Below are 57,671 nucleotides of genomic sequence, written 5' to 3' on the forward strand. Positions count from 1 at the left end.
ATCGGGCCTGCGAATACGCAGCGAATTAACCGGCAGGCGGACGAGAAGGTTGTGGAATACAGCGGCAAGATGGCGAGCCAGGAGGCCCAGCTGAACCAGCTCCAGAGCCAGGTGGATTCTCTGAACGAAACGACGGCTTCTGCGCAGCAGCAGATCCAGACGGCACAGGATACGGCGGCTTCCTATGAGAACCTTTTAAAGGCTGTGGAAGCGCAGCAGCAGGGCAACACGAGCAACGCAACAAACGCACTGACCGAGGTCAACCCGGAGGTGCTTTCTGTGGACGCAAAGGCTGTGTATGACACTATTTACAAGAGCATGCAGTCGTCTATGTTCCAGGAGCTTTCGCAGTCGGGTGTGAATGCATTTGACGATGCGAATTACACTGAGGCGATTGATAAGCTTTCGAAGGCTAAGAATATCAACGACAGTGACTATACGGTGCTTAACTATCTGGCGCATGCGTATCGGCTGAGTGGGGATACCGATAATGCGATTTCGGTGTTCCAGGAGATCATCGATAAGTTCCCGGGAACCCAGAAGGCTACTAAGGCCGAGCAGCAGATTGAGGCGCTGGGGGGGACTGTGAAGACGGAGGAATAGTGAGGACGGACGCCCACGGGTCAGAATGCCGCAGGAGATGCGGCGCTGTTTCGTCGGGCTGATACCACTGACTACGCGGAGGGTGCGTGGGACGAAGGGCAAAAAAGTATAAAAGTGAGAAGATAAAACACAAAAGATGAAATTCGCTTTACGGCGAAAAATCTTTTGTGTTTTTTATTTTATGACAGGAAAGAGGGAGGATGGGAAATGGATAATCGTGTTTGGGTGAAGGATGCGGTGATGACGATTCGGCTTCCGGAAGAGGTGGATCATTTTGTGGCTGACCGGCTTCGGGAGGAGGCGGGGGAGATTTTGGTGGAGAGGAATGTGAGGGAGGTGGTGTTTGATTTTCGGAAGACGGTGTTTATGGACAGTTCGGGGATTGGACTGGTGATGGGAAGGTTTCGGGAGATGGAGCTGATTGGCGGGAAGGTGAGAGCGGTGCATGTGGGAGAGCGGATGCGGAGGATTCTGGTGATGTCGGGGGTGACGCGGGTGATTGAGGTGGAAGAGGAGAAGACGTGGAAGTAGGTTTTGGACGGGGAGTGGGCAGAAAGGGGAATGGGATGATGCGAGAAAGGATGAAAACAGAAGAGAAGATGCGGTGGAATACGATGACGCTGGAATTTGAGAGCCGTCCCTGCAATGAGAGTTTTGCGCGGGTGTCTGCGGCGGCGTTTCTGGCGCAGCTGAATCCGACGGTGGAGGAAGTGGCGGATGTCAAGACGGCGATTTCGGAGGCGGTTACGAATGCGATGATTCACGGATATCGGCAGGAAAAAGGTAAAATTCAGATGAAGTGTGTGCTGGATCTGGAGGAGAAGGTGTTTCAGGTGACGGTAAAAGATACCGGCGTCGGGATTGAAAATGTGGAGAAGGCGATGGAGCCGATGTTTACGACCTGCCCGGAGCTGGAGCGGTCGGGGATGGGGTTTTCGTTTATGGAGGCGTTTATGGATGAGCTGGAAGTAAGGTCGCATCCGGGATGGGGGACGGAAGTGGTGATGAAACGGAAAATCGGTGTGCATCCGGAAATGTAAGGGCCGGATCGGAAGTCATAGGAGTCAGAATGCATGGAACATACGCTTGCCCTGATCGAAAAGGCACACGAAGGGGATAAAGCGGCAAGGGATACACTGGCAGAGGAAAATATGGGACTGGTCTGGAGCATGGTGAGGCGGTTTGCAAACCGCGGGGTGGAGATGGAGGATCTGTGCCAGATCGGGAGCATTGGGCTGTTGAAGGCGATTGATAAATTTGATCCTTCGTTTGAAGTCTGTTTTTCGACGTATGCGGTTCCGATGATTGCGGGGGAGATCCGGCGGTTTCTGCGGTCGGAGGGGATGGTGAAGGTGAGCCGCCCGATCCGGGAACTGGCGTGGAAAGCGTATGCGGTGCGGGAGCGGCTGGAGCGGGAGAACGGGCGCGATCCGACGCTGGCGGAGATAGCGGGGGAGCTTGATGTTACCGTGGAGGAAATCGTGGAGGCGATGGAGTCCGGCGCGGAGGTGGAATCGCTGCAGAAGACCATCTATCAGGGGGAAAACCACGATATTTCTCTGATGGACCGCATTCCGGAAAAAGAGAACGGGCAGGAAAAGCTGCTGAACCGGATTTTCTTGGAAGAGCTGTTGGGACGACTGCCCGCGAAGGAGCGGCAGCTCATCTACATGCGCTATTTTCAGGACATGACGCAGGCGCAGATCGCCGGAAAACTGGGGATTTCGCAGGTGCAGGTGTCGCGGATGGAAAAGAAGATTCTGCGGCAGATGCGGATGGAAAACAGCTGAGAAGCTGTCTTTTGTGTAAAAGAAAAAAACGCAGCAAGGCTTCCTGGTTGCCACCTGTAGTAAGACAAGAAAAGAGCCGGAACGAAAAGGAAAAGAACGATGGTGAAAAGGATCCCCCAAAAAAGGAGACACAGCATCGTTCTTTTTTCTTGTGTTCTGAATTTATGTGCTGTAAAATATTTTTATCGTGTTCTTTTTGACCGAGTCAGGCAAGTAGCGAAGCGGATTGCGAATATCCGCGTTGACAAACAGAGCATCGAGGGGAGCTGTTTTCCGCTATTTGTAACGATTCAGAGCCATGAGAAAGAAACGAGGAGAATCGCAGCACGCAAATTTACATCGGGAGGAAGCAAAAACATGGAAAACAATGGATTACAGCAATTAAAAGAAAATATCGCAAAGGTCATGATCGGAAACGAGCGCACGATCGAGCTTGTCCTGACCTGCCTTGTTGCCAAAGGTCATATCCTGCTCGAGGATGTCCCGGGAACCGGAAAAACGGTCATGGCGAAATCCCTTGCGAAATCCGTCGAGGCAGAGTTCGGCCGCATCCAGTTCACACCGGACTTACTGCCGTCCGATGTCACCGGTCTCAATTATTTTGATGCCAAAAGCGGAGAGTTTGTCTTCTCGAAAGGCCCTGCCTTCTGCAACATTCTGCTTGCCGATGAGATCAACCGTGCAACGCCGAAGACGCAGAGCAGCCTTCTCGAGTGCATGGCTGAGCGCCAGATCACCGTGGACGGTGTGACACGGCCGCTCGAGGAGCCGTTCCTCGTCATCGCCACGCAGAACCCGCTCGAGACGCTCGGAACCTTCCCGCTGCCGGAGGCGCAGATGGACCGTTTTTTAATGAAACTTTCGATGGAAGCATTAAGCCCGGCGGAAGAGACGCAGATGATCGCCCGTTTCCTGACCGAGGAGCCGCTCGCCGAGCTGTCGTCTGTCTGCCCAAAAGAAGAAATCCGTACCCTGCAGGAGGCGTGTAAAGAAGTCTACCTGCATCCGGAACTGGTACAGTATCTCGTCCGCATCGTACAGGAGACGAGAGTCAACAGCAAGATTGCAAGCGGTGTGAGCCCGCGTGGAACACTCGCATTTTTACGTGCCGTACAGGGCCACGCGCTGGTGCAGGGACGAAACTACGTTGTGCCGGAGGACTTCAAGACCGTGGCTGTTCCGGTACTCGCACACCGTCTCACCATGCAGATCGGCGCAGACGACGGAAGAGCCGCAGAATCGGTGATCGAGGAAATTTTAAACCGCATCGATCTGCCGACCGAAAACTGGTCAGGAAGGTAACGGACTATGCTTCTTTTATTACTATTTGGAATGGCGCTCGCCTGGTTTCTGCAGAAAAAGCTGTACCAGAAAAACTGGCAGAAAAATCTGAAAATCCAGGTCAGCTTCCAGGATTCCGCGATCTATGAGGGCGAGGAGAGTACGTTAAAAGAGGTCATCGTAAACGACAAACTGCTGCCGATTCCGGCACTCGAGCTTGGCATTTCGATGAGCCGCAATCTGGAATTCGACCGCGAGGCAAAAGCAAACGCGAGCATCACCGACCAGAGCTACAAACGCGATGTCTTTTCGTTCCTGTTTCATCAGCAGGTCACGAGAACACTGCCGTTTCAGGCGAAAAAACGAGGATTCTACGAGATCACCGGTGCGCATGCCGTAGCGTACGATCTTTTTTTCCGGGAGGGTCTTTACAGCGATTACCCGCAGCAGACACAGATGTACGTTTACCCGCGCCAGGTCGATACTGCACGGATTCAGATGATCTGCCGTGCCGTGTCGGGCATGGTTCTGTCACGGAATCGCCTGTACGAGGACCCATTTGAATTTTCCGGTATCCGCGATTACCGGAAAGAAGACCCGATGAACCGCATCAACTGGAAATCGTCGGCACGGATGGGAGATCTGATGGTCAATCAGTTTGACGCGACGACGAGCGTGGAAGTTACGGTGCTTCTCGATATCGAGGACGCCAACATTCTGCGCGAGGAAGCGCAGGTCGAGGAGAGCATCCGCATCACGTCTTCGCTTGCGGCGCGGATGGTGAAAAACAAGATGAATCTGTGGGTGAAGAGCAATGCGAAAGATGAGGAGACCGGCGAGGAGCTGCGTGTCCATCTGGCAGCGGGCGCCGGAAAAACAGCGGAGCTGAACCGGAAACTGGCGTGCGTGCAGCTTGGGGGCAATCTCACAGGCAGCGCGGAGTTTCTGCACAAAGAGGCGGAAAAAGAGCTCACCGGCCACACCTACGTTGTCGTATCCAAAAACAGAACCGATGAGGTCCGTGAGGCGCTTCATCTGCTCTCCGGTGCGCAGAACCAGGTTCTGTGGGTGATTCCGTATCTGCCGGGCGAAGAAGTTCCGTCGGAGCAGAACCGTGCGTACACCGCAATCGGCTGGGAGGTGAAACCATGGAAATAAAAAAGACACTGGTACAGATCCCGCTGACCTGGCTTCATGTCTGGCTTTTATTCGCCGGCATCTATGGCTTTGCCGCCGGTTTTCTGGAGCTGACGGGAAGGGAGGCGATGTATTTCTGCGCCATATCCTTATTGATGCTGATTCCGGCCGCCGCAAGCTGGATTCTGATCCGGAAAACGAAAGCACTCTGGCAGTTTCTGCTTGGCGGAATTGCGGTCTGCGCGGTGACGTATCTGGCAGCGAAATTTTTCTGTTCCCTGTTCAGTGTGCAGGCGGCAGCGGTAATTGAAGCGGCTGCGGCGGCAAACGATGGAAAAAACAAGTTTGAGAACGGTATTTCTCCTGCATTTCTGGAGAGCCTTTCCGGCGTGATGACGGGTCTTATGGCCGCTGTGATTTTCCTGATCCGCGGCTATGTCAGAATCCGCAAAGGCCAGTTAAAGAAAGCAGCGCAGGAACTGCCGGCCGGCTCAATGCCGCTGGCAGATATGGAAGCGTGGGAGATCCCGACGCTCCTCGATGAGCCAAAGCCCCTTCATTTTCTCTGGTTTATGATACAGTATGTGATCGGTGTGCTGATGAAAATGCCGTTCTACTGGCATCTGATCTACTGGTTTTTCTTTGCAGATGTATTCCTGTGCTTCTTCTGCCAGTACCTCGACGGCATGCACGGGTTCATCCGTGACCATCAGAAAATCGCCAATCTCCCGGTGGAGACGATGCAGCGGACGGGAAAACTGATCCTGAAAATTGCAGTACTCCTTCTGGTACTGTTCGTGCTCCCATCGGCGCTCTACGGAAAGGATCCGATTGCGGAGGCGATCGCAGGATATGAGCCGAAAGAGCTGGAAAGCGATCTTACGATCGAAACACCGGAGGCCGAGGCGCCGCAGGGCATGGAGCAGGCCGATCTGTCCGATATGCTGGGGGACAAAGAGTACAAACCGATGCCGCAGTGGATCCAGAATCTTTTTACGGCGGTCATGTATCTTGTGATGGTTGCCGTCGGAACCGCGGTTCTGCGGGCGATTTACCAGAGCGTAAAAAATGCGGGAAAAGCCTTCTCAGAGGATGAGGAGGACGAAGTTCTCTTCCTGCATCAGGGAAACGACGAACGGGAAAATCTGCCGTGGCGGCGGGAAAAGAAAGAGGGCTATCTCTCCCCGAATATGCGTATCCGCCGGAAGTATAAAAAAACGATCAAAAAAGCCGGAAAATACCAGCCGACCGGAGCCGAAACCCCGGCGGAGCTGGAAGAGAGAAACGAGCTTTCCGGCGACGGCATGAGACGGCTGCACGACGGCTATGAAAAAGCCCGTTACAGCCGCGAGGGCTGCACAAAAGAAGAGGCGGAAGCGCTGCGGAACTGATTTAAAACCAGTTCCCGGCAGCGGTCCACAGCCAATAGAGAAAGCCGAGCAGCCAGCTTGCAAAGACACCGTACAGAATGACAGGTCCGGCGATGGTGAAAATTTTCGCACCGATGCCGAAGACCTGTCCTTCTTTTTTATATTCAATCGCAGGAGCTGCAACCGAGTTGGCAAAGCCGGTGATCGGGACGAGCGCACCGCAGCCGGCAAAGGTGACGATTTTCTGATAGATGTTGAGGCCGGTTAAAATCACACTGCTAAGGATCAGAATCAGCGAGCACCAGGAGCCGGCGTCATCTTTGCTGAGCGAGAACTGCGTTTTGCCGATATGGAGCAGAATCTGCCCCACGACACAGATCAGACCGCCGACGATAAAGGCTTTTGCCATATTGCAGAAGAGATTCTGCTTTGGCGTCACCTCTTTGACAAACTGTTCGTATTCTTTTTTTGCCCGTTCACTTTTTAAACTCTGCATCACATCTTACCTCCAGTTCTTATTGAAATCCATTTGCAAAATAATAGAGAGAGCCCGCGATTTTCCCTGCCGCCATGCAGAGAATTACAAACGGCAGTCCGCGCGTCAGTCCGATCCGGCGGCAGAGGATCGAAAACAGGTTGACGACTTCGCCGAGCGCGATGATCCAGCTTCCCAGATAAATGCCTGCAAAAAGCCAGAACACACCGGCCGTCCAGGAGGGCAGGGAAAACGAGAAGGTGCCAAGCGAGAAAAGATCGCCGAACAGCGCCCCGGCCATACAGCAGCATTCGTAAAAACGCAGGCTCCCTGCTGTCTTTGTGATGCCGGCGTACCGTGTCACGATGCCAAGGCCGATCACAAGCGCGACAAGGCCGCTCGCGATGAAAAAGCCAAGGCTAAGACCGGCTGTGATCAGCAGGATCTCTGGCAGGATTCGCATGAAAAGCCTCCTTTCCTTTACCGGAGCGGTCGTTCTGTTCGATAATGGTCGTATCGATATCATCCTCGTAGACCCGCATTTCCACCTCGAGCGGCGTCGGGTCCTGCGTGAATTTCCGCCGTCCGAAATGGTTGAAATAGAGCACGACGCCAAGGCCGATGCCGATGGAATATGAAATTTCCAGCACCGAAAATCCGGGCGTCATCTGCGGGAGAAAACGGGTGTAAACATCCAAAAACAGCTCGCGGACGCCGATGTCGGTGTGGAAGGTCATAATGGAAAACGCAGTTCCGATAAACGTAAGGATGCCGACCAGAATCGTTTTGCACCAGCTGATCCAGGTGTTTTTCTGACGCGGATCCTCGTACGTTAAAATAAAATTCGGCTCGCCGATGTGGGTGACATCGACGTGCTCCTCGGCCTCCGTGACGAGGCGGACGAGGGTGGAGGCGGAGCAGACGTAGCGCCCGTATCCGTCATCGGGAAGATGCGCCACGCGGCGGACCTGATTGCGGGCAAGGACAGCGCCGTCTGAACAGGAAAGCTGCGCCACATCGCCGAGCGTCACGACGGGACTGGTGATTTTGATATTCCGCTCCGTCTGAAGATACAGCATTTCACTCATGAAAAAGATTCCTCTAAAAGTTTCTGAAACAGGATTTTTGTGCTACAGCGTACAGAGTTCCCTAAAACAGGAAAATCATGCGTAAGAATGGAAAAAACGGAAATACTGAAGGTCAGAAATGGTAAGACGCAAAATAAGAAAACGGAGGAATTTGCCGATGAGACAGATGACAGGAAAGCAGAGCATCTCGTTTGCCAAAGCCGTCTATATCGAGGGCAGCGCGGCGATTGTAGGAGAAAAGGAAAAGGATGGACCGCTGGGCGAATACTTTTCGCACACGCTTTCGGACCCGATGTGCGGGCAGGAGAGCTGGGAGGAGGGCGAGAGTGAACTGCAGCTTGCCACCGCGAAGCTGGCAATGCAGAAAGCCAATGTGAGGCCAGAGCAGATCCGCATGATTTTTGCGGGCGATCTTCTGGCACAGTCAATCGCATCATCGTTCGGCCTGGTGGATCTGAACTGCCCGCTCTACGGCCTGTTCGGTGCCTGCTCGACGATGGGAGAGGCGCTTTCGCTTGGCGCGATGGCAGTCGCAGGAGGATACGGTGACCGGGTGCTGGCGGTGACATCGAGCCATTTTGGAACGGCGGAGAAGGAGTTCCGTTTTCCGCTCGCCTACGGAAACCAGCGCCCGCCGTCCGCGAGCTGGACGGTGACGGGAAGCGGCGCGTGTGTGCTTGGAAAAACGAAGAGCAGAGTGAAAATCACGGGCGCTACGACGGGAAAAATCATTGATTACGGGCTGAAAGACAACCAGAACATGGGCGCCTGCATGGCCCCCGCTGCGTGCGATACGATTGCACAGAACCTCGTCGATTTCAACCGGGAACCGGCCGATTACGACCGCATTGTGACGGGAGATCTCGGCGTTGTGGGGCGGGAAATTCTGCTGGAGCTGCTGAAGAAAAAAGGATACGATATCTCGGAACAGCACAGTGACTGCGGCATGCTGATCTTCGACCCGGCAAAACAGGACACCGGCGCGGGCGGAAGCGGCTGCGGCTGTGCGGCATCGGTGCTGGCGGAGTATCTGCTGCCGAAGCTGGAAAACGGAGAGTGGAAGAGGATTCTGTTTGTACCGACTGGTGCGCTGATGTCGAAGGTCAGCTTTCAGGAGGGCAGCAGCGTGCCTGGTATTGCACAGGCGGTTGTAATCGAGCGGGAGGAGGATGTGTAAAATGGGAACGTTTATGGAATATTTCAATGCCTTCTGGGTCGGCGGCCTCATTTGTGCCCTGTGCCAGATTCTGCTCGACCGCACGAAAATGCTGCCGGGAAGAATTATGGTAACGCTTGTGTGCATGGGCGCGGTGTTGAGCTTTCTGGGACTCTACGATCCATTTGCAGAATACGCCGGGGCAGGCGCGTCGGTGCCGCTGCTCGGATTCGGGCATCTTTTGTTTCAGGGAGTAAAAGATGCCGTAAAAGAAAGCGGATTTTTAGGATTGTTCCAGGGCGGATTAAAGGCGGGGGCTGTCGGAACATCAGCGGCGTTGATTTTCGCGTATCTTGCAAGCTGGATTTTCCAGCCGAAGATGAAAAAATAGCAGGTGAAAAATTGCGCAGAAGCAGGCGGAATGATATAATAAAGAAAAATGCCGCAGAAAAAAGCAGAATCGCAGCGGCAGGACGAATACAGAAAAAAGCGGGTGTTTTGCGGAAAAAACATCAAAACACCCGCGACAGGAAGAAAGGAAGTCTGCAATGAAGACAAGAGAAGAAGCGCTATCCTATGGCCTTTCCTTCCCGGACACATATCAGGAAGCACCGTTCCACGATGACAACTGGCAGCTCATCCGCGTGAAAGGAAGCAAAAAGGCATTTCTGTGGGTCTATGAAAAGGACGGAATCATTCAGCTGAATGTAAAAGCAAACCCGGAATGGCGGGACTACTGGCGCGATGCATTCGCGTCAGTTATCCCGGGATATCATCAGAACAAAGAACATTGGAACACGATTCTCCTCGACGGAACCGTACCCGATGACGCTGTGCGTACCATGATCGCCGAGAGCTACGACATCATCACGGACAGCCCGACCAAAAGAATCTATGAGGCGGTAAAGCAGATTCCGTGCGGAAAAGTGGCGACATACGGCCAGATAGCAGCGCTTGCAGGCGAGCCGAAGATGGCGCGTGCCGTGGGAAACGCCTTACATAAAAACACAGATCCGGAGCACATTCCATGCTACCGTGTGGTAAACTCCAAAGGCGAACTGGCCGCGGAATTTGTCTTCGGCGGCGCCGGGAAACAGGCGGATATGCTGGAGGCAGACGGTATTGTGCTGGAAAACGGCCGCGTCAATTTAAAGAAGTACGGCATTAACGTGGAAGAGATGCTGGCACAGCGGGAGCTGGAGCACAACTGAAAAAACAGGATACACAAAACAGCGAAAGACCGGAACGGCAGAGGAAAATGTCCGTTTCGGTCTTTCGTTATGTTTGGTTTATAAAATTAGAAAATACAATTATTTCGCATTGAATACATACTTATCCATACGGTCAAATGCCTCTTTCACAAGCACATGCGGCAGTGCCAGATTCAGGCGGATCGCATACGGTCTGTGGAACGGCCGTCCGTCCTGCCAGATCACGCCGACAGCAACACCGGCTTTCAGCAGTGTATCCATATCGGTATCATGCTCCTTGCACCACTCCTCGCAGTCGAGGTACAGCATGTACGTTCCTTCCGGTTTGGAAAGCTTCACGCCCTTGAAATGCTCGAGAATGTAGTTGTACGCATAATCCGCATTCGATTTCAGCACTTCGCGCAGTTCATCCACCCACTGGTATCCCTCCGGCCGGTAAGCGCCGATCAGCGCATGAACAGAGAGTACGTTCGGAGAATTGTAGTGAGAAAGGGACGAAGCCTTCTCCACACGGTCGCGCAGCATGCGGTTGTAGATGATGTGGTAGGAGCCTACAAGGCCAGCCAGGTTAAAGGTCTTGGATGGTGCATAAAGTGCGATGGTGCGCTCGCGTGCATCCTTCGAAACGGACTGCGTCGGGATATGTTTGAAGCCCGGCAGTGTCAGGTCAGACCAGATCTCATCGGAGATGACAACGCATTCATTTGCTTTGTAAATTTCCATCGCCTTTTCAATTTCCTCGCGTTCCCAGACACGGCCTGTCGGGTTGTGCGGAGAGCAGAAAATCGCGAAATGAATGTTGTGTTCTTTTAACTTGCGGTCCATATCGGCGTAGTCTATACGCCATACGCCGTTCTCATCCTGAACAAGATCGGAGAGAACGATATTGCGTCCGCAGTTCTCAAGAACACCGGTAAAACCGATGTATGTCGGGGAATGCAGAAGAATGGATTCGCCCGGGGATGTAAAAGCGGCAGCAGCCGAAGCAACACAGCCGAGCACGCCGTTCTCATAGCCGATCGCCTCGCGCGGCAGATCTTCCACACCGTTGCGCTCTTTCTGCCAGCGGATGATATTGTCAAAATATGCATCCGGCAGATCAAAGTAGCCAAAATGCGGTTCGTTGACTCTCGCGTGAATTGCTTCCTGAATGGTCGGAAGAGACGGGAAGTTCATGTCGGCCACCCACATCGGGATGCGGGAGAAGCCCTCTTTGACTTCCGCACCCGGAATCGGGATCTGATCGACAGCGATCGAATCGTGGCCGCTGCGGTTCATCAGAGATGTAAAATCGTATTTCATTGGTAAAAACCCTCCTTTGTGTTTGCTGTGCTCTCGAAGTAAAACCAAAAGCACATGGAAAACCGGATGCAGCTTCCTTTCCTCGCTGAAAGAAAAACCTGCAGCCGGCTGAATACAAATATTATAACACGGAGGGGAATTTTCGTAAACAAAAGAATGCTTTATTCGGCACCATTTATTCCGCGCCGATCCAGTTATCGCGGTTGATTGCTTCCGTGTGGCTGGTGCTTTCGTTCATGATTTTCTGCAGATCCGGCCGGTCATAGTTGACAATGCCCTTTCCGAGATATTCATGGCTGCCGCGCCGGAAGACGCTGACGACATCGCCTTTCTTAAAATCGCCTTCGACTGCCACGATGCCTTTGGGAAGCAGGCTCTTTGCCTGAACAGCAAGTGCTTCTGCGGCACCCTCATCGACGTAGAGATTGCCCGCACTCGGCGCATAGAACGCCATCCACTGCAGACGCGTTTTCATGTTGTGGCCGCTGGCGGTAAAGTACGTTCCTTTTGCGGTTCCTTTCACCGCACGCACAATGTTGTTTTCCTCCGCCGAGGAGCAGATCAGAACCGGCACACCGGCTCTTGTGGCAAGCGAAGCGGCGGAGAGCTTCGTTGTCATGCCTCCCGTTCCGTTGCCCGATCCCGCGCCGCCTGCCGCAGCAGTGAGCTCCGGCGTGATCTCATTTACCACGTCGATATGGCGCGCATTCGGGTCACTCTTTGGATTGGCAGTGTAGAGCCCATCGATATCGGTCAGCAGAATCAGAAGCGATGCATGCAGCATCGCAGCCACCTGGGCGGAGAGCGTGTCGTTGTCGCCGACCTTCAGCTCCTCAATCGCGATCGTATCGTTCTCATTGATGATCGGAATCGCACCGCGCCCGAGCAGGACGGAGAGGGAGCCGAAGATGTTTTTATAGCGGCGGCGGTCCTCAAAGTCACTGCGGTTCAAAAGAATCTGCGCGCACGGAATCTGGTACGCCATCAGATTTTTCGTGTATTCCTCCATCAGAAGGCCCTGGCCGACAGCAGCGGCAGCCTGTTTATCGGCAATTTTCGTCGGCCGTTTTTTAAAGCCGAGACGGGAAAAGCCTGCGGCGATCGCACCGGAGGAAACGAGAATCACATGGTGGCCTGCCGTCTGCAGCGCGGCAAGCTGGGTCGTAATGTTCCGTATTTTTTCAGCATCCATCGTTCCGTCTGAGAGTGTCAGGGAGCTGGTGCCGACTTTCACAACTATCGTCTGTTTTTCCATCATGAAAACCTCAAATGTAAGAAATGATAAGAAACGTTGTTTACGGGTGACAAAACATCAATTACAGACACTTTAACACAGCACTGTGTGAGAGTCAAGAAGATGCGGAATGGTCGTTACATTTTTCGTGAAAGATCTGCAAAAAGATAGAAATTTGTTGCTGGAATTCTGAAAAAGTATGGTAGAATAGAAAACGAGAAAAAGGTGTGTGCAGAAATACATTTTTCCTGAAAAACAAAAGAAGCGGAAAGAAGTCCGGCACACGACGGAGGGAGTCAAAGATGGAGGAAAAAACAGAAGAAAGAGGCAGAGGCTGCATGACAACGCTGTGCTACATCGAAAAGGATGACAGCTATCTGATGATGCACCGCACGGTGAAAAAGAACGATGTCAACAAGGACAAGTGGATCGGCGTCGGCGGCCATGCGGAACTTGGCGAAAGCCCGGAGGAATGCCTGCTGCGTGAAGTAAAAGAGGAAACCGGCTACACGCTGACGAGCTGGCGTTTCCGCGGTCTTGTTACCTTTGTGACAGAGGCAGAAAACAGCAAAACGGTGGAGTACATGGAGTATATGTGTCTCTACACGGCAGACGGATTCACGGGAGAACCGACTGCATGTGATGAGGGCGAACTCGCCTGGGTGAAAAAAGAGGACGTCCTGCACCTGAATCTGTGGGAGGGAGACAAAATCTTTTTCCGCCTTCTGAATGAAGACGAGCCGTTTTTCTCCCTGAAGCTGCGGTATGTGGGCGACACGCTCGCAGAAGCGGTGCTGAACGGAAAACAGATGGAACTTTTTGAGGAGCGCTCAGGCGACGGCACGCCGACCGGAACCATCGTAGAACGCGGCGTGGCGCACAGTGAGGGACGGTGTCACGGAACGGCACATATCTGGATTGCACGGGCGAATGAGAAGAGCGGCTGTGAGGTACTGCTGCAGAAAAGGAGTGCCTGGAAAGATTCGAATCCGGGCTGCTACGATATTTCAAGCGCCGGCCATCTTTCGGCGGGCGATACATATTTGGAAGGGGCTCTGCGGGAAATCGGCGAGGAGCTCGGCATCCACGCAGAGGCAGAGGAGCTGAGGGATCTTGGCCTGCTGGAAAAAGTATCACACGGTGTTTTTTACGGAAAACCGTTCCACGATCATGAGGTCAGCGCCGTGTATCTTTACACGAAGCCGGTCGAGGCGGAAAAACTGCATCTACAGGAGTCGGAAGTAGAAGCAGTCCGCTGGATGGATCTCAAAGAGTGCCAGAAGGCGGTAAGAGAAGGAAGCATTCCCAACTGTATTGATATACGGGAACTGGAAATGATTGAAAAAGCGTGGTTCGCCGGAGAAAAAACAAAAGATGAGGAGTAAGAGAAGATGAAAGAAAATGGATTCATCAGCGAGAAGCTGACCCCGAAGCACGAGGAAGAAGAGGCAGCAGCCACCGCTGAAAAATAAAAAGAAATGCATGAAAAAAGTCACCGGTTCGAAATAGAACATGGTGACTTTTTGGGATATCGCGTAAATGAAATTTGTTTTTTTATTTCGCTGCTGCCTTTACCTGGCTAAACAGTCCGGATTTCTGAAGAGCCGGACGCAGTGCCATGTAGATGACAACGGAAGCGATGGTGGAAAGTACGGCGTTGATGGAAGTTGCCGCTACGTTCCAGCTTAAGGTAACCTCTGCTGCCGGTTTTCCAAGAAGAACCAGTTTGTAGAAGTAACCGATGAGCGGATCGAAGATCACATTGAACAGAAGTCCGCCGATGGCTGCAAGCAGTGCCCATTTGAAGATCTGTTTCTGATCGGTCTGCTCGTTGATTTTACCGATTTTGTGTGCGATCAGTCCTGCGATGAGGCCGATGCAGAATTTTAAGATGAAGGTCTTTGGTGCGTATACCACATAGACCGGATCGAGAAGATCTCCGATGGTCATGCCGATCGCACCGCCGATTCCGCCGTAAACACCGCCGAGAATCAGTGCACCGAGCACACAGACAGCGTTTCCGAAATGGATCGAGGTGGCATCTCCGCCTGGCAGCCAGATTTTGAACTGCAGGAAGGTGAAGACAACGTAGGAAAGGGCTGCAAAGACACCTGTCATTGCGATTTTCCAGACTTTTTCATTTTTCATAACAACTCACTCCTTTGGTATCTGGAACTTTCGTTCCTTGATTGCACCCTATTATAGGGAGTGGTGGCATGAAGAAAAAGTTCCAATTCCGGATTTTTTGACCAGACCAGTTATTTCCGGTACGATTTCATTTTTTCGTGTTCTTCTTTTAATTCTCTGTAGAGCTGCAGCGAATTCCACGCCTGGTTCTGCGTTGTGACGATGGCTTTGAGGGCGATCGGCGGCACTTTTTTCCGGCGCATTTCGGTGAGAAAAAGATCGAGTTTCCGCTCGGAAAAGCCGGCCATGACCATCATTGGTTCTTCAAATCCGGCGCCGTCGTAGGCTTCGGGGGATTCTGCAAATGCTTTATTTCCGGCAAGAAATCCGATCGACTGGAGATACTGTTCCGGTTCCACAATGCGCACGCGGATACCGAGCTTTAAGAGAACCGGCTTTAAAAGCGCAGCTGTTTTCGTTCCTTTGATCTGATATAAGAGTACGGTTTCCATGAGAAAAATCCTTTCCACGGGCAGATTTCCGGATCAAATGCACGGATGCCCAGAACTATGATATAAGAAATGTTTTGGAAAAACAATACTTTTATGGTATCATAGGAACGTACAATTCAGAACACGATAAATTTTGAGATAAAAGAGAAAGGAAACCAATAAAATGTGGATAGCAGATGGATGGAAAGATTATGAAGTGCTGGATACGTCCGGCGGAGAAAAACTGGAGCGGTGGGGAGATTACCTTCTGGTAAGACCAGACCCGCAGGTCATCTGGAACACGAAAAAAGAAAATCCGGGCTGGAAAAAGAAAAACGGCCATTATCACAGAAGCAGCAAGGGCGGCGGAGAATGGGAGTTTTTCCATCTGCCGGAGCAGTGGGAGATCAACTATAAAGACCTGACCTTCCGCCTGAAACCGTTCAGCTTTAAACACACCGGCCTTTTCCCGGAGCAGGCAACGAACTGGGACTGGTTCGGCGATCTGATCCGTCGTGCCAACCGCCCGATTAAAGTGCTGAACCTGTTCGCCTACACGGGAGGCGCAACGCTCGCAGCGGCCGCAGCAGGCGCAAGCGTCACACATGTCGATGCATCCAAAGGCATGGTCAACTGGGCAAAAGAGAACGCTGCCGTGTCCGGCCTTTCGGACAAGCCGATCCGCTGGCTTGTGGATGACTGCACCAAATTTGTCGAGCGCGAGATCCGCAGAGGCAACCACTACGACGCGATCATCATGGACCCGCCGTCCTACGGAAGAGGACCAAAGGGCGAGATCTGGAAAATCGAGGAGTCGATTCATCCGTTCATCAGGCTCTGCACGCAGCTCTTAAGCGATGACCCGCTGTTCTTCCTTGTGAATTCTTACACGACAGGACTTGCACCGGCTGTCCTGACGTACATGATTTCCCTGGAATTAAAACAGTACAAAGGCCACGTAGAAGCACAGGAAATCGGCCTTCCGGTCAAGTCGACCGGCCTTGTTCTGCCGTGCGGTGCATCGGGAAGATGGCAGTCTGACAACGTTTAAAACATCTTTTGGCAGCGGACGTATGTCCGTCATACGAAAAACATTTGGCTGAATTGCAGGAAATGAAGTATAAAACTGCAAAAAGTGGGATAAAATGCCGAAAAGTGCATAAAACATGCAAGTTCTCCTTGACAGAAACTCATGATCTGGTAAAATGGTCTTTAGTTGAGCAAGAAACCTGAAAAACGGGTAAGGAAAGTACAAGGGAGGACGTTTCATGAAACCGTATATCGAATGGACCAAAGAAGAATTAGTTGCCGAGAAAGCCAGACTGGAGCAGGAATTTGCAGAGGTAAAAGCAAAAGGCCTCAATCTGAATATTTCCAGAGGAAAACCTGCAGCAGCCCAGTTAGATCTCACGGAAGGAATGCTTACCGTTCTCTCGAAAAATGAAGACACCTTCGCAGAAGATGGAACCGACTGCCGGAACTACGGCGTGCTGACCGGTATTCCGGAAGCAAGAAAACTGATCGGAGATATCTGTGAGGTTCCGGCGGAAAACGTCATCGTTTACGGAAACGCCAGCCTTACCATTATGTTTGATACCGTAGCACGTTCGTTCCTGAAGGGCGTTGCAGGCTGCACTCCGTGGAACAAGCTGGACAAAGTAAAATTCCTCTGTCCGGTACCGGGCTATGACCGTCACTTCGGTGTAACCGAGTACTTCGGCGTTGAGATGATCAATGTTCCGATGACACCAGAAGGACCGGACATGGACATGGTAGAAAAACTCGTTGCAGAAGATGACGCCATCAAGGGAATCTGGTGTGTACCGAAATACTCCAACCCGCAGGGCTACACCTACTCCGATGAGACCGTCAGAAGATTTGCAAACCTGAAACCGGCAGCCAAAGACTTCCGTATTTTCTGGGATAATGCATATATCATCCATCACCTGTATGATGACAGACAGGATCACCTGCTGAACATCATCGAGGAGTGCGAGAAAGCCGGAAATCCGGATATGGTCTATGAGTTCGTATCCACCTCGAAAGTAAGCTATCCGGGAGCCGGAATTGCAGCTCTCATTTCTTCTGAGGCAAACCTCAAAGAGGCACAGGAGTACATGAACTTCCAGATCATCGGTCATGATAAACTGAATCAGCTGCGCCATGTAAAATTCTTCCAGAACCTGGACGGCGTGATGAATCAGATGAAAAAGCATGCTGAGATCTTAAGACCGAAATTCGAGGCAATTCTGCAGGTAATGGATCAGGAGCTGAGCGGCCTTGACATCGCTTCCTGGACAAAACCGAACGGTGGATACTTCATCTCCTTCGATGCGATGGAGGGATGTGCAAAGAAGATCGTTGCAAAAGCAAAAGAGGCCGGTCTTATCATGACAGGCGCGGGCGCAACGTATCCATATCACAACGATCCGCAGGATTCCAACATCCGTATTGCACCGTCCTTCCCGACACCGGAAGAGCTGGAAATCGCAGGTCAGGTATTCGTGCTGAGTGTCAAACTGGTCAGCGTGGATAAGATTCTGGAAAGCAAATAACAGATAAGTAAAAATACAAAAGCCGGATTCTCCCGGGGGACACAGTTTTTGTGAACTCTGGTGTGGGAGTTCCGGCTTTTTTCTATCAGAAAGTTAAAAAGAAATTTTCTATGGGACAGAAAGGAAAAACATGAAAAAGAAAGTAATAGGAATTGCCGCAGGACTCATACTCCTTGCGGCCGCAGGCGGTTACGCGGGCGTGGGGCATTACTATGCATCCCACTTTTTCCCGAAAACCGCGATCAACGGACTGAACTGCGCAGGGCTGACCGCAGAGCAGGTCAAAGAGGAAATTCAGAAGCACATTGTGGATTATACACTCAGCATTACCGAGCGCGGTGGAAAAACAGAGACATTAAGCGGCACGGAGATCGGCCTCACGTATGTGGACGACCACGCGGTGGAAAAACTGCTGGAGTCCCAGAATACTCTTGCATGGCCTGCATTCTATTGGAAAGAGAAAGAAAACCAGGTGGCGGCGGACTCTGTCTATGACAAAGAAATGGTGCAGGAAAAACTGCAGACGATGGAAGGGTTTCAGGAAGAACAGCAGGAAGCGCCGACGGATGCGTATCTGACGGATGACGGAACCTCGTACGTCATTGTGCCGGAAACAGAGGGCGAGCAGGTGGACTATGAGAAGGCGGAGCAGGCTGTCATCGAGGCGCTGGATGCCGGAGCGGCGAGCGTGGATCTGGAAGAAAAAGATGTTTACCGGAAACCGGGCATTACGCAGGATGATGAAGCACTGAATGGGGAAATGGCGGAACTGAACCACCTGACAGCGGCGCGGATCACGTATGCAATCGGTGAAAACAGCTATGCCATAGACCGGGCGACCTTACAGAGCTGGCTCGTACAGGGGGAGGATGGAACCTACACGATTTCGCAGGACGAAGCGGCAGCTTTTGTGCGCCATATGGCGTATGAGACGGACACCTTCGGGCTGGCGCATACCTTCAAAACGAGTCTTGGCGCGACCATTAACCTGAATGCGGGCGGCGATTACGGCTGGTGCATCGACAAGGAGGAGACAATGCAGGCACTTCTGCAGGCGATCGAGGACGAAACACAGGGAAATCTCGACCCGGTTTACCTCTATACGGCCAATGACCGCTCGGCAAATGATATCGGAAATACATACGTCGAGGTGTGCATTTCCCAGCAGAAAATGTGGTGCTACAAGGATGGCGTTCTGGTGACGGAAACACCGGTCACAACCGGCAATCATGCGACGGGCTATGATACACCGGCGGGCAGCGTCTGGGCGGTGGATGCGAAGAAAAGTGACTGTGATTTCAAGCTCTATCCGAGCCATGTCATGTTCTGGCTTCCATTTAACGGCGACGTCGGAATCCACGATGCGAGCTGGCGTACCGAGTACGGCGGGGACATCTATCTGACGAACGGATCCCACGGATGTGTGAATACCCCATACACAGAAGCAGAAAAAGTGTTCAATGCTATTGAAATTGGTGACCCGGTTATCGTATACTATAGCCTGGATGATGTAACCGGGCCGCAGCCTACACAGAAAAACAGCCTGTAGGAAAAACGCTTAAGCATCACAGCAGAAGCACATCAAATAAAGGAGATTTTGATAGATGAAAATAGTAGTATTAGCTGGAGGAACCAGCACGGAACGTTCGGTATCCATTACATCGGGAACTATGGTCTGCAAGGCACTCCGCGAGAAAAACCATCAGGCAGTTCTGGTAGACGTTTTCTGCGGTATCGATGTGAAGGGGAACCTGGAAGATGTATTTGCAGAGGAGGCGTACGATATAGACAAAGCAGCAGAATATATGCACAGCTTTGATGCAGGATTAAACGAAATGATCGAATCCCGCCGCAGATTTTTCGGACCGAACGTACTGGAACTCTGCGAGGCAGCGGATGTTGTTTTCCTTGCCCTGCATGGCGCAAACGGAGAGGACGGAAAGGTACAGGCTACGTTCGATCTGCTCGGCATTCCGTATACCGGAACGGGCTATTTAAGCAGCGCCCTCGCAATGGACAAATCCATCACAAAACAGTTCTTCCGTGCACACCATGTGCCGACCCCGAACGGCGTGACCCTGAAAAAAGGCCAGGAGAGCGAGCCTTTGTCCGGCTTTGGCCTGGAGCTTCCGGTTGTCGTAAAACCGTGCTGCGGCGGTTCCAGTGTCGGTGTCTATATTGCACACACGAACGAAGAATACTGGCAGGCTATGAAGGATGCTTTCTCCTACGAACCGGAGGTTGTCGTTGAGGAGTATATCGAGGGAAGAGAGTTCTCCGTTGGCGTGGTAGACGGAAAGGCTTACCCGATCATCGAGATTGCACCGATCGAAGGCTTCTATGATTACACGAACAAATACAAAGCCGGAGCTACTGTTGATACCTGCCCGGCCGTACTGACGGAGGAGCAGACGAAAGAAATGCAGAAGCACGCAGAGGACGGCGCTGCCGCTCTCGGTATCGAAAACTACTGCCGTCTCGACTTTATGATGCGCAAGGACGGAAGAATGTACTGCCTCGAGGCAAACACCCTTCCGGGCATGACCCCGACCAGCCTTCTGCCGCAGGAGGCACAGGTACTCGGCATTTCCTATCCGGAACTCTGCGAGCTGCTGATTCAGCTTTCGCTCAGAAAAAGAGGTAAAAACGAATGAAAAATATGACACTTGCGCATATCGCAGAGGTGTGCGGCGGAACATACTTCGGACCGGAAGAAAAGAAAACAGAGGAAGTCGCCGATATTGTGACGGACAGCCGGAAGGCGGGAGAGGGAAGCCTCTTCGTTGCAATTCAGGGTGAGCGTGTGGACGGCCATAAATTTATCCCGAACGTGGCTTCCCAGGGCGCACTTGCTGTCATTTCCGAGCAGAAACTTGAAACACCGCCATGCCCGTATATCCTCGTGAAGGATTCCATGGAGGCCATTAAAGCAATGGCAGAATACTATATGCAGCAGCTCAATATTCCGGTTGTCGGCATTACGGGAAGCGTTGGAAAGACCAGCACGAAAGAGACGATCGCGTCGGTGCTGGCGCAGAAATACCGTGTGCTGAAAACGGATGCGAACTTCAACAATGAGCTGGGCCTGTCGCTCACTGTTTTCCGTCTGCGTGAGGAAGATGAGATGGCGGTTCTCGAGATGGGAATCGACGATTTCGGCCAGATGCACCGTCTGGCGAAGATCGCACGCCCGGAGACCGCAGTCATTACGAATATCGGCTGGTGCCATCTGGAAAATCTGAAGACGCGAGGCGGTATTTTACAGGCGAAGACCGAGATCTTTGATCATCTGCGTGAGAACGGGCACATTATAATCAATGGGGACGATGATAAGCTGTCTACTGTTGGAACGGTTCACGGCATCAAGCCGGTTCATTTCGGATTGGATGAAAAGAACGAATATTATGCCGATGAGATCGAGAGCCAGGGCTTCCGCGGCATTTCCTGCCGGATTCATACCCCGCAGGGGAGCTTTTCTGCACTGATTCCGATTCCGGGACGCCATATGGTTTACAATGCGCTGGCCGGAACCGCAGTCGGATGCACGTACGGGCTGACGCTGGAGCAGATCAAACAGGGAATCGAGACACTGCAGTCGGTGAGCGGAAGATTCCACATCATCGAGACAGGAAAATACACCGTTGTCGATGACTGCTACAACGCAAACCCGGTTTCGATGAAGGCATCTCTCGATGTTCTGAAAGAGGCGAAGGGAAGAAAAGTGGCCGTGCTCGGCGATATGGGCGAGCTCGGAACCGATGAGGCAGCACTCCACGCCGAAGTCGGCACACACGCCGGAACCTGCGGCATTGACGCCCTCTACTGTGCGGGACCGCTCTGCGAGCATCTTGCAAAAGCGGCAAAAGAGGCAGACCCGAAACTGGAAATCCGCCACTTCGCAGACCGCGAAAGCCTGATGGCAGAACTGCCGAAACTCTTACAGGACGGCGATCAGATTCTGGTAAAGGCATCGCACTTTATGGAGTATGGAAAGATTGTGGAGATGCTCTCCGCAGAGAAATAAGAGTATAAGACAGAAAAAGAGCCGGACACTTCTGGAAAAAAACAGAAGGGTTCGGCTCTTTTTCTAGAGCGTGTCTGAAAAAGGCTTTTCGCAAGCTGCGAGTCCCAGTTTGTGGGAGATTTTGTCCGAATGAGGGCGGCGTAGCGGGCTACGGCAACCGAATGAGGGCAAAATATACTGCAAAGTGGGGCTTGCAGCTTGCGGAAATGATTTTTCAGACACGCTCTAGGCCAGTCATTGATTTTATCTTGCCGGATTTTCTTTCAGCTGTTCCAGCAGAATGTTTTTCGTATAATTTCCAATCTCTTTTTTCTCTTCCTTCGTAAGCTCACCCGGAAGAATCGGCTTGCCGTACGTTACGGTAACGTGGGTACCGCGGATCTTCGGAAAGTGTGCTTCCAGAATATTTCTGGAACCGGAGATGGAAAGCGGAATGATCGGGCAGCCGGTTTTCGTTGCCATCTTGAATGAACCGTTGTGGAACTCGCCGAGCTCCAGCTCGCTCTCCGTCTTGCCGCGGGTACCCTCCGGGAAGATACAGATGGAAGTGCCGCTCTTGATCTCCTCACATCCGGCAAGGATCATCTGCAGACCCTGCTTGATGTCGGAACGGTCGAGAAACAGGCAGTGGATGAGTTCCATCCAGTTCTTTAAGAGCGGAATGCGCGCCAGCTCCTTTTTCGCTACGAATCCGCAGGAGCCCGGAACCGTTGTGTAGGTTACAAGGATATCGAAATAGCTGCGGTGATTGCCGATGTATAGAACAGCCCGGTCATTCGGAATATTTTCCTGTCCTTCCACCGTGATCTTCGTGCCGGCGAAAAACAGAATCACGCGGAAAATCCAGCGGATCAGCGCACGGCTTACCTTGTCACAGACCTCCGGCTTTTTCTTCCGGATCAGAAGCAGAACAAGAAGCACCGGGATCGACAGAATCAGATACAGAAAAGCGGTCAGAATGACCAGAATAAAACGAATCATGAATCTTTTTCTCCTCTTGGTAAAATAGTGATATTCAGTTATTGCGTACTTTTCAGTATACGTCATATATGGGGCGGGTTGCAATAACTTTCGTCTTTTTCGGAAAAAGATTTTGCGTCATAGAAGACGGTGGCCCGTCATACAATGGATAGAAAGAGCAGGAAGCGGCGTTTGGAATGATGAAGAAAAAGAGACGGGGAAGAGTTCTTCTGGCGGCGGTGATCCTGATGCTCCTGGCATCGTGCCGGATCACAGATGTGAGCGAGGGCGAGCGGAAAGAACTGTCGTATGCAATTGTAAAGCCGGGCGATTTTCCGCCGGAAATCGATCAGATTTTGCGCAGGAAAAAAGAATCCGCGTTCCAGATGGCGTACGAGAGCGGGGACGATCTCTACATACTGCGCGGCTACGGAAAGCAGAAAAGCGGAGGCTTTTCCATACAGATCGAAGAAGTATCGAAATCGGAAAACGCCGTTTTCGTGCGGACAAAACTCGTCGGACCTGCCGCAAAGGAGGAGCAGAAAGGCGCCGCCTCCTGCCCTTACGTCGTGCTGAAAACGAAAGCGGCGGCGGGAATCTCAGTCGTATTTGAGGATTAGAGTGGGAGGAGCCTTATGGATTTTGTAAAAAAGATTCTGCATCAGATCAGCAGAAAAAGCGAAGCGGTGTCACAGATTACGTTTGATGAGGACTACAATGTGCCGGACGCACGGCCCGATGTGGGGCGGATGATTCAGAAAAAAGGCGAGGTGACGATCGGGGATGTACAGATTTCGGAAGGAAAAGCGCGTGTATTCGGCGGCCTCACCTTTCATCTGCTGTACGTCTCCGACGGCGAACGGCGCCGGATCTGCCAGCTCTCCGGCGAGCTTCCGATCGACGAGACGATCCATCTCGATGGTCTGACAGGGGGCGACAAGGTCTGCATCACCTGGGAAGTGGAAGATCTGAACCTGCATCTCATCAACTCGCGGAAGCTGGGCGTGCGCGCGATCGTCACGCTGCACGCGTGGATCGAGGAACTGTGCGACCTTGCCGTGCCGATGGAAATCCGCGGGGAGAGCGACGTCGCGGTAAAAAGGCAGGAATACCGCGTGGTTGAGCTTGCAGTGCAGAAAAAAGATGTGCTGCGTGTCAAAAAGGAGCTTACGATTCCGTCCGGCAAGCCGGAATTGCACGAGATTCTCTGGCAGGATCTGGAAGTGCGCGGTCTCGATCTCCGCTCTGAGGAGGGGCGGGTCAGTGCGCAGGGAGAACTCTTTGTCTTCTGTCTGTACAGCGACGGCGAGGAGGATCACCCGCTGCAGTGGGTGGAGCAGGCGCTCCCGTTCCAGGCAGAAGTGGAATGCCAGGGCTGCATCTCCGAGATGATCCCGCGGATCGAAAGCACACTCGGCCAGACCACACTCGAAATCCAGCCCGATTCCGACGGCGAGGAGCGGGTCCTGCAGGCGGAGGCCGTACTCGAACTTGACATCTGTCTGTATCAGGAAGAAACCGTATCACTTCTGCAGGACGTTTACCATCCGCACCGAGAATGCATTCCAAAAGTGCAGGAGGAGACTTTGGAGAGCCTTCTGATCCGCAATTCCTCCAAATGCCGCCTGACCGACAAACTGCAGATGCGCGTGCCGAAAAATAAAATTCTGCAGATCTGCCACAGCAACGGCAAAATCAAGATCGACGAGGAAAGAATCGTAGAAAACGGCATCGAAGTAACCGGCGTGGTGGAACTCAGGGCGCTCTATGTCGTGAGCGACGATGAAATGCCATTCTACGCCGCCGAAACCGCCCTCCCTTTCCGCCACACCATCGAAGTCCCGGGAATCGGACCAGACTGCCGCTACGAACTCCAGTCCTCCATTGACCAGCTCTCCACAACCATGCCGGACAGCAGCGACATCGAAGCCAAAGTCGTACTGAACCTGAACGCCCTCGTCTTCCGCCGCAGAAAAGAGATGGTAATGCAGTACGTCGAAGAAAAAGACCGAGATCCGGAAGAACTGCAGAGCCTCCCGGGCATCACCTGCTACTTCGTCAAGCCGGGGGATACACTGTGGGATATCGCAAAGAAATTTTATACGACAACGGAAAAAATTCGGGAACTGAACGACCTTAAAACCGAAAATCTTACGCCGATGCAGCAGCTTTTAGTAGAGCGGGTATAGTAGGAAAAGACAGCCTCCTGCCTTAAGAATGGAGTCAATCCATCAGGCAGGAAGCTGTCTTTTTGTGAGTTAACGAAATTACAATATTTTGATATGAGAAGCTTTTAAATCAATCAATCTTTGCGCATAGCCCGTAATCCGTGATATCTGCTCTGAGGTATAGCCCGCAGAAAGATATTCTGAGAAAGTGTCATCAGGCAGGAGCAGCTCAATGGCAAAGGTATCAGCTTCGGTTTCATATTCTGCCGTTTTTAAATGAGTTCTGGTATCCATAAAGATGGCATTTGCCTTTTTATGGAGAAACAGATGCCCAAGTTCGTGTGCCAGAACCAGTGTGCGCTCCTGCTCGGAAAGAGTTTCATCGAGATAGATGATATGGTTTCTCTGAAAATACTGATAAAAACCACGGACTCCGCTTAAAGGAGCATCCACGAGAATCACATTCAGTCCACGGACAATTTCAAAAGGATTCCGTGACTGGAATCGGTGAGCGATCTGATTCGCTCTTTTTTTTATGTCCATAGACATCAGTCCTTTTTATATTTTTTCGGTGTGTATTTTTCTTTGTTCTTCTTTTTTGCGAGTTCCATACCGATCTGCATTGCCGAAAGAATGGAATCGATGGCTTCCGGGGAAGCGGGATCGCCGTCAAACATCAGCCCCTCCTGAGAAAGAAGCTGTTCTTTGGTGCGGGCGAGGATTTTTTCAATATCCCGTTCGTCACGGGAAGTCAGTACCGGATCTGGTGCAGGTTCCTCTCCGTACATCAGATATTGAGGGGAAAGACTCAGATAGTCGGCAATTTTGGAAAGACGCTCAGCGGGGAAGGATCCTTTTTTTAGCTGACCGACATAACCGTTGGAAAACCCAAGGTCTTTTTCCAGCTTCGATATTGGAATTTTCCGCTCTTTACAGATTTGCTTTACACGTTCTACGCAGTTCATAACATACCTCCAATAAAAAAAAATAGATAAAAGCCTAAAAAATGTATTGACAAAATAGAGGATACTCTATATAATGAGATCAAATTTAGAGAAAAACCTAAAGATAGAGAAGATTATATTTCTATATTAGAGTTTCCATAGAGAAAAGTCAATAGGTGATTCTCTAAATTTAGAACTTTATCAGAAGCGCGCAGATAAAGTATTTACGAAACCAGAAACAATACAGGATGAAGAAAAAGGAGAAATTAAAATGAGTCAGAAAACAGATCGCGTAATCTCGGAAATTTTACAGAAACGAGACCGTTTTACCAAAAACTTCCGAACAGAAAATCATGGCGGTGCAGCCGTCATTTACGGATACCCGGTTCATTATAAAGAAGGAGAAGAGTGGAAGGAAATTGATAACAGACTGGAAAAAACAGAAAACGGTTATCAGAACCATGCATCCCGGGTAAAAGTCCATTTTGCAGAAAGCAGTAATGCAAATGAAATGGTTACTATTGAAAAAACGGGAAGAAAACTGAGCTGGGGATTTCTGGCAGAAAAGCAGAAAAAACAGAACATCCGAAGCCAGGCGGCAGTACAGGCACAGAAGCGTGAAGCTGTATTTCAGCCGGAAAATCTCTATCCGACAGAAGAAGGAATGCAGAACAGAGCCGCAGTGCAGAAAACAGAAGAAAAAAGCGTGGAGCAGGAAAATCAGGAAAAAATGAGTGTTCCGGGTCTTGTGGCTGCCGGACATTATGCAGAGATTGCAGAGAATGTAGATCTGGAATACAAAATCATCGGAGAACAGGTAAAAGAAAACCTGATCTTAAAATCGGTAAAAGCAGCAGCTCTTGAATATTCGTTTTCCCTGCAGTTCCCGGGGATGATGATTGTCATTCGGGAAGACGGAGGAATTGACCTGATTGATGAAGAAACAGAAGAAGTTTTTTATTATTTTGCCCCGCCGTGTATGTACGATGCAGCCGGAAATTATTCGGAACAGGTACACTATGAACTGGAAACCGATGCGGAGCAGCATTGCAGTATTTTAAGCGTCGTACCGGATCAGAAATGGCTTCAGGACGAAAACCGAGTATATCCAGTTGTGATTGATCCATCGGCAGAAACCTCGAAAACAAATAGGGCAATTGACGATACGTTTGTCCGAGAAAAAAGTCCGGACAGCGCGGTGGTAGCTTCTTATGGTTCTTTTACCGTAGGCCATAACCGGGAATATGGAAAATGCCGTTCTTTCCTGAAATTTACCAGCTTGCCTGCAATGGAACCTGGAGCGGTTATCTACGATGCAAAAATCTATGTATGGCAGTACCGGTATTCTTCGGACAGCAACCAGCCGTTTTTTATTACCGCCCATAAAGTAACGGGAGGATGGAATCCGGGATCAACCACATGGAACAATCAGCCGGCATATCAGTCGAATGTACTGGATTACTGCAGTGTAAAGCAGGTACAGTCCGGTAATACAATTACCGTTACACCGTGCGGATTCAACGTAACAAAACTGGTGCGTGAGTGGTATAACACAGGGGTAAATCATGGAATTGTTATCGCGGCACAGAATGAGACACCATATCAGGAAGCCGTTTTCATTTCTTCTGATTATCCATCCAATAACTCTTATGGAATTACTTCCGAGTATTTCCCGCAAGGAATCTTTTATTACCGTAGTACAACAGGACTCGAGGACTATTACAGCTACCATGAGCAGGATGCCGGACGCGCAGGCCATGGCTATGTTAATGACTTCAATGGAAACCTTGTATGGGTGCATGAAGATGCGTCAACCAGCGGTGGACTGCTGCCGATTCATATCCGTCATGTGTATAATCTGTCAGAACGGAGTAAAAACAACCGTATGGGAAAAGGCTGGAGAATGAACTTCATCCAGGAAATGGAAGCCACAGGAAACGCAAACTTCCCGTATGTCTACACAGATGGAGATGGAACCCGGCATTACTTTTATAAAGATACAGCGGATGGAAATAAATTAAAGGATGAAGATGGACTTGGATACGAGCTGACGCAGACAAGCTCTTCCGACGGAGATTCTTATTACATCATGAAGGACAAAAACGGCTGGGAATATGCGTTTGGACATGACAAGTACATGAGGAGTATCAAGGATTCCAACGGAAATCTGCAGAAAGCGCAGTACGGCCCGTCCACAGCAGGAAACTATCTGGCATATCTGATTGACCCGACCGGTGCAAGAATGGACTTCGGATATGGAAAAGACAATAACCTGGGCAATCTGAATGCGAATGGAAGAAGCATTTATTTTTCCTATGACAGTGCAGGACATCTGACCAGAATTAGTTATCCGGATAATAAAAGTACGGAATTTTTCTACGATGGAGATATTCTGGTGAGCGTACAGAATAATGATGGGCGACAGATTTCATATAAGTACCAGGATGACTGCGGAGTAAAACGAGTGTCAGAAGTTTTTGAACATACAGGACCACAGAATGGGCAGAGAATGAAAATTTTCTATCGAAATGGAAATACTACGGTGTTTGAAACACAGGGATTGGATGGGGAAATCAGTCGGACAGGTGATAATCGAAAGTTTACCTACCACTTTGACAATTTCGGCTGCCCGGCGGATGTGTCGGATGAAGATGGTGCTGCAAACAGTTATCAGTTTTTACGGGAAGGAAGAAAGAATAACAAGCTGAGCAAGACAGGAACGCTGCAGAAGGTTGTGAAGAATTGGATGGAGCCAGAACCATATTTTGTACAGTGGGATAAGATTAAAACTGGAAGTGAAAATGCGATCGCTGACTTAGATATTCCAGACGGATTTCCAGTTAAAAAATGCTGTATCATAAGTAAGAATACAGTAAACGGAAGAAATGGATTTTCAAAGAAGCAGGTTTTAGAGAAAGGAACTTATACTTTTTCTTGCTATGTTAAGGTTGAAAAATGTGTACCAGATCCAGAGAAAAAACGTTCCGAGTGCGGTGCCGGAATTTTACTTTCTTCCGGAAATACAGAGAAAATGGATCTGGTAACAGAGGTGAAAGATACAGATTCGGATGAATGGACTCGTGTATCGGTAACTATTACGATTGCATCTCAGACGGAGGTAACTACCGCGTTTTTCTTGGATAATATGCAGGGATGGGCTTATTTTTCCTGCTTCCAGCTGGAAAAATCGGCAGCGGCAAATAAATTCAATATGTTACGGAATGCGTTTTTTGAAGAGGCATTTAATGCAACCGGAGAAAATGGCTGGAAATTAAGTCAGGGAGAAAGTGCAGACCAGATTGTAACAGATTCAGTTAAAGGTAAATGTGCAAGATTACGAGGAAACTTGTCCAAAAACAAGAACCTGATGCAGACCGTAAAGGTGAGCGGAAAAGAAGGCGATGTATTTGTGTTCGGATGCAGTGTGAAAGCAGACGCCATTCCGGGCCGAATCTTCCGTGTTCGTGCAGTGGTTCATTTTACCGACAAAACAACGACAGAGACAATTGTGAACTGCAATCCGTATGTGACAGAGTGGCAGTTTGTCAATGGCGTAATCCTGACCAGGAAAGATGGTTCCACAACAAATAAGACCTACGAATCCATTCAGATCTATCTCGAATACCAGAAACAGCAGAATGATGCATTCTTTACCGGCTTGCAGCTGATCCGTGATGATGCGGAAAGTTACGTGTATGATGCAAATGGAAATATTGTAAGTGCCAAGACAGCAGCAGAGCAGAATGCATTTACCTGCAACAAAACAGACCTGCTTTCCAAAATGGTTAAAGTGACCGGCTCTTCGTTTGAGTATGAATATGATGGAAAGAAAAATATGACGGCGGCAAGAAATTCAGAGGGAGTTCAATACCGTTATACCTATGATACCAAGGGAAATCCGCAGGACGTAGTGATTCATCATGACAGGGTAAGTACGTCGGTAATGGCTGGCAGAAGTTATTATATTCGCCACAGAAAATCTGGTAAGTATATCGATGTAAAAGATGCATCTAATAAAGACGGAGCAGCAGTTCAGCAGTATGAGTTTTCGGGAAGTTCGGAGCAGAAATGGCATATTGAGGATGCTGGAGAAGGATATATTATTTTCAAAGCATTTGACGGAAATGGGACATATGTACTGGATATCGGAACGGATGCAAATGGGGCAAAGGCGAAGTTAGCTGCATACGCAAACAAAGATTCACAGAAATTTCGTATCAAACCAGTAGGAGAAGGAATGTATTTGATCACAAGTAAAATTTCTAAGGACAAAAAAGCGATTGATCTTCCGAGAGCACAGCTTGATAATTCGATTCAGTTACAGATTTGGGATCAGTCAGAAACACATCCGAATCAGCAGTGGTATTTTGAGCCTGTTGTATATGAACGAAAGAGTGACCAGCCGATTTCCGGCGGGATTTATATGATGCGTCTTGGATACAGTGGACAGTATATGCAGGTAAATGGAACAACAGCGGGATCAACAGTTGTTCAGAATCGGTATTTAGGAAAAGAAGCACAGATGTTTCTGATTCATGGAGATGAAACAGGTGGATTTTTCCTGGAACCGGCCAATGCAGAGGGAAAAGCACTTTCTATGGCTTCGGATGGAACACTCACGCTGCAGGTGAAAAATACATCGGACAGCAAACAGAAATTCTGGTTTGAAGTGAGTGAAGAGGATAAAAATAATTATTGCATCAAACAGAACAGCCGGTATTTTATGATTCCAAGTCTCTCACATGAAGAGAATACAGCAATTAACGGAGCATATCCAACAGTAGAATCCATGAGTCCACAGGAATTTATTTTGGAGAAATGCAGCGAACGTATGACGGCGCAGTATACCTACACGGCAACCGGCCGAAATGTAAAAACACTGACAGATGCCAGAGGATTTGTAACAACAAACGAATACGACAGCAAAGAACGCCTGCTGACGGGAGTTACCGATGCAAAAGGGAATAAGGTAACGTATACGTATGATACCAAGAATGACCTTCTGACCGGTGCGACGGCTTCTGATGGAACAAATACGGTAAAACTGGGTTATACGTATGATGAAGGTGACCGGTTAAAAACGATTGCCCACAATGGATTCGAGTATACCTATGAATATGATTTCCTCGGAAATCAGACCAGAATTCTGGCAGGCGGAAATGCACTGGAAGAATACGATTATCTTCCGTCGGACGGACCGCTCAGCGAAGTAAAGTATGCGACAGGAGAAGTGCTGAAAAACAGCTATGACAAGTACGAGCAGATCGTGGAGCAGAAGTGGAATGGAACGACAGTCTTCCGAAATATCTATGATGACTATGGAAATGTATTTTACCATGAGGATCTGGAAAACGACAGAAAGATTTTCTTTGACTATGACATGATCCAGAGAATGGCAGGATACCGCACAACAGATGGAGAAACGGCGCGCATTCAGTATGACAACAAGAACAGACGCACAGGCATGGTACATCAGATTGATGACAGCAAAATTTCAACATCGTGCGTATTTGGAGAGGTTGGAAAAGCACAGGCACCGGATGTGATTTATCAGATCAAGGTAAATGATGCAGTCAAAATTTCGTATACCTTTGATACGTTATGCCGCGTTACCAGAAAAACTATTCATCTGAAAGATAAAACGTATCCAGTTGACTATACTTTTGTACCGGGAAGAAAAGCGGGAATTACAACTTTACTTCTTAAAGAAATCAACAACAACGGAAAGAAACTGTCATTTACTTACGACGCAGTAGGAAATATTGTTACGATTTCCGAAAATGGTGTTCAGAAAGTAAAATATACGTATAATGCTTTGAGTGAACTGACCCGTGTGGATTCTGTATGGGAAAATAAGAGTATTACGTATACCTACGATGCCGGAATGAATATGACGTCGAGAAAAGAGTATTCCTATACAACGGGAACACTTGGCACTGCGGTAAAGACAGATCTGTTTACTTACCGTACTTCAGGATGGAAAGATCAGCTTATTTCCTACAACGGCAGCAGTATTTCTTATGACGCAGTCGGAAATATCACAGCTTATCAGGGAAAAACACTGACCTGGTACAGAGGAAGCCTGCTGCAGAGCCTGACTTTAAATGGAAAGAAAGCAGTTTACTATTACGACAGCGAAGGACACAGAGTCCAGTGGAAAGACCTGAACGGAACCAGCCATAAGAACTATTGGTGCGGAAACAAACTGATGGGAACCAAATATGGAGATGTACTGGTTCAGTTTGTTTATGGCGCGGATAAATCCCCAATGATGCTGAAAAAGGGAGAAAAAGAGTATTATTACTTGTACAACAGCCAGAACGATGTCATCGGACTGATTGACAGCGATGGAAAACAGGTAGTAAACTATTCTTACGATGCATGGGGAAAACAGACAGGCCTGACCGATACCAGCGGAGAAAATATCGGTAAACTCAACCCGTTCCGTTATCGTGCTTACTGCTATGATGACGATACTAAACTCTATGTCACCGCGAGCCGCTATTACGATCCGGAACTGTGCAGATTCCTTTGCGCGGACAACTTTGATGTTGCAAAAGCGCAAATGTTCAGCATGAACGGAAAGAACCTTTATGTGTATTGCTGCAACAATCCGGTGAATGCGGTAGATGAGGAAGGCAGTTTAGCACAGGTAGTAGGGGTGATCGAAAAACTGCTTGAAACACCGTACGGAAGATTTTTAATATTCGGGCTGCTGGGAGGAGTCACATATTGGCTTCAATGTGAGCTTAGCGGGGAAGATGTAACAATGGAAGGACTGTGTGTTGCGGCTATTTCGGGAGGTATTAATGGCGCTGCTGGTGATATCCCAACAGCTATATTGGTGAGCTTTATGGGAGGCTTTTATTTAGAGTATAGGGAGACAAAAGATGCGAAGAGAGCTGTAGCAGCTGGAGTTTATGATGGGATTTCAACGTTTTTAGTGCCAAGTACTTATAATATTTACGTAAAAAAAATGTCAGAGGAAGTGGCGCTCTCTGTTTTTTCGGATCTTTTTCAAACACCAATACTTGGACATGGAAAAAGTGGCGTTTTGGATGGGATTTTTGGAAAAACAAAGAAGCAGGAAAATAAAAATGGATCAACACTTAAGAAAAATAGCAACAGCAATTTTAGTACGAAAAAAAATGGGAAAACAAAGAAAAACTGGCAAAATAATAAGCCTGCGATTTCAAAAAAAATGCAAGATATAGGACTTCCGGCACTTAGATAGAAAATCTATAAATCACCTTTGCACAAGATGAGAGTACCTTGTGCAAAGGTAAAAGTTAAATTAGTAGGTGGCAAATATGAAGGTAGGATATCGTGAATTTTATAAATATTTTAGTATATCGGTGTTTATGGGGTGCGGATACCTTATGCTGAATTTTTGGGAAGAGGCCAAAGGTCAAATTAGTTCCTATAATATGCAAGATAAAGCATTTATGATATTTTGGTTTATGATTTATACTTTTGGTGTAGCATATGGAATTATAAATGCTTTAACCAGTATTTATATTTATGAATGGGGAATGCAGATCTCATTTTTGAAATATAAGAAAAAAATTGAATGGGAAGAATTTTCTGTTATACGAAGATATCATAATCATTTTTTCTTTAATATGTCCAAACAAAAAGATCCAGGTCCGTATTGGGCAATGTTTCATCCATTTACTAGTTTTGTAATATTTGATAATTCGCGAAATCGTTCTGTTCATATTATACCGCTCAGCGCCGACGAATTTTGTGACCTCCTCACTTCATACGGTGTCAAGTATACGGAAAGTAAATAACATACAAAAAGAGTGGAAGTGGCTGTAAGATCCCACGAATTACCAGCCACTTCCCTTTTTATACGCAAATTTAGAAAAAGAAAGAAGGAAATGCCAATGAAATCAATTTATCGCACGATCATTGCCGCAGCAGGCAGCTTCCTTGCGGCACAGTTTGGAGGCTGGGATGCTGCGCTGGAAACGCTGGTCTGCTTTATGGCAATTGATTGGATCACGGGAGGTGTTCTGCTTCCTGTCGTTTTTAAAAAGAGTCCGAAATCTGAAAACGGAACATTGGAGAGCCGTGCGGGATGGAAAGGACTTTGCAGAAAAGGTATGATGCTGTTCTTTGTGCTGATCGCGGAAAAACTGGATCAGCTCACACAGACCAATTACCTGCGGGATGCCGTCTGCATTGGATTTATTTTAAATGAAGCAGTTTCGATCCTGGAAAATGCAGGACTGATGGGAGTGAAAATTCCTGAGATTCTGCGGTCGAGGATTGATGTGCTGAGAAAGGAGGAGCAGAGCAAATGAGGATTGACAGAAGCTATTGCAGTAACCAGAATACCTGGCCGGAAAATCATCCGCAGTGTATTGTGGTACATAATACAGACAACTTTGCCGCCGGAGCCGATGCCCGCGCACATGCAAGAGCGCAGTACCAGGGAAATTTTCAGGATATGTCGGCGCATTATTACGTAGATGACGGAGAAATTGCTTATCAGGCTGCGCCGCACAGCAGAGGATGCTGGCATATCGGGAGAAATTATGGAAGTAAAAATCTGTTCGGCAGATATGGAAACCGGAACAGCATCGCAGTTGAGATGTGCGTGCAGAAAGGATATGATTACGAAACCGCATTTTTACATACAGTGGAACTGGTGAAAGACCTGATGAACGAGACAGGGATTCCGGCAGATGCAGTTTACCGGCATTACGACATCTGTAGCAAAAACTGCCCGTCCCAGATTCAGAAGCGGGGAGACTGGGAGCGGTTCCAGCGTCTGCTTCGAGAAACGGAAAACGGCGGTGGAAAAAGTGAATACAATCCCGGCATTTACCGTGTAACGGACCCGGCACTAAACATCCGCACAGGCCCCGGAGTAGAATACCCAGTGGTGGGAGTCATCAAAGATCAGGGAAGTTATACGATCACAGAAATCAGAAACAAAAGCTGGGGCAGACTGCTGTCGGGAGCGGGATGGATCAACTGTCATAAAGCATATTGTTTTTACGGAGGAAGCGTGTAAAACGCCATCTTTGACAGTTGAGTAAAATATTGGATTTCTAAATTTCTCTATTTCCTTTTACTCATGAATTGACATAGAGTGAAAGCTGGGGGTAAACTGTTTTTTGATGGAGGCAAATATGAGAGCAGGATATCGTAAGTTTTTTATGTTTGGACAAGTTGCTATATTAATAGGCATCGGGTATCTTATGACAAGATTTTGGGAAGAAGCAAAGAATCAATGCGAATTATATAATTTGCCTCAAAAGCTTTGGGTAATATTGGGAATGATGTTTATTTGCGGGATAGTGTCATGGGGAAGTGTAGATGCTTTAACACGTATTTACATCCATAAGTGGGGAATGGAACTTGCCTTTTTGGGATATAAGAAAAAAATTGTATGGGAGGATTTTTCCGTTATACAAAGATATAAAAATCATTTTTTCTTTAACGTATCAAAACAAAAAGATAGCGGTCTGTTTTTTTCAACATATCATCCATTTACTAGCTTTGTGATATTTGATAAGTCAGAATTTAGTTGTGTCCGTACTATGCCAATCAGTGCCGACGAATTTTGTGAACTGCTCACTTCGTACGGTGTTGAGTATGCGGAAAGTAAATAGAAATTGGAGGCGAAGATCGAATGAAAGTAATATGGGATGATTTGGGTAGAAGTATAAAGTTGATTGTGTGTGCTATGGGTAATTATTATTTGGCGAGTATATGGATAAAAGAAAAAGCCCAGATCCAATCGTATTCATTGAAGGAAAGTATTATAGTACTGATAGGAATGATGTTTTTTATTGGCTTATTTGGTGTTGCTGTAACTGTAGAACTTCTAAGACAAATTTACATTTACGAATGGGGAATAAAGCTATCTTTTTTGAGGTATGAAAAAAAGATAGAATGGGAAGATTTTACTGTGATACAAAGATACAATGATCATTTTTTCTTCAACATATCGAAACAGAAAGATGACAGTTTGTTCTGGTGTACCTATCACCCATTTACCAGTATCATGATATTCGACAAGTTCCGCGGACCGGGCTGGGGAATCATACCGCTCAGCGCCGACGAATTTTGTGAACTCCTCACTTCATACGGTGTCAAGTATACGGAAAGTAAATAACCTACAAAAAGAGTGGAAGTGTTCTGAGTTCTGTTGTTTTTACGGGGAAAAGAGAGTAGTATAAATACATGTATAATTACAGCTTTGGAGGAAAAACAGTTGCTTGACTGGATTAATGTTTTTAAAGTAAACCGGAAAATTAAATCCCGTCTCTGGCCGTGGATCAAGATTATTTTGAGTATTATTCTTTTCTTTGCGGTATTTTACGGGGATACGTATGTTCACATTCTGGATAAAACAAAGACGGGACGAATCGTGGAAGCACTGATTCTGGTTGTGTTTTCGTTTCTGGACTATCTGGTCTGCTTTATTTCCGTAGCTGAAATGGACTGCCTGAAGGACCGGCGGTACGCGGCGGCGAAAGAAAGCGGCGAATTTTATAAGGTTTCTGAAATAGAAAGCTCTCTGTTTAATTATGTACCGCGTACCTATACGATTTATTACCGGAGGGGTAGCAGAAGACTTACATTCGGTGTACGGACAAGAACGACAGGAAATCCGCTGGAAATGGGAGGCAGGGAATATTTCATAGGACCGACAGGAAAGCGGGAACAGATCGTGAAAGACCTCGATGCGTTGATGAAAGAAGTAAAAAAATACGCAAGATTTGACAAAGTCCTGGTACAGACAGTGAACGGAGAACCGGTAAAGAGATGATGATGCCGGTTCTCCGTTGGTTTTTGTAAATGGATTGACAAGGAGAGAACTTGCCATACGAAGGGATGAACTTTCAGAAGTAATTGAAAAATACCAGATTGAGTTAAAAAAAGTAAAGTAAGAGAAGGTGAATAACGAGCAATGAAAATAAAAAGTTTTCTGCCATCCAAAATAATTGCATGTATGGAATGCTTTGGGCTTTATGTGACATTAGTATATTTGTTTGTTGAACTAAAACCTGAAAAGCATGAAGCAGTCATTTACCTATGTTTTCTCTATGGGGTGATATGTCTCGGATTAACCGTGATATTCTATAATCTTCGAAGAGTATATTTTTATCGGGAAAAGTGTGTTCTTCATTTTGGAAAATATTCAAAAACAATTTCGTGGGATGAATTTGAAGTAAAACGAATCGTTCAGTTTAAAAAAGATACATGGCATGAAATTTGTTTTTCTTTATATCCAGGTATAGACGAGCATAACATGGATTATTTTCATCCGTTTACGATTGTTATAATAACGTTGGAAGATGGTTATTATTGGGCTGACGGATTGTTTATGAAAAGTGAAGATATTGTTCCTGTTCTGGAAGATTATGGAATTCAATTTACAGAGAGAAAATAAGGAAGAGGGCAAACAGTAAACGGAGAACCATAAAGCGATGATGCCGGTTCTCCGTTTTTTTCTGTCACCTTTCCAGAAACTGATGCGCCCAATGCCCAGCGTCCGTATTTTTGAGGTAGACGACATTCAGTTCGTGCGCCCCGGTGAGCGGGGGGCAGAAGAAGCGGCCGAAGCGGGGGTCGTCTTTGACGACGGCCTCGTAGACGAAGCTGATGCCGCAGTTTTCGCGGACGAGTTCTTTTAACAGCTTAAAGGAACTGATGCAGGCACAGTCGGAGAAGGCGCTGACGTGGTAGCCGGACTGGGTGAGTTCGCGTTCGAGAATTTTCCGGGTGCCGGAGCCTTCTTCGCGGAGGATCAGGCGCTCGGAGAAGAGATCCGGGATGGGGATCTGCTTTCCGGCGAAGGGGTGGTCTGCGGCGCAGATGCCGAGATACGGTTCCTCACGGAGCAGGAAAAAGTCATAGCGCTGCTTGTCAAAAAGCCCTTCCAGGACAACAAAATCGAGTTCGCCGTCTTCCAGTTTTGCGAGAAGATGGGCCGTGTTGTCGACAAGAAAGTGAAGCTGCTGGTCCGGTTTTGCAAGAAAGCGGCGGATTTCCGGCAGCAGAATATAATCGCCGATGGATTTTGTCGCGCCGATGCGGAGCAGAGTCTTTGATTTTTCGTGAAGACGCGCGAGAAGCATTTCTTCGTTGTAGCGCAGAGAAAAAGCATACTGCTCGAGAAGGTCGCCTTCCCGCGTCTTCTGCAGCCGCCGAGCCTGGTACGTAAAGAGGCGGACACCGTACTGCGCCTCGAGCGCCTGAATGTGCTTGCTGACGGCAGGCTGCGAGAGATGGAGCAGTTCGGCGGCGCGGCCGTAGTGCATCGTCTTGCAGAGCGTCAAAAAAGTTTCCAGTTTCTGATCCATAAAAACTCCTTTGTAAAATTCTTCATAACAAAATGGAATGAATGCATTCTTGGTTATGCGTTTATTTTATCATAGAAGCATATTAAAATAAACGGGCAAAGAGAGAAAAAAGGAAAAAGAAAGCTGGAGGAAACGTATTGTGAAAAACGTAAAGAAACTGATTCCCGGAGCGGCGATTGCACTGGTGATTGCCGCTGCGGCGAAATTCCTGGAAAGCCTGGAGGAGAGTGCCGGACTGCACTTTATCGGGGCGTCGGTCATCGCCATGTTTATCGGTATGATTGTGAATGCCTTTTACAAGCCGAACAGCGTGACAGCGCCGGGAATTAAATTTACATCGAAGAAGATCCTGAAATTTGCGATTATTCTGCTCGGGGCGAGCCTGAATATCCGCACGGTGCTGACGGTCGGAAGATTTTCCCTGACGGTTATGGTATTTACCCTGGCAACGTGCTTTGGCCTCGGCGCACTGATCGGAAAAGCACTTGGACTGAACTGGAAGACGAGCAGCCTCATCAACGCCGGCACGGGTATCTGCGGCGGTTCCGCGATCGCGGCAATCGCGCCGGTCATCGAGGCGACCGATATGGACATTGCCTATGGCCTCTCCGCAACGTTTTTATTTGATACGGTCATGATTGTCGTATTCCCGATTCTCGGTCACTGGATGGGCCTTTCAGATGCCGCGTTTGGCCTCTGGGCCGGAACTGCGGTCAACGATACCTCAAGCGTCGTTGCCACCGGTTACGCATTCAGCGAGGCTGCCGGTGATTTCGCAACCATGGTAAAACTGACACGGACCCTCGCCATCATTCCGGCTGTTCTGGCATTCGCCGCCATCAACGTACATCTGAAACGGAAGGCGCAGGCAGCAGAAGGAACCGCCGTAAAGGTAAGCATCAAATCCATTTTTCCATGGTTTATCTTAGGCTTTCTCGCCATGTCAGCACTGACCTCCTTAGGTCTTATCCCGGCAGGCACAGCAGCCGCATTAAAAACCATCAGCAAATTTCTGATGGTAGCCGCCCTTGCGGCCATCGGCCTGAACACCGATTTCAAATCCCTCTGCCGCTCCGGCGCAAAGCCGATGCTGCACGGATTCATCATTTCGCTGCTGGTAGTCCTGGTAGCGATTGCAGTCGAATTTGCGATCGGCATTGCGCCGCATGGGGTACTGTAAAGAAACAGAGAATTAAAAATCCAGGCATCCGTATAGGATGCCTGGATTTTTTGAATCAAAACGGGTTTGTCGTTTCCTTCAAAAACGTTTTCAGAACCTGCAGCACCCCGTTCTCCCAGTACGGCGGGCAGGTGTGTTTTGCCGAGGCGATGACTTCCGCTCGGGCGTTGGAGACGGCGTAGCTTTCGCCGGCGTTCTGAAGCATCTCGATGTCATTCAGGTTGTCGCCGAAGCAGCAGACTTCGTCTGAGGTAAGGCCGAAGTAGTTCATCAGAAATGAGAGACCGGTCCATTTGCTGACGCCGCGGGCGTTGCAGTCCAACCATTCCTTACCGGCGACAGCGAGTTTTGCCTGATGATTCCACGCCGGGATGAAATTTGGGGAGCAAAGCTCTTCACAGGAGGTTGGATGGTAGATCGTGAATTTGATAATGTCCTCGTTTTCTACCTTCGACAGATCCGGTACTTCGCGGACATCGAAGCCGTAGGAGTCGCGGAGCCAGTGAAACATGCGGCTTCCGGCATCTTCGGCGAGGCAGTAGTCCGGGGTAGCGGCGAAGCAGTCGCAGGACGGAAGTTTGTCGTGTACCATGCGGCACATGGATTTCCAGAGTGCCGTTTCCATCGGATATGTTTTCAAAATCTTTTCCGGTGTGCGCACGACAGTTCCGCCATCGGAGATGTAGAGCAGGCGGTCCTTGATCGGAGCGAAAAGCTTCTGTTCACTGGAAAACTGGCGGCCGGAACAGACAACAAAATAGATGCCCTGGTCGACAAGCCTGGAAACAACAGTCATATATTCCGGGTCGATCAGAAGTGTGCCGTCTTTGACGAGCGTTCCATCGACATCGGTTGCGATCAACTTTATCATAATAGAAAATCTCCTTATCTTGTCACAGAAAAAATTCAAACTATAGCAAGACCAGAAAATAACGCAAAAAAGGCAGTGCTGCAGGGCGCGAATTACAAGGAACGGATTTGAAGGCGTACCGGGGTACGACGAAAATCCGTGACGCAGTAATTCACGTTCTGCAGTGCTGAATTTTTTGCATTATTTTCTGGGATTGCTATAAACATGATTATATCGTGAATTGCTTCGGGGTGCAAGCCGGAACCGGAGGAACGCAAAACTCCACGTTGACGAAACGCAGAAATAAGGCGTAAAATAAAGAAAAATATATATCCACAGGGGGATTTTTATTATGGCATTTATTCAGGTAAGCTTCATGTCAAAAACTTTAATGCGCACCGTACCGCTGCAGGTTATTCTGCCGGTCGACAAATTTACCTTTGGGCAGCCGGAGCGCGAGGAAAAACCGTTTAAAACGCTGTATTTGCTGCATGGCATTTTTGGAAATGAGACAGACTGGGTTCATGGAACCAGAATCCAAAGATGGGCAGAGGAGAAAAACCTTGCCGTTGTCATGCCGGCCGGCGAGAATGCGTTTTATGTGGATCAGCCGTCCATCGGTGCCATGCACGGACAGTTTATCGGAGAAGAACTGGTTGAGATTACAAGAAAAATGTTTCCGCTGTCCAGAAAAAGAGAAGACACCTTTATCGGAGGCCTTTCCATGGGTGGTTTTGGCGCACTCAGAAATGGCTTGAAATATCACGATACCTTCGGGGCTGTGATCTGCCTGTCCGGTGCACTTCATGTGCTGGAAAATCCGGAAGAGAGCAGAGCGGACAGCTTTGCACATGAAGAAGGTTATTTCGGAAATCTGGTCGAAGCAGCAAAGAGTGACAAAAACCCGGCTGTTCTTATCGAGCAGTTAAAGGAAGCACGGAAAAAAGATCCGTCTGTCAATGTGCCGACGGTATTCCAGGCGTGCGGAACAGAGGACGGACTTCTGGAAGTAAACCGTCTCTACCATAAACGGATGGAAGAGAGCGGCATGGACATTGTCTACTATGAGAGCAAGGGTGGCCATGAATGGGATTTCTGGGATGAGTGGATCAAAAAGGCACTGGACTGGCTGCCACTTGAGGAAAAGACGGAAGGCCTGAACAGCGGAAACGTAAATGTTTAAAGGAAAAAGGGAGACAGGCAATGCCAGAAACGAGAAATGACGAATTGTACCGTGCGTTAAAACACAACGGTTACCCGGACGACTTCTGCCGGGAAATTGCATACCGCCAGATGAACACGGACTTTACCGCCACGCGGATGCTCGGCTATCTCTACCGCGTCACAAGCCCGCGCGCCGAGGACGTTGTCGATGAGATGCTGGCTATTTTGAGTGACCGCAAAGCATGGATTGAGAAAAAACAGTCCGAGGAAGCTCAGGCGGCAATCAGCAGAATGTACCGGGAAGGCCTGTAACCTGTGGGGAGTGTCAAGCAGAAAAAGCAGAAGGAACGGGCTTGCATTCTTTTCCGGTTTCTGCTACAATCAGTGCAGTGAAAAAGCGACGAAAAGAAACAGTAGCGACAGAGCGCATTCAGAGAGAAAGCGGCAGGTGAAAGCTTTTTGCAGAATCTATCGTGAACCGGTCTTGGAGCTGTGCACCGAAGAGAAGAAAATCCATCAGGGAAAATTTATTTCGTAGGCTGCACCGGGATCTCCCGTTACAGAGAAGGTACAGAGAGCAGAGATCACGCGTATTACAAAATACAAAAATCGTGGGGTACAAATGCTCTGTGTCAGAGTGCAGGAGTTTTCCTGAATTTAGGTGGTACCGCGGATAAAAAAATTCGCCCTAAACTGCAGCTTGCGGTTTAGGGCTTTTTTGTTTGAAAACGAAGCATCGCATTCTCGTTACTTCAGTGATGAGTTAGGTGCGTAAAATGTTGTATAAAAGCTTAAAATCGGACAGGCTGGAATGTTCTCGCGTCTGGAAGATTTCAGATGTTGAAAATCCAAAAAACAAGGAGGAAATCAGAAAATGAAACTTGAAAAATTAGTAGGAGAGCGCTTCAAAGAAAGACCTGCTGACTGTGTCATCGACAGCCATGCTATTATGGTAAAAGGCGGATACATCAAATATATGGCAAACGGAATCTATTCTTCCTATCTGCCGCTGCGCCGCATTGTGCGCAAAATCGAGCAGATCCTGCGCGAGGAGATGGACAAAATCGACGGCCAGGAAGTGCAGTTCCCGGTTGTCATGCCGGCTTCTCTGTGGGATGAGTCTGGCCGTTACGATAGCATCGGCGATGAGCTGCTGCGTTTCACCGATCGCAACAATGCCAAAATGGTACTCGGCATGACCCACGAGGAGGCAGCCGTACATCTCGTTCGCGAGTATGCACAGAGCTACACCAAATATCCGTTTATGATCTATCAGATCCAGACAAAATTCCGTGATGAGGCCCGTCCGAGAGCCGGCCTGATCCGTGTGCGTGAGTTTACGATGAAGGATGCTTACTCCTTCCATACCAGCCAGGAAGATCTGGAGCAGTATTACGAGAAATGCCACGCAGCATACGAGCGTATCTTCGAGCGTGTCGGCGTGCCGGAGGTGGTATCTGTCAAATCCGATTCCGGTATGATGGGCGGCAACATCTCCCATGAGTTCATGCTTCTGACTCCGGTCGGAGAGGATTCCATCGTTCTGTGTGATTCCTGCGATTACAGAGCCAACATGGAGGCAGCTGAGAATATTTCCGACATCGCAAGAGACGCAGAATCCGCTGCACTCGAAAAGGTTTATACACCGAACGTCCACACCATTGAAGACGTCTGCAATTTCTTCGGAGACGAGACAAAGAACTCCTGCAAAGCCGTTGTTTATCAGCAGAATGTTGATGATAAATACGTTGTCCTTTTCATCCGCGGTGATCTCGAAGTCAACGAGACGAAGCTGGTCAACTTCCTCGGCGAGCAGGTTCACGCAGCTGTGATTACCGAAGAATGCGGCCTGAACGCAGGCTACATCGGACCGGTGAACCTGAAGGTGAACGGAGATGCCGTTGTTCTCTATGATAAATCCCTCGAGGGAAGAAACAACCTTTCCTGCGGAGCCAACGAGGCAGAGCATCATTACAAAGGACTCGATATGGAGCGCGACGTTCCGAATGCCGAGTATCACGATTTTGCAAAAATCCAGGAGGGCGGCATCTGCCCGAAATGCGGCAAAAAGACCGTGAAGATCTCCAGAGGTATCGAGGTCGGAAATATCTTCCAGCTTGGAACCAAATATACAAAATCCATGAATATGACCTATGTCGATGCAAATGGCGAGAGCAAGACCCCGATCATGGGATGCTACGGTATCGGTGTCGGCCGTCTGGCAGCATCGGTCTGCGAGGCACATCACGATGAGTACGGCCCGATCTGGCCGAAAGCTATCGCTCCGTGGCAGGTACACCTCTGTGCAGTCCGCGTCGATGACGAGGAAGTCAGAGCATATGCGGACAAGCTGTACGAGGATCTGCAGAATGCAGGCATCGAAGTGATTTACGACGACAGAAGCGTCAGAGCCGGCGTAATGTTTGCCGATGCCGACCTGCTCGGCATTCCGTTGCGCATCATCGTAAGCCCGAAAAACATGAAACAGGGCGTTGTCGAGGTTGCATCCCGCGATAAGACTCTGAAAACACAGATTCCGCTGGAAAATGTGATGGAAGAGATTAAACAGTATCTGTAATGATTTATAACCATGCGAAAGGGAAGAAAAATCGAGATGGGGCTCGGAAGAAGTTCGACAGGAGAAAACACGATATGGAACTCTGGGATATCTATGATGAAAACAAACAGCCGACCGGCCGCACGATGAAACGGAATGACTGGCATATGAAGCCGGGCGAGTTTCACCTGACGGTGCTCGGCGTAATCGCAAGACCGGACGGAACCTTTCTTATCACAAAACGTGTCATGACGAAAGCCTGGGCACCGGGCTGGTGGGAGGTTTCCGGCGGCGCGGCACAGGCAGGAGAGAGCTCCTGGGAGGCCGTGCGCCGTGAGGTCAGAGAGGAAACCGGACTCGATGTGAGCAAGGCTGACGGCGGTTATCTCTTTACCTACCGGCGCATCAACCCGGATGAGGGAGACAATTACTTTGTCGATGTCTATCGCTTCGTGATGGATGTCAAAGACGAAGATCTCCATCTTCAGGAGGAAGAAACAGACGGCTACCGTTTTGCTACGTTGGACGAAATCAAAGGGTACGCCGCAGAAGGTAAATTCCTGCATTACGACAGCATCCGCCAGGCATTTGAACTGTAACAGAAAAATAAGATAAGAAAAACGCGTTCCCGCCGGAAACCACAGGGGTTTCCGATGGGAACGCGTTTTCTTAGCCTTAGAGCGTGTCTGAAAAAGGCTTTTCGCAAGCAGTTTATTGCAGTTAATTGCGATTGAATACTTCGCGGTTGAGCGCCTTTTCCTGATGGCTGACAATCGTTGTGCAGACAGCATCGCCTGTGATGTTGACTGCGGTACGCAGCATATCGAGAATACGGTCGATACCCATGATAAGAGCGATACCCTCCGTTGGCAGTCCGACGGAATTCAGCACCATAGCCAGGGTAACAAGGCCGACGCTTGGGATACCGGCGGTACCGATGGAAGCCAGTGTTGCGGTAACAACAACCGTTGCGAGGTTTGCCGGGGTCAGATGAATACCGTACGCCTCTGCGATGAAGATGACAGCGACACCCTGCATAATGGAGGTACCATCCATGTTGATGGTTGCGCCGAGCGGAATGGTGAACGAAGAGATCTGTTTCGAGACACCCATCTTTTTGTTCAGCGTATCAATCGACATCGGGATTGTCGCGTTGGAGGTTGCGGTGGAAAATGCAAATCCCATAACTGGAAGGAATTTCTTCACGAATTTAATCGGATTCAGCCGTGTGAATACGAACAGAAGAACCTGATAAATGACGAAGCACTGCAGTGCCAGCGCCAGTGTTACATTTCCCATGTATTTCAGCATCGGTGCGAACGCAGAAAAGCCGACCGTTGCAAAGGTACGTGCAATCAGACAGAAAACGCCGACCGGGGCCACCTTCATGACCGTCATGGTCATTTCCATCATGACATCGTTAAACTGACTGATAAAGTTGGAAACGACCGAAGCGCGGTTTCCGAGCTTTGCCAGCATTACGCCGACAAACAGGGCGAATACGATGATGGGAAGCATATCGCCGTTTGCCATGGAACCAATCGGGTTCTTCGGGATGATGTTGAGCAGTGTATCCACCAGGCTGACGCTGGAATCTGCTGCTGTCGAGGACAGGTCGGCTTTCTGAACCGCACTCATGTTAAGTCCGAGCCCCGGGTGAATGAGCAGGGCGGTTCCAAGTGCGATGCAGACGGCAAGTGCTGTGGTAACAAGGTAAAAGCCGATCGTTTTTACGCCGACCTTTCCGAGGGTTTTGCTGTCTCCGATGGACATACTTCCGCAGACGAGGGAGCAGAAGACAAGCGGTACGACAAGCATCTGCATCAGGCGGATAAAGCCCTGTCCGATGACATACAGCACACCTTCTACGATGACGGTGTCCTTGATATAGCTGGACGGGATCCAATAGTGAATCACTACGCCGAGCAGCGCACCGGCCAGCAGGGCAATAAAAATCTGGGTGGAAAGCCCGAGCTTCTTTTTTGACTTTTCCGTTGTTTCTTTTCTGTTTCGGACCATTATTCGATTCCTCCGGTTTCTTCGAGATATTCTTTCAGTGCCGTTTTCCAGTCGAGCGGCTCAGGAATACCGGTCAGGCGGAGCATCATGTTGTCCAGAACAGAATAGGTCGGGCGGACATCATCGCGTGCGACAACCGGGTAGAGATCAAGGTCACCGGTTTTTCCGGTATACTCGAGGATGGTTCTTGCAAACTCATAGCGGCTGCAGCTTCCGGGGCAGACAACGTGGTACAGACCATACTCCTCGCTGTCGATAAAGTGGCAGATCACGCGTGCAAGCTCAAAAGCACTGGTCGGAGCCGCATACTGGTTGTTTGGAACCTCCATCGTGCCGCCTTTTGCCGCATTGCGGAGTACTTCATCCACAAAATCGCGGCCGATCCCGTAAATCCAGGAGCTTCGGATGATGACAAAGCGGTTCAAAAGCTGTGTCAGGATTTTCTCTCCGGCCTCTTTTGATTTTCCGTAGATCGTACGCGGATGCACGGTATCAAACTCGTTGTACGGGATGCGGGATTCCTTGTCGAAGACGTCATCCGTTGAGATCTGAATAACCTTTGCGTCGATATCATTGGCGGCAAGCGCTACGTTGCGCACACCGATGGCATTGACACGATAGGCTTCGTCGATGTTTTTTTCACACTCGGCAACGTCGGTCATACCGGCGCAGTTGATGATAACGTCGGGACGGTTGACATAAACGAACTGTGTGACTTCATCGATTTTGGTAATATCAACCTCGTGAATATCCGTTGGAAGAAGCTGATATTCCACACCCTCCAGCAGTTCCAGAAGGGCAGTACCGATGTGGCCTTCGGCACCTGTAATCCATATTTTTTTCATAGGTTCTCTCCTGTCCTTGATTTATATACAGAAAAACTGTAATTGTATTTATTTTACCTGTGGACTTTACAGAAGTCAATAAATTATGGAAAGTCTCTGTGCAGAACCGGAAAAAAGTGGTATCATTTCTGTATATGTCTGCGGTGTAAGACTGCATATCTGCTACAAAAGAAGGAGGAGTATTTTTGAAAAAGAACAAATATGAAATCGACATGTGCAACGGCACGATTATGGACAAGCTGATTTCCTTTTCGCTGCCGCTGATGGTGTCCGGCATTCTGCAGCTGATGTTCAACGCGGTGGATATCATCGTCGTCGGACGGTTCAGCGGAAGCCAGGCGCTTGCGGCTGTCGGATCGACAACGGCACTCATCAACGTGTTCATCAACCTGTTTATGGGAATCTCGCTCGGTGCGAATGTGCTTGCGGCGCGGTATTATGCAGCGGGGCGCGACCGGGAGATGTCGGAAACGGTACATACATCGATCATGCTGGCGCTGATCAGCGGCGTTGTGATGGCGTTTGTGGGCGTATTTTTTGCAAAAGGCGCGCTGGAGCTGATGGATACACCGGCGGATGTCATTGATCAGTCGGCATTGTATATGAGAATTTACTTTATGGGAATGCCGTTTTTCATGCTGTACAACTACGGTGCGGCGATTCTGCGTGCCGTCGGCGACACGAAGCGGCCGCTGTATTTCCTGATTGTATCGGGTGTGATCAACGCTGGTCTGAATATGTTCCTCGTGATCGTGTTCAGTCTCGACGTGGCAGGTGTGGCGATTGCAACGGTGGTTTCGCAGGCGATCTCCTGCGTGCTGGTTCTGCGGTGCCTCTATAAGAGCGAGGGAAGTTATCAGCTCCGGTTTTCGAAGCTGTGCCTGAAAAAGGATTACATCATCCCGATTTTCCAGGTCGGCATCCCGGCGGGTATTCAGAGTACCGTCATCAACTTCTCGAACGTGCTGCTGCAGTCATCCGTCAATTCCTTCGGTTCGATTGCAATGGCAGGCTACACGGCGGCCAACAATGTGCTGGGATTTTTATACACCTCAGTCAACTCCGTCACCCAGGCGTGCATGAGCTTCACAAGCCAGAACTACGGTGTCGGAAAATACAAACGAATGGATAAGGTGCTGATCGACTGCCTGATTCTCTCCAGCGGCATGGCACTGGTGATGGGTGGCGGCGCGTATCTGTTCGGTACGGAAATCCTGCAGATTTACACCGGGGACCCGGAGGTTATCCGCTGCGGTATGGAAATTCTGTCGATCACGACGGTTCCGTATTTCCTCTGCGGCATCATGGACCTCTTCCCGGGAGCCCTGCGCGGTATGGGATGCTCGGCGGTGCCGATGATTCTGTCCGTCATCGGAACGGTCGGAACGCGAATCGTGTGGATCTTCGGCATTTTCCCGCAGCACCGCTCGCTGTATGTGCTGTTCATTTCGTATCCGGGATCGTGGATCATCACGATTATCATGCAGGTGATCTGCTATCTGATTGTGCGGAAGAAAGTCCACAGCCGGACAGCAGCCGTATAAAAAAGAAAAAAAAGACCAAAAGCCAGAAAAACCGCGGATAAATCCATTTTTAAGTGGAATTATCCGCGGTTGTGTGATAAGATGGCTGTATGCGAAGAGGCAGGTAGAAGATACAGGGACACCTGCCTCTTACTCTGTGAAAAAGGAGAGAAGAGAGAACATATGAAAAAGTTTTATGCATGGTATCAGAAGCATATTACAGGTGCGATCTTTACCGGACTGATTCTCGGTATCTTAACCGGACTTCTTCTGGCGGACCGCTTTACGCCGATTCTGACCGTAACCGGCGTCATCGGCGGCATCTACATGAACGCCTTGAATATGATGATTTTCCCGATGGTATTCTGCTCAATTGTCATGGGTATCTGCAGCATCGGAAATGCAAAAACGACAGGTAAGATCACCGGCTACTCGATGATTTTCTTCCTGTGCACCACCGCGATTGCAAGTGCAGTCGGCATTATCATTCCAAGACTGATCCGCCTCGGAAAGGGAGTCCATTTTGAGATGGCAACTTCCGATATCCAGGCGACCGAGATGACCAGCATCCTCGACACGATCAAAAACCTGATCCCGTCCAACCCGGTGAAGGCGTTTGCGGAGGGCAACATGCTCCAGGTACTCGTGTTCGCTGTCGTTGTCGGCTTTACGCTGATTGCGGTCGGAGAGAAGGGACAGCCGCTCTTAAACGTGATCAACTCCCTGAATGAGGTCTGTTTAAAAGTCATCAGCACCGTTATGTACTTCACCCCGATCGGTGTCTTCTGTACGATCGTGCCGGTTGTCGAGGCAAACGGAACCAAAACCATCGTTTCCTTGGCAACCCAGCTCATCATTCTGTATGTGGCATTCTATGGATTTGCGATCGTCGTCTACGGCGGCGCTGTAAAACTCATCGGAAAGACGAGTCCGGTCAAGTTCTTTAAGGCGATCATGCCGGCAGCCCTGAATGCATTCGGAACATGTTCCAGTTCCGCGACGATCCCAATCAGCAAGCGCTGTGTCGAGAAAGAACTCGGCGTTTCGAACCAGATCAGCAGTATCGCAATCCCGCTCGGTGCCACCGTCAATATGGATGCGGTATCGATCCTGATGTCGTTTATGATCATGTTCTTCGCAAATGCCTGCGGCATCAACGTCAGCATTTCGATGATGGTGATCATTCTGCTTGCCAACGTCCTGCTTTCTGTCGGAACACCGGGTATCCCGGGCGGCGCGATCGCATCATTCGCAGCACTCGCCACGATGGCAGGTCTTCCGGCCGGCGTCATGGGCGTTTACATCAGCATCAACACACTGTGTGACATGGGTGCCACATGCGTCAACGTCATCGGCGATATGGCAGGCTGCGTTGTGCTGCAGGAGAAAATCAAACTGGAAGAAAACTAAAAAATGTTACATAGAAAAAGAGGGATTCCTTTCACGGGAGTCCCTCTTTTGCAATGCGTAAAATAAATTAAATATAGTCCGAAACATATGGAATATGGTGGAAGAGCAGGTCATCCAGGCATTCCACAGTCTGCGGCGTCGTTTCGATGCGCGCCATCTCATACAGCTTGGAAGCCGTCTTGTAGCCGAGCAGCAGTGTCGTGAGCGATGCGATCGTCATTTTCATCACATGGTCCGGCTCGCGGTCGGTCGGCACACAGTGTCCTTTTTCAAAGAAGAATGTGAAGCTGTCATTGTTCCACGGAAGCAGCTCATCCTCGATCTCAAAACGGATACACACATCCGGCTCGTCCGGGTCGCAGGCGTAATGTTCCATAAACTGCACGACATCGATGATACGCCCCATCGAGTACGGGCGAATCGTTTCTTTGATATCGCTGTCCTCAAGCTCGAACGCGATGGGTTCACTGTAGTAGTTATTTCCTTTGACCTCATCGATCATGGAATCGTGCGCATGAATATACTCCCAGAGTCCCAGCTGCGCTTCGCGGTTCAGATAGATCATCTCTTTGATATGCATGATATCGGAGCTGATCAGATAGACCATGTAGCCGTACGGCACATCATCAGCGGAATAGTAGATCGCAACGACGGTATCATCCTCATCCCAGCGGAAATATTCTTCCCACGCCAGATTGTTGCGGTAGAGGCAGCCGTGCGTCTTCGAAGCAAATTTGGTATGTAGTTCCTTGAAATCCTTGTCATCCCATGCCACGCGGCGCACATAGCCAGGGGCTTTGAGTTTCCGCGGCACCTGCGTGTCCTTGATGGTGTACGTCATCTTATTGGAAATGATTTCCCATCCGAGATTCCGGTAGAGCGGAATAGAGTAGGGATAGAGAAGCGCAAAGGAACGGTGGTTTTCCCGCATGCGCGTGAGACTCCGGATCATCAGCTTTTTCATGATGCCCTGGCCGGTGTATTCCGGGTAGGTGCAGACGCTGGTGACAAAACCGACGGGATAGCGGACACCGTAGATATTCATGTCCAGCGGATAAACCGCGAACTGTGATACCAGATCCTCCTCGCAGAAACAGCCGAGCACATCGGCACGGACGAGAACCGGGAATTTGGACTGCTTGATTTCATCGTCTTTCCATCCGCTTTCGGAAAGCTCCTGCTCTGTAACCTGAAAGGCGTAGCGCAGAAGTGCATTGTACTGCTCTGCGTCGTCGATGGTCAGCGGGCGGAAGGTTAAGTTCGAATCTTTCGTTTGAATCATGGATTACTCCCTCATTTTATTGTGAATCAAAGTATAGTGAATCAGATACTTTATTTTTTCGTAAATATTCTATCATAAGAAATGGAATTTGTGCAGTTAAAAATAAAGCCCATTCCGCAAATTTGGTAAAAAGATCAAAATAGTGTTAGAAATCGGATAAAAACTTCAAGAAACAGACAAAAAAATCTAATAAAATGAAAAACATACAGGGACAGTCTGCGCGAAAAAGCAGACATACGATTTCCAGGGTGACTGCGTTGAGATCGACGTGTTCAATCCGGAGACAAGAAAATATGTCTGGGACGTATGCAAGAAGAACTACTACGATTACGGCATCAATGCTTTCTGGCTGGATAACTCCGAGCCGGATTACGGTGTTTACGATTTCGATCATTACCGCTATATTGAAGGACCGGCGCTCTCCTGCAGCAACATCTATCCGCAATTATACAGCCGTGTCTTCTATGATAATATGAAAGATTTAGGCGACGTTCCGAGTACCTTTGAAGCTTTCTACGATCAGTTACAGGCAGGTCTTAACATGGGTCTTGCCGGAATTCCGTGGTGGACAACCGATATCGGCGGTTTCATGACAGACGATGTCAACGATCCGGACTTCCAGCAGCTTCTGATCCGCTGGTATGAGTTTGCAGTATATTCCGCTGTCCTCCGTATGCATGGCGACCGCGGCCCATACAACATTCCGATGCTCGACGACCGTGATTTCGGCGGCGGCTGCCTGCACACTGGCCAGCCGAACGAGCTCTGGAGCTACGGCGAAGAGAACTATAAGATCATGAAGAAATACTATGATATCCGGATCGAGATGCATGATTACATCAAAAAAACTGTACGACGAGGCATCCGAGAACGTACAAGGGACGGAAAAGTCTATGAAGGCGGCCAGACGATCCACGCCGATGCACCGATCGATTCGATCCCGGTATTTAAACGAAAATAGTTAAGTAAGAAGAAAAAACCGACCGCGTAAAACCGGTCGGTTTTTTTGGAATAAATTTCCATTACAGGACGGTTTTTGTACACTTTTTTCTTGACGAAACGGGAAACAATCGTTACACTATTATGTATAACTGTAATTAAAATGGGAAAATGTAGCAAAACGCGGAAGCACACAAAGGGGTAATGAAGTTTTGTGTGTACCGGGGAGAAGAGAGGGAAACAGATGAATCAGACCGAATTGCCGGAATGTGAAAAAATAAATAAGAAAGAGCCTTCTAAGGATGTTCAGATGACACAGGAACAGGCAGACCGTCTGGTGGAACATCTGAAGAATGTTTTCATGTATGTGCGGGTTCTCCGTCCGGATGAGATCGGAGATTTTATTATCGATGAAGAGAATGGCAAGCTGTGTGAATGCTACACAGTATGGAACAAAGCGATGCCGTGCCTTAACTGTATTTCCGAAAAAGCCCTGCGGGAGAAATCGCAGAAATCAAAACTGGAATGCATTGCGTCGAATGTGTATCAGGTCATTGCAAGATACGTGGAGATCGAAGGAGAACCATGCGTGATCGAGATGATCAACCGTCTCGACGATGAAACACTGATGGACTCCGAAGGACGCCAGAATCTGGTAAGCAAGCTGAACAGCTACAGCGAAGAGCTGTATCGTGACGCGCTGACCGGAGTATTCAACCGCCGCTACTTCGAAGACCAGATCCGGGACGCCAGCTTTTGCTGCGGCGTAGCCATGATCGATCTCGATGATTTCAAATTATACAACGATACATACGGCCACAATGCCGGAGATATGGCGCTTGACACCATTGTAAAGACCGTCAACCGCTGCACCCGACGTACCGACCGTCTGATCCGCTTAGGAGGAGACGAATTTCTGCTGGTTCTGCCGGAGATGGATGAGGAAAACTTTGTACAGAAATTAAAACAGATTCAGTCACAGATCCATGAGGCACAGGTGCCGGGCTACTCGAAGATGCGTCTTTCCGTCAGCGTAGGAGGTGTTCTGACAAGAGATGAGACGATCGGCGAAGCTGCGATGCGTGCCGACCAGCTGATGTATCTTGCGAAACAACGGAAAAACATGGTTGTCACCGAGAAAGACCAGATCCTGGGTTGTCAGGACGATGTTGTCCGTCAGGAAAACCGCAGAGAAAAACAGCGCATCCTGATCGTGGATGATTCCGAGATGAACCGTATCATCCTCTCGGAGATTCTGCAGGATGAATACGATATCATCGAGGCTTCCACCGGCGAAGAGTGCCTGCGTCTGCTGGAAGAATACGGAACAGGCCTTGCGCTGATCCTTCTGGATATCGTCATGCCGGGCATGGACGGTTTCGGAGTGCTTGACTACATGAACCGCAACCACTGGATCGAAGAGGTTCCGGTCATCATGATATCGAGCGAGGATTCCACCGCATTTGTGCGCCGTGCGTATGAGCAGGGCGTATCCGATTATATCAGTCGTCCGTTTGATGCAAAAGTTGTTTACCAGCGTGTCTTCAATACGATCAAATTATATGCAAAACAGCGCCGTCTCGTGACGCTCGTCACCGAGCAGATTTACGAAAAAGAGAAAAACAATCAGATGATGATCAGTATCCTGAGCCATATCATGGAATTCCGGAATGGCGAGAGCGGACTTCATGTCCACCACATCAACGTTCTGACCAGTATGCTCCTCGAGCGTCTGGTACAGAAGACAGACCGCTACCACTTAAGCTGGTCCGATCAGCTGATGATCACAACGGCATCCGCGCTGCACGATATCGGAAAGATGGGCATTGACGAGAACATTTTAAATAAGCCGGGAAGGCTGACGAAAGAAGAGTTCGAGGAGATGAAGAAACATACCCTGATCGGAGCGTCCATGCTGAAGAGCCTGGAACTGTATCAGGACGAGAAGCTGGTACAGATTGCGTACCAGATCTGTCGCTGGCATCATGAGCGGTACGACGGAAAGGGTTACCCGGACGGCTTAAAAGGTGAGGAGATCCCGATTGCAGCCCAGGTTGTATCGATTGCCGATGTTTACGATGCGCTGACAAGCGAGCGTGTCTACAAATCGGCATACACGCACGAGAAAGCCATCGAGATGATCCTGAACGGCGAGTGCGGTACCTTCAGCCCGCTGATGCTCGAGTGTCTGCTCGATATCAAAGATGCCATCTGCGAGGAGCTGAACACCATATCCGAAGAAAAACAGACTTCGATTCAGATTGAAAAGCTGAAAAAGAATCTGAAATCGGGGGGGGGGGGGCAGAGCTGAGTTTTCTGAACTCTGATGAAAAGTTATCCACAGAAGATGCCCGGGAGAACAGGTATCATGCGGATTCGAAAGACGATCTTAAATAAAAATATACCAAAACCCATGGATTTCTGAAAAGATTCCATGGGCTTTTCGCACTTTTGTGCAAATTTTTGTTGTGATTCCGGAGGACAACTGCTATAATAACAGAAAATGTCAAAAAATACGACAAAAATACCGGAAGAGGGCTGTGCGAACAAGTACACACAAGTCTGGAAAGGATAAATATCATGAATCAGTTGGAAGTATTACGAGAGAGCCTTGGACAGTGCGATGAGATTATTCTGGATGCACTGCTGATGAGAAACCGTATTGTCGAGGACATTATGGTATATAAAGAAGCAAATAACGTGCCGATTCTCCAGCCGGAGCAGGAAGCAAAACAGAAGGAATGGCTGGAACGCCGGATGCAGGAAAAACGCCATAAAAACGAAGTGGCGGATGTTTTCGAGAGCATCACAAGAAACAGTAAAAAGATTCAGGCAAGAAAGCTGTTCAATTATAATATTGTACTGATTGGCTTCATGGGAGCCGGAAAGAGCACCATTTCCGATTATCTCAAAACCGTGTTTGCCATGGATATCATCGAGATGGATCAGATCATCGCAGAGCGTGCCGGTATGAGCATCTCCGATATTTTCGAGACTTACGGCGAACAGTATTTCCGTGACTGCGAGACGAATCTTCTGATCGAAATGCAGTCGAGAACAAACGTTGTCATTTCGTGCGGCGGCGGAACTCCGATGCGTGAGTGCAACGTTGTAGAGATGAAAAAGAACGGCCGCGTTGTTCTTCTGACTGCAAAGCCGGAGACGATTTTAGACCGTGTCAAAGACAGCCACGACAGACCGCTGATTGAGAACAACAAAACCGTTCCGTTTATCGCAGATCTGATGAGCAAGCGCCGTGAAAAATACGAGGCCGCAGCCGACATTATCATCGAGACGGACGGAAAGAGCGAGCTGGAGATCTGTGAGGAGCTGATCCACAGCCTGCGGCAAATGGATGCAAAAGCGGAATAAAAGAGAAAAGCAAGGGAAAAAGGAAAAGAGACTGCTGTATGTAACGGCGGTCTCTTTCTTTTTTGCGTAACCGTGACACAAAAAACAGAAAACGCAAAATTTACGGGAAAAGGATTGACAAAACAGATATTTCCCGATATTCTGATAAAAGTTGGGCTAAAATCGCATGAAAAAAGTGAAAAAACAAGGTATTATTTTGTGTTATTGTCCGAACAAGAGAAAAAATTCAGGATAATTATATGAAATACAATAGCCCGTGTGCAGACACAGCCGGATCTGCCGGGGAAGGTCTGCGGAAAAAAGGAGGAACATCAATGAGAAAAAGAAACAAAGTCGTTTCTCTGCTTCTGGCAGGATGCATGGCAGCCGGTCTTCTGGCCGGATGCGGAAGCAGCGGAGGGACACAGGTAGCAACTGCTGACAATGCCACGGCGGCATCAACCAGTACTGGAGCAGCAGATTCAGCAGCACCGGAGACTGCAGGCGAAGTGGACGGACAGATCAATCTTCGTGCAGTAGCCTTTGGAAACAATTTCGATGTGCAGGATATGGGATGGCGCTGGATGATGGGAGAGTGCTACGAAGGACTGATGCGTGACGTAGCAGATGAAAACGGAGACCGTTTCGAGTATGCCGGTGCAGAATCCATGGACGTATCCGATGACGGACTGGTTTACACTTTCCATCTGAGAAAGGATGCCAAATGGTCCGACGGACAGCCGGTTACCGCAGCAGATTATGAGTACGGCTGGAAACGTCTGTTAAATCCGGAATACGGCTATTCCTATTCTTTCTACCTGTTCAACGTAGTAGGAGCAGAGGAGTATTATAACGGACAGGGCTCTGCCGATGAGATCGGAATCAAGGCAGTGGACGATTACACCTTCGAGGTTACCTTAAAGATAGCGGATCCGACCTTCCAGTCCAAGCTGGTAGCAACTCCGCTTTACCCGACCCGTCAGGATGTCGCAGAGGCAGCCGGAGACCAGTGGGGAAAAGACTGGACAAAATGTGTCTACAACGGACCGTTTGCCATGACCAACCTGGTAGAAGATAACTCCATGACATGGGTGAAAAATGACCAGTACTGGGATAAGGACAACGTAAAACTGAATCAGGTAAACTGGTACTGTGTAGCAGAGAACGCAACAGCAGCAACCATGTTCGATAACGGACAGCTGGACGTTTTCGATGCAGCAGGCGATTACATTGCAAAATATGACAAAGAAGTAGAAGCAGGCAATATGCAGACCATGACCACCGAGTACCCGGGAACTATGGTTCTGTGCTACGAGCAGTCTGAGGGCGGAAAATCCGGTCTGATGAAAAACGTAAACATCCGCAAGGCAATTTCCTACTCCATCAACCGTGAGGAGATGGTATCAGCTGTTTACGGAAGATACACCGCAGCTTACGGCTTCGTTTCCCCGGCGATCACGCTCGACGGAACTTCCTACCGCAAGCAGGCGTCGGAGACCATGAAAGAGGAATATGAGCAGTATGCAGGAGATGCAGACAAGTTAAAAGCACTGTTCCAGAAAGGCCTTGATGAGCTTGGTATCACCGACAAACCGGAAGACATCACCATTACATTGCTGTCCCAGGGTTCTGCTACCGAGAATCAGCTCGAGAGAGAGTACCTGCAGCAGTCCATTTCCCAGAATCTGGGCGTAAAGGTAGAGCTGAACACCGTTGGCGATTACCAGATGTTTGCAAACGAGCGCGATAACAAGAACTACGATATCTTTGTAGGCGGATGGTTCAGCGATTACAACGATCCGCTGGATTTCCTGAACGTCATGAAGACAGGCGTTTATGATTCCTACGGCCTCTATAGCAACAGCGAGTACGACAGCCTGATCGATTCTCTGACCGGAGAGAACGACAACGCAAAACGCCTTGAGATTTACCAGAAGCTGGAAGATCTGCTGGTTGCACAGGATTGTGGTGTTGCACCGCTGTACTACTCTGATAAACATTACTATTATCAGAACTGGGTAAAAGATTTCTACACATCCTCCTTCGGCGCAAGCCAGGAGCTTTACAGAGCAACTGTAGAGAAATAAAAAAAGCAGCAAAACAGAAGAAATGAGGGAAGAAGGGCTTATGAAACAATAGGCTCTTCTTTCGCTATCATAATAAAATTCCGGTCGGAAAAGACCGGACAGGGAGAGGATTTTTATGCCAAAATATTTACTGCGCCGTTTTGCAGAAATGCTGATCACACTGTTTCTGATTGCAACGGCCACGTTTTTCCTTCTGGAAGCGGTTCCGGGAGATCCGCTGAC

General features: G+C 49.1%; 54 protein-coding genes, 1 pseudogene and 1 other annotated feature (2 of these 56 running past the window's edge). Of the genes and pseudogenes, 39 read left to right on the top strand and 16 right to left on the bottom strand.

Going from position 1 to position 57,671, the window contains the following annotated elements:
• The 7 genes from DW915_RS08865 to DW915_RS08895 form a co-directional block, all read left to right on the top strand.
• A protein-coding gene (locus tag DW915_RS08865; RefSeq protein ID WP_022461762.1) for a tetratricopeptide repeat protein crosses the window boundary here: on the top strand, positions 1-603 show its 3' end. Its footprint begins 813 nt before the window's first position; only the last 603 of its 1,416 coding nucleotides appear in the window; its start codon lies beyond the left edge, outside the window; its stop codon occupies positions 601-603.
• 207 nt (positions 604-810) lie between these two features.
• Positions 811-1,134 (top strand): anti-sigma factor antagonist, encoded by a 324-nt coding sequence (locus DW915_RS08870; protein ID WP_022461763.1) that lies wholly within the window; start codon positions 811-813, stop codon positions 1,132-1,134.
• Between the two features lie 38 nt (positions 1,135-1,172).
• On the top strand, positions 1,173-1,643 hold the full coding sequence (spoIIAB, locus tag DW915_RS08875) for an anti-sigma F factor (protein WP_270423031.1): 471 nt from the start codon (positions 1,173-1,175) through the stop codon (positions 1,641-1,643).
• A 33-nt stretch (positions 1,644-1,676) separates the two neighbouring features.
• Complete coding sequence (locus DW915_RS08880; RefSeq protein ID WP_022461765.1) at positions 1,677-2,393, top strand: SigB/SigF/SigG family RNA polymerase sigma factor; 717 nt, start codon at positions 1,677-1,679, stop codon at positions 2,391-2,393.
• Between the two features lie 357 nt (positions 2,394-2,750).
• Entirely contained in the window at positions 2,751-3,695 is a 945-nt protein-coding gene (locus DW915_RS08885) for an AAA family ATPase (RefSeq protein WP_118742013.1), read from the top strand.
• 6 nt (positions 3,696-3,701) lie between these two features.
• A complete protein-coding gene (locus tag DW915_RS08890; RefSeq protein WP_118741989.1) occupies positions 3,702-4,832 on the top strand; it encodes a DUF58 domain-containing protein in 1,131 nt (376 codons plus the stop codon).
• Positions 4,823-6,202, top strand: coding sequence for a DUF4129 domain-containing protein (locus tag DW915_RS08895; protein ID WP_117802356.1), 1,380 nt, complete (start codon positions 4,823-4,825; stop codon positions 6,200-6,202). Before DW915_RS08890 ends, DW915_RS08895 begins: the two co-directional genes overlap by 10 nt.
• A gap of 1 nt (position 6,203) precedes the next feature.
• Here the strand turns inward: DW915_RS08895 and spoVAC are convergent, their stop codons facing one another.
• From spoVAC to DW915_RS08910, 3 genes are read right to left on the bottom strand one after another with little or no spacing between them, the layout of a single operon-like run.
• The gene (spoVAC, locus tag DW915_RS08900; protein ID WP_022461770.1) at positions 6,204-6,677 is read right to left on the bottom strand and encodes a stage V sporulation protein AC; all 474 of its coding nucleotides are present in this window, start codon (positions 6,675-6,677) and stop codon (positions 6,204-6,206) included.
• 19 nt (positions 6,678-6,696) lie between these two features.
• The gene (locus DW915_RS08905; protein ID WP_055228037.1) at positions 6,697-7,119 is read right to left on the bottom strand and encodes a stage V sporulation protein AB; all 423 of its coding nucleotides are present in this window, start codon (positions 7,117-7,119) and stop codon (positions 6,697-6,699) included.
• On the bottom strand, positions 7,076-7,744 hold the full coding sequence (locus DW915_RS08910; protein WP_055219984.1) for a stage V sporulation protein AA: 669 nt from the start codon (positions 7,742-7,744) through the stop codon (positions 7,076-7,078). Before DW915_RS08910 ends, DW915_RS08905 begins: the two co-directional genes overlap by 44 nt.
• 157 nt (positions 7,745-7,901) lie before the next feature.
• On the opposite strand from DW915_RS08910, the gene spoVAD reads away from it, so the two are divergent.
• From spoVAD to DW915_RS08925, 3 genes are all read left to right on the top strand, one after another.
• A complete protein-coding gene (gene spoVAD, locus DW915_RS08915; RefSeq protein ID WP_055219982.1) occupies positions 7,902-8,921 on the top strand; it encodes a stage V sporulation protein AD in 1,020 nt (339 codons plus the stop codon).
• Positions 8,922-8,934: 13 nt separating this feature from the next.
• Positions 8,935-9,291 carry a SpoVA/SpoVAEb family sporulation membrane protein gene (locus tag DW915_RS08920; RefSeq protein WP_118742015.1) on the top strand — a complete coding sequence of 119 codons (357 nt, stop codon included), beginning with the start codon at positions 8,935-8,937 and terminating at the stop codon, positions 9,289-9,291.
• A gap of 157 nt (positions 9,292-9,448) precedes the next feature.
• Positions 9,449-10,111 (top strand): methylated-DNA--[protein]-cysteine S-methyltransferase, encoded by a 663-nt coding sequence (locus DW915_RS08925; protein ID WP_055268126.1) that lies wholly within the window; start codon positions 9,449-9,451, stop codon positions 10,109-10,111.
• A gap of 99 nt (positions 10,112-10,210) precedes the next feature.
• Here the strand turns inward: DW915_RS08925 and DW915_RS08930 are convergent, their stop codons facing one another.
• A complete protein-coding gene (locus DW915_RS08930) occupies positions 10,211-11,413 on the bottom strand; it encodes a MalY/PatB family protein (protein ID WP_118741990.1) in 1,203 nt (400 codons plus the stop codon).
• A gap of 175 nt (positions 11,414-11,588) precedes the next feature.
• Positions 11,589-12,671 (bottom strand): glutamate 5-kinase, encoded by a 1,083-nt coding sequence (gene proB, locus DW915_RS08935; RefSeq protein ID WP_226906324.1) that lies wholly within the window; start codon positions 12,669-12,671, stop codon positions 11,589-11,591.
• 278 nt (positions 12,672-12,949) lie between these two features.
• Between proB and DW915_RS08940 the strand changes: the two genes are divergently transcribed.
• Positions 12,950-14,032, top strand: a complete 1,083-nt coding sequence (locus DW915_RS08940) for an NUDIX domain-containing protein (protein WP_117802358.1) — start codon at positions 12,950-12,952, stop codon at positions 14,030-14,032.
• A 169-nt stretch (positions 14,033-14,201) separates the two neighbouring features.
• On the opposite strand, the gene DW915_RS08945 is transcribed toward DW915_RS08940, so the two are convergent.
• A complete protein-coding gene (locus DW915_RS08945) occupies positions 14,202-14,795 on the bottom strand; it encodes an ECF transporter S component (RefSeq protein WP_022461779.1) in 594 nt (197 codons plus the stop codon).
• Positions 14,796-14,905: 110 nt separating this feature from the next.
• Positions 14,906-15,304, bottom strand: a complete 399-nt coding sequence (locus DW915_RS08950; protein WP_243033811.1) for a DUF3783 domain-containing protein — start codon at positions 15,302-15,304, stop codon at positions 14,906-14,908.
• A 145-nt stretch (positions 15,305-15,449) separates the two neighbouring features.
• On the opposite strand from DW915_RS08950, the gene DW915_RS08955 reads away from it, so the two are divergent.
• From DW915_RS08955 to DW915_RS08975, 5 genes are all read left to right on the top strand, one after another.
• Positions 15,450-16,316 carry a class I SAM-dependent methyltransferase gene (locus DW915_RS08955; RefSeq protein WP_118594863.1) on the top strand — a complete coding sequence of 289 codons (867 nt, stop codon included), beginning with the start codon at positions 15,450-15,452 and terminating at the stop codon, positions 16,314-16,316.
• Between the two features lie 217 nt (positions 16,317-16,533).
• The gene (locus DW915_RS08960; RefSeq protein ID WP_118741991.1) at positions 16,534-17,820 is read left to right on the top strand and encodes an aminotransferase; all 1,287 of its coding nucleotides are present in this window, start codon (positions 16,534-16,536) and stop codon (positions 17,818-17,820) included.
• A gap of 130 nt (positions 17,821-17,950) precedes the next feature.
• Positions 17,951-19,369: a L,D-transpeptidase family protein gene (locus DW915_RS08965; protein ID WP_117814127.1), complete on the top strand. Its 1,419-nt coding sequence runs from the start codon at positions 17,951-17,953 to the stop codon at positions 19,367-19,369.
• Positions 19,370-19,424: 55 nt separating this feature from the next.
• Positions 19,425-20,474, top strand: a complete 1,050-nt coding sequence (locus DW915_RS08970; protein ID WP_118741992.1) for a D-alanine--D-alanine ligase family protein — start codon at positions 19,425-19,427, stop codon at positions 20,472-20,474.
• A complete protein-coding gene (locus DW915_RS08975; RefSeq protein ID WP_118741993.1) occupies positions 20,471-21,844 on the top strand; it encodes a UDP-N-acetylmuramoyl-tripeptide--D-alanyl-D-alanine ligase in 1,374 nt (457 codons plus the stop codon). The genes DW915_RS08970 and DW915_RS08975 overlap by 4 nt, the downstream gene beginning before the upstream one ends.
• Here DW915_RS08975 and DW915_RS16435 read toward each other — a convergent pair.
• A complete protein-coding gene (locus tag DW915_RS16435; RefSeq protein ID WP_334294918.1) occupies positions 21,772-22,041 on the bottom strand; it encodes a DUF6783 domain-containing protein in 270 nt (89 codons plus the stop codon). The two genes, DW915_RS08975 and DW915_RS16435, sit on opposite strands and share 73 nt — an antisense overlap.
• On the opposite strand from DW915_RS16435, the gene DW915_RS16440 reads away from it, so the two are divergent.
• The gene (locus tag DW915_RS16440; RefSeq protein WP_334294919.1) at positions 21,940-22,170 is read left to right on the top strand and encodes a DUF6783 domain-containing protein; all 231 of its coding nucleotides are present in this window, start codon (positions 21,940-21,942) and stop codon (positions 22,168-22,170) included. The genes DW915_RS16435 and DW915_RS16440 overlap by 102 nt on opposite strands.
• On the opposite strand, the gene DW915_RS08980 is transcribed toward DW915_RS16440, so the two are convergent.
• Positions 22,088-22,825, bottom strand: coding sequence for a lysophospholipid acyltransferase family protein (locus tag DW915_RS08980; RefSeq protein ID WP_118741994.1), 738 nt, complete (start codon positions 22,823-22,825; stop codon positions 22,088-22,090). The two genes, DW915_RS16440 and DW915_RS08980, sit on opposite strands and share 83 nt — an antisense overlap.
• Positions 22,826-23,001: 176 nt before the next feature.
• Between DW915_RS08980 and DW915_RS08985 the strand changes: the two genes are divergently transcribed.
• Together DW915_RS08985 and DW915_RS08990 are read left to right on the top strand one after the other, a co-directional pair.
• Positions 23,002-23,424 carry a protease complex subunit PrcB family protein gene (locus DW915_RS08985; protein ID WP_022461788.1) on the top strand — a complete coding sequence of 141 codons (423 nt, stop codon included), beginning with the start codon at positions 23,002-23,004 and terminating at the stop codon, positions 23,422-23,424.
• A 15-nt stretch (positions 23,425-23,439) separates the two neighbouring features.
• Positions 23,440-24,993 (top strand): DUF3794 and LysM peptidoglycan-binding domain-containing protein, encoded by a 1,554-nt coding sequence (locus DW915_RS08990; RefSeq protein ID WP_055228028.1) that lies wholly within the window; start codon positions 23,440-23,442, stop codon positions 24,991-24,993.
• Between the two features lie 78 nt (positions 24,994-25,071).
• Here DW915_RS08990 and DW915_RS08995 read toward each other — a convergent pair whose 3' ends face one another.
• Together DW915_RS08995 and DW915_RS09000 are read right to left on the bottom strand one after the other, a co-directional pair.
• Positions 25,072-25,515: an ImmA/IrrE family metallo-endopeptidase gene (locus DW915_RS08995; RefSeq protein ID WP_055219960.1), complete on the bottom strand. Its 444-nt coding sequence runs from the start codon at positions 25,513-25,515 to the stop codon at positions 25,072-25,074.
• Positions 25,516-25,520: 5 nt separating this feature from the next.
• Positions 25,521-25,937: a helix-turn-helix domain-containing protein gene (locus DW915_RS09000; protein ID WP_055219958.1), complete on the bottom strand. Its 417-nt coding sequence runs from the start codon at positions 25,935-25,937 to the stop codon at positions 25,521-25,523.
• Between the two features lie 250 nt (positions 25,938-26,187).
• Here DW915_RS09000 and DW915_RS09005 point away from each other — a divergent pair, with 250 nt between their 5' ends.
• The 8 genes from DW915_RS09005 to DW915_RS09040 all read left to right on the top strand — a co-directional run bounded on the left by DW915_RS09005 (position 26,188) and on the right by DW915_RS09040 (position 37,329).
• The gene (locus DW915_RS09005; protein WP_118741995.1) at positions 26,188-33,150 is read left to right on the top strand and encodes a DNRLRE domain-containing protein; all 6,963 of its coding nucleotides are present in this window, start codon (positions 26,188-26,190) and stop codon (positions 33,148-33,150) included.
• Between the two features lie 76 nt (positions 33,151-33,226).
• Positions 33,227-33,709, top strand: coding sequence for a hypothetical protein (locus DW915_RS09010; protein ID WP_055228026.1), 483 nt, complete (start codon positions 33,227-33,229; stop codon positions 33,707-33,709).
• A 96-nt stretch (positions 33,710-33,805) separates the two neighbouring features.
• Complete coding sequence (locus tag DW915_RS09015) at positions 33,806-34,225, top strand: phage holin family protein (protein WP_118741996.1); 420 nt, start codon at positions 33,806-33,808, stop codon at positions 34,223-34,225.
• The gene (locus tag DW915_RS09020; protein ID WP_055228024.1) at positions 34,222-34,941 is read left to right on the top strand and encodes an N-acetylmuramoyl-L-alanine amidase; all 720 of its coding nucleotides are present in this window, start codon (positions 34,222-34,224) and stop codon (positions 34,939-34,941) included. The genes DW915_RS09015 and DW915_RS09020 overlap by 4 nt, the downstream gene beginning before the upstream one ends.
• Positions 34,942-35,059: 118 nt before the next feature.
• On the top strand, positions 35,060-35,542 hold the full coding sequence (locus DW915_RS09025) for a hypothetical protein (protein WP_055228023.1): 483 nt from the start codon (positions 35,060-35,062) through the stop codon (positions 35,540-35,542).
• A gap of 20 nt (positions 35,543-35,562) precedes the next feature.
• Positions 35,563-36,048: a hypothetical protein gene (locus tag DW915_RS09030; protein ID WP_055228022.1), complete on the top strand. Its 486-nt coding sequence runs from the start codon at positions 35,563-35,565 to the stop codon at positions 36,046-36,048.
• 99 nt (positions 36,049-36,147) lie between these two features.
• Positions 36,148-36,705, top strand: a complete 558-nt coding sequence (locus tag DW915_RS09035; protein ID WP_117814136.1) for a hypothetical protein — start codon at positions 36,148-36,150, stop codon at positions 36,703-36,705.
• Positions 36,706-36,846: 141 nt separating this feature from the next.
• On the top strand, positions 36,847-37,329 hold the full coding sequence (locus DW915_RS09040) for a hypothetical protein (protein ID WP_055228020.1): 483 nt from the start codon (positions 36,847-36,849) through the stop codon (positions 37,327-37,329).
• Between the two features lie 64 nt (positions 37,330-37,393).
• Here DW915_RS09040 and DW915_RS09045 read toward each other — a convergent pair whose 3' ends face one another.
• Positions 37,394-38,242, bottom strand: a complete 849-nt coding sequence (locus DW915_RS09045) for a LysR family transcriptional regulator (RefSeq protein WP_118666551.1) — start codon at positions 38,240-38,242, stop codon at positions 37,394-37,396.
• 139 nt (positions 38,243-38,381) lie between these two features.
• Here DW915_RS09045 and DW915_RS09050 point away from each other — a divergent pair, with 139 nt between their 5' ends.
• The gene (locus DW915_RS09050) at positions 38,382-39,422 is read left to right on the top strand and encodes a YeiH family protein (RefSeq protein ID WP_055228018.1); all 1,041 of its coding nucleotides are present in this window, start codon (positions 38,382-38,384) and stop codon (positions 39,420-39,422) included.
• Positions 39,423-39,477: 55 nt separating this feature from the next.
• Here DW915_RS09050 and DW915_RS09055 read toward each other — a convergent pair whose 3' ends face one another.
• Entirely contained in the window at positions 39,478-40,293 is an 816-nt protein-coding gene (locus tag DW915_RS09055; protein WP_118741997.1) for a Cof-type HAD-IIB family hydrolase, read from the bottom strand.
• Between the two features lie 331 nt (positions 40,294-40,624).
• On the opposite strand from DW915_RS09055, the gene DW915_RS09060 reads away from it, so the two are divergent.
• The 4 genes from DW915_RS09060 (at position 40,625) to DW915_RS09080 (ending at position 44,592) form a co-directional block, all read left to right on the top strand.
• On the top strand, positions 40,625-41,455 hold the full coding sequence (locus DW915_RS09060; RefSeq protein ID WP_055219937.1) for an alpha/beta hydrolase: 831 nt from the start codon (positions 40,625-40,627) through the stop codon (positions 41,453-41,455).
• A 20-nt stretch (positions 41,456-41,475) separates the two neighbouring features.
• Entirely contained in the window at positions 41,476-41,748 is a 273-nt protein-coding gene (locus DW915_RS09065; RefSeq protein ID WP_022461797.1) for a hypothetical protein, read from the top strand.
• A 79-nt stretch (positions 41,749-41,827) separates the two neighbouring features.
• Positions 41,828-42,130, top strand: a binding site (T-box leader).
• Positions 42,131-42,310: 180 nt separating this feature from the next.
• Positions 42,311-44,014: a proline--tRNA ligase gene (locus tag DW915_RS09075; protein WP_022462387.1), complete on the top strand. Its 1,704-nt coding sequence runs from the start codon at positions 42,311-42,313 to the stop codon at positions 44,012-44,014.
• 74 nt (positions 44,015-44,088) lie between these two features.
• Positions 44,089-44,592 carry an NUDIX hydrolase gene (locus DW915_RS09080; RefSeq protein ID WP_118741998.1) on the top strand — a complete coding sequence of 168 codons (504 nt, stop codon included), beginning with the start codon at positions 44,089-44,091 and terminating at the stop codon, positions 44,590-44,592.
• Positions 44,593-44,713: 121 nt separating this feature from the next.
• Here the strand turns inward: DW915_RS09080 and DW915_RS09085 are convergent, their stop codons facing one another.
• Both DW915_RS09085 and rfbD read right to left on the bottom strand, forming a co-directional pair.
• A complete protein-coding gene (locus DW915_RS09085) occupies positions 44,714-46,012 on the bottom strand; it encodes a dicarboxylate/amino acid:cation symporter (RefSeq protein WP_117509863.1) in 1,299 nt (432 codons plus the stop codon).
• The gene (gene rfbD / locus DW915_RS09090; RefSeq protein WP_117509864.1) at positions 46,012-46,857 is read right to left on the bottom strand and encodes a dTDP-4-dehydrorhamnose reductase; all 846 of its coding nucleotides are present in this window, start codon (positions 46,855-46,857) and stop codon (positions 46,012-46,014) included. The genes DW915_RS09085 and rfbD overlap by 1 nt, the downstream gene beginning before the upstream one ends.
• A 212-nt stretch (positions 46,858-47,069) precedes the next feature.
• Between rfbD and DW915_RS09095 the strand changes: the two genes are divergently transcribed.
• Both DW915_RS09095 and DW915_RS09100 read left to right on the top strand, forming a co-directional pair.
• Entirely contained in the window at positions 47,070-48,401 is a 1,332-nt protein-coding gene (locus DW915_RS09095; RefSeq protein ID WP_118742016.1) for an MATE family efflux transporter, read from the top strand.
• A gap of 162 nt (positions 48,402-48,563) precedes the next feature.
• A complete protein-coding gene (locus DW915_RS09100) occupies positions 48,564-49,790 on the top strand; it encodes a dicarboxylate/amino acid:cation symporter (protein ID WP_055267946.1) in 1,227 nt (408 codons plus the stop codon).
• A gap of 67 nt (positions 49,791-49,857) precedes the next feature.
• On the opposite strand, the gene DW915_RS09105 is transcribed toward DW915_RS09100, so the two are convergent.
• A complete protein-coding gene (locus DW915_RS09105) occupies positions 49,858-51,072 on the bottom strand; it encodes a GNAT family N-acetyltransferase (protein WP_022462381.1) in 1,215 nt (404 codons plus the stop codon).
• Between the two features lie 244 nt (positions 51,073-51,316).
• Here DW915_RS09105 and DW915_RS09110 point away from each other — a divergent pair.
• The 5 genes and pseudogenes from DW915_RS09110 to DW915_RS09130 form a co-directional block, all read left to right on the top strand.
• Positions 51,317-52,033 (top strand): annotated as a pseudogene (locus DW915_RS09110) (TIM-barrel domain-containing protein); the annotation flags it as partial.
• A 222-nt stretch (positions 52,034-52,255) separates the two neighbouring features.
• Positions 52,256-54,322: a diguanylate cyclase gene (locus tag DW915_RS09115; RefSeq protein ID WP_243033812.1), complete on the top strand. Its 2,067-nt coding sequence runs from the start codon at positions 52,256-52,258 to the stop codon at positions 54,320-54,322.
• A gap of 269 nt (positions 54,323-54,591) precedes the next feature.
• Complete coding sequence (locus DW915_RS09120; protein ID WP_022462671.1) at positions 54,592-55,383, top strand: shikimate kinase; 792 nt, start codon at positions 54,592-54,594, stop codon at positions 55,381-55,383.
• A 314-nt stretch (positions 55,384-55,697) separates the two neighbouring features.
• On the top strand, positions 55,698-57,449 hold the full coding sequence (locus DW915_RS09125) for a peptide ABC transporter substrate-binding protein (protein WP_158581050.1): 1,752 nt from the start codon (positions 55,698-55,700) through the stop codon (positions 57,447-57,449).
• A gap of 115 nt (positions 57,450-57,564) precedes the next feature.
• Positions 57,565-57,671 carry the beginning of an ABC transporter permease gene (locus tag DW915_RS09130; RefSeq protein WP_022462669.1) on the top strand. Its footprint extends 850 nt past the window's final position, so the window shows 107 of its 957 coding nt (coding positions 1-107); the start codon lies at positions 57,565-57,567; its stop codon lies off the right edge, out of view.

The sequence above is a fragment of the Blautia sp. AM42-2 genome (assembly GCF_003480245.1).
GTDB classification, from domain to species: Bacteria; Bacillota; Clostridia; order Lachnospirales; family Lachnospiraceae; genus Fusicatenibacter; species Fusicatenibacter saccharivorans.

Bases quoted from the DNA above. Each gene is read 5' to 3' on its own strand.
- DW915_RS08960 (WP_118741991.1), top strand. From the start codon at position 16,534: ATGAAACCGTATATCGAATGGACCAAAGAAGAATTAGTTGCCGAGAAA.
- proB (WP_226906324.1), bottom strand. From the start codon at position 12,671: ATGATGGAAAAACAGACGATAGTTGTGAAAGTCGGCACCAGCTCCCTG.
- spoVAC (WP_022461770.1), bottom strand. From the start codon at position 6,677: ATGCAGAGTTTAAAAAGTGAACGGGCAAAAAAAGAATACGAACAGTTT.
- DW915_RS09075 (WP_022462387.1), top strand. From the start codon at position 42,311: ATGAAACTTGAAAAATTAGTAGGAGAGCGCTTCAAAGAAAGACCTGCT.
- DW915_RS08880 (WP_022461765.1), top strand. From the start codon at position 1,677: ATGGAACATACGCTTGCCCTGATCGAAAAGGCACACGAAGGGGATAAA.
- DW915_RS08930 (WP_118741990.1), bottom strand. From the start codon at position 11,413: ATGAAATACGATTTTACATCTCTGATGAACCGCAGCGGCCACGATTCG.
- DW915_RS08995 (WP_055219960.1), bottom strand. From the start codon at position 25,515: ATGGACATAAAAAAAAGAGCGAATCAGATCGCTCACCGATTCCAGTCA.
- DW915_RS09080 (WP_118741998.1), top strand. From the start codon at position 44,089: ATGGAACTCTGGGATATCTATGATGAAAACAAACAGCCGACCGGCCGC.
- DW915_RS09025 (WP_055228023.1), top strand. From the start codon at position 35,060: ATGAGAGCAGGATATCGTAAGTTTTTTATGTTTGGACAAGTTGCTATA.
- DW915_RS08985 (WP_022461788.1), top strand. From the start codon at position 23,002: ATGATGAAGAAAAAGAGACGGGGAAGAGTTCTTCTGGCGGCGGTGATC.
- DW915_RS09065 (WP_022461797.1), top strand. From the start codon at position 41,476: ATGCCAGAAACGAGAAATGACGAATTGTACCGTGCGTTAAAACACAAC.
- DW915_RS09105 (WP_022462381.1), bottom strand. From the start codon at position 51,072: ATGATTCAAACGAAAGATTCGAACTTAACCTTCCGCCCGCTGACCATC.
- DW915_RS08870 (WP_022461763.1), top strand. From the start codon at position 811: ATGGATAATCGTGTTTGGGTGAAGGATGCGGTGATGACGATTCGGCTT.
- DW915_RS09085 (WP_117509863.1), bottom strand. From the start codon at position 46,012: ATGGTCCGAAACAGAAAAGAAACAACGGAAAAGTCAAAAAAGAAGCTC.
- DW915_RS08890 (WP_118741989.1), top strand. From the start codon at position 3,702: ATGCTTCTTTTATTACTATTTGGAATGGCGCTCGCCTGGTTTCTGCAG.
- DW915_RS09115 (WP_243033812.1), top strand. From the start codon at position 52,256: ATGAATCAGACCGAATTGCCGGAATGTGAAAAAATAAATAAGAAAGAG.
- DW915_RS09045 (WP_118666551.1), bottom strand. From the start codon at position 38,242: ATGGATCAGAAACTGGAAACTTTTTTGACGCTCTGCAAGACGATGCAC.
- DW915_RS09040 (WP_055228020.1), top strand. From the start codon at position 36,847: ATGAAAATAAAAAGTTTTCTGCCATCCAAAATAATTGCATGTATGGAA.
- DW915_RS09020 (WP_055228024.1), top strand. From the start codon at position 34,222: ATGAGGATTGACAGAAGCTATTGCAGTAACCAGAATACCTGGCCGGAA.
- DW915_RS09030 (WP_055228022.1), top strand. From the start codon at position 35,563: ATGAAAGTAATATGGGATGATTTGGGTAGAAGTATAAAGTTGATTGTG.
- DW915_RS09000 (WP_055219958.1), bottom strand. From the start codon at position 25,937: ATGAACTGCGTAGAACGTGTAAAGCAAATCTGTAAAGAGCGGAAAATT.
- DW915_RS08990 (WP_055228028.1), top strand. From the start codon at position 23,440: ATGGATTTTGTAAAAAAGATTCTGCATCAGATCAGCAGAAAAAGCGAA.
- DW915_RS09010 (WP_055228026.1), top strand. From the start codon at position 33,227: ATGAAGGTAGGATATCGTGAATTTTATAAATATTTTAGTATATCGGTG.
- DW915_RS09060 (WP_055219937.1), top strand. From the start codon at position 40,625: ATGGCATTTATTCAGGTAAGCTTCATGTCAAAAACTTTAATGCGCACC.
- DW915_RS09055 (WP_118741997.1), bottom strand. From the start codon at position 40,293: ATGATAAAGTTGATCGCAACCGATGTCGATGGAACGCTCGTCAAAGAC.
- spoIIAB (WP_270423031.1), top strand. From the start codon at position 1,173: ATGCGAGAAAGGATGAAAACAGAAGAGAAGATGCGGTGGAATACGATG.
- DW915_RS08965 (WP_117814127.1), top strand. From the start codon at position 17,951: ATGAAAAAGAAAGTAATAGGAATTGCCGCAGGACTCATACTCCTTGCG.
- DW915_RS08975 (WP_118741993.1), top strand. From the start codon at position 20,471: ATGAAAAATATGACACTTGCGCATATCGCAGAGGTGTGCGGCGGAACA.
- DW915_RS08955 (WP_118594863.1), top strand. From the start codon at position 15,450: ATGTGGATAGCAGATGGATGGAAAGATTATGAAGTGCTGGATACGTCC.
- DW915_RS08970 (WP_118741992.1), top strand. From the start codon at position 19,425: ATGAAAATAGTAGTATTAGCTGGAGGAACCAGCACGGAACGTTCGGTA.
- DW915_RS09095 (WP_118742016.1), top strand. From the start codon at position 47,070: ATGTGCAACGGCACGATTATGGACAAGCTGATTTCCTTTTCGCTGCCG.
- DW915_RS08925 (WP_055268126.1), top strand. From the start codon at position 9,449: ATGAAGACAAGAGAAGAAGCGCTATCCTATGGCCTTTCCTTCCCGGAC.
- DW915_RS08885 (WP_118742013.1), top strand. From the start codon at position 2,751: ATGGAAAACAATGGATTACAGCAATTAAAAGAAAATATCGCAAAGGTC.
- rfbD (WP_117509864.1), bottom strand. From the start codon at position 46,857: ATGAAAAAAATATGGATTACAGGTGCCGAAGGCCACATCGGTACTGCC.
- DW915_RS08905 (WP_055228037.1), bottom strand. From the start codon at position 7,119: ATGCGAATCCTGCCAGAGATCCTGCTGATCACAGCCGGTCTTAGCCTT.
- DW915_RS09120 (WP_022462671.1), top strand. From the start codon at position 54,592: ATGAATCAGTTGGAAGTATTACGAGAGAGCCTTGGACAGTGCGATGAG.
- DW915_RS09015 (WP_118741996.1), top strand. From the start codon at position 33,806: ATGAAATCAATTTATCGCACGATCATTGCCGCAGCAGGCAGCTTCCTT.
- spoVAD (WP_055219982.1), top strand. From the start codon at position 7,902: ATGAGACAGATGACAGGAAAGCAGAGCATCTCGTTTGCCAAAGCCGTC.
- DW915_RS08895 (WP_117802356.1), top strand. From the start codon at position 4,823: ATGGAAATAAAAAAGACACTGGTACAGATCCCGCTGACCTGGCTTCAT.
- DW915_RS08940 (WP_117802358.1), top strand. From the start codon at position 12,950: ATGGAGGAAAAAACAGAAGAAAGAGGCAGAGGCTGCATGACAACGCTG.
- DW915_RS09125 (WP_158581050.1), top strand. From the start codon at position 55,698: ATGAGAAAAAGAAACAAAGTCGTTTCTCTGCTTCTGGCAGGATGCATG.
- DW915_RS08945 (WP_022461779.1), bottom strand. From the start codon at position 14,795: ATGAAAAATGAAAAAGTCTGGAAAATCGCAATGACAGGTGTCTTTGCA.
- DW915_RS09005 (WP_118741995.1), top strand. From the start codon at position 26,188: ATGAGTCAGAAAACAGATCGCGTAATCTCGGAAATTTTACAGAAACGA.
- DW915_RS09100 (WP_055267946.1), top strand. From the start codon at position 48,564: ATGAAAAAGTTTTATGCATGGTATCAGAAGCATATTACAGGTGCGATC.
- DW915_RS08920 (WP_118742015.1), top strand. From the start codon at position 8,935: ATGGAATATTTCAATGCCTTCTGGGTCGGCGGCCTCATTTGTGCCCTG.
- DW915_RS08980 (WP_118741994.1), bottom strand. From the start codon at position 22,825: ATGATTCGTTTTATTCTGGTCATTCTGACCGCTTTTCTGTATCTGATT.
- DW915_RS08910 (WP_055219984.1), bottom strand. From the start codon at position 7,744: ATGAGTGAAATGCTGTATCTTCAGACGGAGCGGAATATCAAAATCACC.